The sequence below is a fragment of the Burkholderia sp. LAS2 genome (assembly GCF_018417615.1).
Classification (GTDB): Bacteria; Pseudomonadota; Gammaproteobacteria; order Burkholderiales; family Burkholderiaceae; genus Burkholderia; species Burkholderia sola.
Genome location: NZ_CP071054.1, coordinates 1,149,375 through 1,207,045 on the forward strand (window position 1 = coordinate 1,149,375; position 57,671 = coordinate 1,207,045).

46 protein-coding genes (2 of these 46 cut by a window edge) are annotated in these 57,671 nt (G+C 66.4%); 20 read left to right on the forward strand and 26 right to left on the reverse strand.

Annotated features, from left to right (window positions below):
- From JYG37_RS34130 to JYG37_RS34140, 3 genes are all read right to left on the reverse strand, one after another.
- Positions 1 to 2,867, reverse strand: partial view of an efflux RND transporter permease subunit gene (locus tag JYG37_RS34130; protein ID WP_124632017.1) — the 5' portion only. It extends 325 nt beyond the left edge of the window; the window shows 2,867 of its 3,192 coding nt (coding positions 1-2,867); its start codon is at positions 2,865 to 2,867; its stop codon lies beyond the left edge, outside the window.
- A 15-nt stretch (positions 2,868 to 2,882) separates the two neighbouring features.
- Positions 2,883 to 4,133: an efflux RND transporter periplasmic adaptor subunit gene (locus tag JYG37_RS34135; protein WP_050015696.1), complete on the reverse strand. Its 1,251-nt coding sequence runs from the start codon at positions 4,131 to 4,133 to the stop codon at positions 2,883 to 2,885.
- A 224-nt stretch (positions 4,134 to 4,357) separates the two neighbouring features.
- Entirely contained in the window at positions 4,358 to 5,239 is an 882-nt protein-coding gene (locus JYG37_RS34140; RefSeq protein ID WP_050015694.1) for a LysR family transcriptional regulator, read from the reverse strand.
- 721 nt (positions 5,240 to 5,960) lie between these two features.
- Between JYG37_RS34140 and JYG37_RS34145 the strand changes: the two genes are divergently transcribed.
- Positions 5,961 to 6,815: an AraC family transcriptional regulator gene (locus tag JYG37_RS34145; protein ID WP_239469029.1), complete on the forward strand. Its 855-nt coding sequence runs from the start codon at positions 5,961 to 5,963 to the stop codon at positions 6,813 to 6,815.
- Positions 6,816 to 6,984: 169 nt separating this feature from the next.
- Here the strand turns inward: JYG37_RS34145 and JYG37_RS34150 are convergent, their stop codons facing one another.
- Positions 6,985 to 7,935 (reverse strand): LysR family transcriptional regulator, encoded by a 951-nt coding sequence (locus tag JYG37_RS34150; protein WP_204384704.1) that lies wholly within the window; start codon positions 7,933 to 7,935, stop codon positions 6,985 to 6,987.
- Between the two features lie 298 nt (positions 7,936 to 8,233).
- Positions 8,234 to 9,532, reverse strand: a complete 1,299-nt coding sequence (locus JYG37_RS34155; RefSeq protein WP_213346819.1) for an adenylosuccinate synthase — start codon at positions 9,530 to 9,532, stop codon at positions 8,234 to 8,236.
- A 140-nt stretch (positions 9,533 to 9,672) separates the two neighbouring features.
- On the opposite strand from JYG37_RS34155, the gene gcvA reads away from it, so the two are divergent.
- Positions 9,673 to 10,578 (forward strand): transcriptional regulator GcvA, encoded by a 906-nt coding sequence (gcvA, locus tag JYG37_RS34160; RefSeq protein ID WP_089490163.1) that lies wholly within the window; start codon positions 9,673 to 9,675, stop codon positions 10,576 to 10,578.
- Positions 10,579 to 10,731: 153 nt separating this feature from the next.
- Here the strand turns inward: gcvA and JYG37_RS34165 are convergent, their stop codons facing one another.
- Positions 10,732 to 11,040 carry a DUF4148 domain-containing protein gene (locus JYG37_RS34165; RefSeq protein WP_124651852.1) on the reverse strand — a complete coding sequence of 103 codons (309 nt, stop codon included), beginning with the start codon at positions 11,038 to 11,040 and terminating at the stop codon, positions 10,732 to 10,734.
- A gap of 2,345 nt (positions 11,041 to 13,385) precedes the next feature.
- Here JYG37_RS34165 and JYG37_RS34170 point away from each other — a divergent pair.
- Positions 13,386 to 14,702, forward strand: coding sequence for a replication initiation protein (locus tag JYG37_RS34170; protein WP_050015685.1), 1,317 nt, complete (start codon positions 13,386 to 13,388; stop codon positions 14,700 to 14,702).
- Positions 14,703 to 14,797: 95 nt separating this feature from the next.
- Here JYG37_RS34170 and JYG37_RS34175 read toward each other — a convergent pair whose 3' ends face one another.
- The 4 genes from JYG37_RS34175 to JYG37_RS34190 all read right to left on the reverse strand — a co-directional run bounded on the left by JYG37_RS34175 (position 14,798) and on the right by JYG37_RS34190 (position 20,421).
- A complete protein-coding gene (locus JYG37_RS34175) occupies positions 14,798 to 15,829 on the reverse strand; it encodes a ParB/RepB/Spo0J family partition protein (RefSeq protein ID WP_050015683.1) in 1,032 nt (343 codons plus the stop codon).
- Positions 15,822 to 16,517 (reverse strand): AAA family ATPase, encoded by a 696-nt coding sequence (locus tag JYG37_RS34180; RefSeq protein WP_006497839.1) that lies wholly within the window; start codon positions 16,515 to 16,517, stop codon positions 15,822 to 15,824. The genes JYG37_RS34175 and JYG37_RS34180 overlap by 8 nt, the downstream gene beginning before the upstream one ends.
- A gap of 1,635 nt (positions 16,518 to 18,152) precedes the next feature.
- A complete protein-coding gene (locus tag JYG37_RS34185) occupies positions 18,153 to 19,169 on the reverse strand; it encodes an AraC family transcriptional regulator (protein WP_213346821.1) in 1,017 nt (338 codons plus the stop codon).
- A gap of 127 nt (positions 19,170 to 19,296) precedes the next feature.
- Positions 19,297 to 20,421, reverse strand: a complete 1,125-nt coding sequence (locus tag JYG37_RS34190; protein WP_213346823.1) for an MBL fold metallo-hydrolase — start codon at positions 20,419 to 20,421, stop codon at positions 19,297 to 19,299.
- Between the two features lie 84 nt (positions 20,422 to 20,505).
- Between JYG37_RS34190 and JYG37_RS34195 the strand changes: the two genes are divergently transcribed.
- On the forward strand, positions 20,506 to 21,159 hold the full coding sequence (locus JYG37_RS34195) for a TetR/AcrR family transcriptional regulator (RefSeq protein ID WP_124679244.1): 654 nt from the start codon (positions 20,506 to 20,508) through the stop codon (positions 21,157 to 21,159).
- A 173-nt stretch (positions 21,160 to 21,332) separates the two neighbouring features.
- Positions 21,333 to 21,824, forward strand: a complete 492-nt coding sequence (locus JYG37_RS34200; protein ID WP_124651827.1) for a flavodoxin family protein — start codon at positions 21,333 to 21,335, stop codon at positions 21,822 to 21,824.
- Between the two features lie 107 nt (positions 21,825 to 21,931).
- Here JYG37_RS34200 and JYG37_RS34205 read toward each other — a convergent pair whose 3' ends face one another.
- Positions 21,932 to 22,516, reverse strand: coding sequence for a DUF2889 domain-containing protein (locus JYG37_RS34205; RefSeq protein WP_050015673.1), 585 nt, complete (start codon positions 22,514 to 22,516; stop codon positions 21,932 to 21,934).
- A gap of 649 nt (positions 22,517 to 23,165) precedes the next feature.
- Between JYG37_RS34205 and JYG37_RS34210 the strand changes: the two genes are divergently transcribed.
- Complete coding sequence (locus JYG37_RS34210) at positions 23,166 to 23,882, forward strand: ProQ/FINO family protein (protein ID WP_249746099.1); 717 nt, start codon at positions 23,166 to 23,168, stop codon at positions 23,880 to 23,882.
- A 470-nt stretch (positions 23,883 to 24,352) separates the two neighbouring features.
- Positions 24,353 to 25,414: a DMT family transporter gene (locus JYG37_RS34215; protein ID WP_213346825.1), complete on the forward strand. Its 1,062-nt coding sequence runs from the start codon at positions 24,353 to 24,355 to the stop codon at positions 25,412 to 25,414.
- 118 nt (positions 25,415 to 25,532) lie between these two features.
- On the opposite strand, the gene JYG37_RS34220 is transcribed toward JYG37_RS34215, so the two are convergent.
- The 6 genes from JYG37_RS34220 to JYG37_RS34245 all read right to left on the reverse strand — a co-directional run bounded on the left by JYG37_RS34220 (position 25,533) and on the right by JYG37_RS34245 (position 31,444).
- Positions 25,533 to 25,958, reverse strand: coding sequence for a TOBE domain-containing protein (locus JYG37_RS34220; RefSeq protein ID WP_124555184.1), 426 nt, complete (start codon positions 25,956 to 25,958; stop codon positions 25,533 to 25,535).
- A gap of 167 nt (positions 25,959 to 26,125) precedes the next feature.
- A complete protein-coding gene (locus JYG37_RS34225; protein WP_213346827.1) occupies positions 26,126 to 27,622 on the reverse strand; it encodes an efflux transporter outer membrane subunit in 1,497 nt (498 codons plus the stop codon).
- Entirely contained in the window at positions 27,619 to 28,596 is a 978-nt protein-coding gene (locus tag JYG37_RS34230) for an efflux RND transporter periplasmic adaptor subunit (RefSeq protein WP_124637411.1), read from the reverse strand. Before JYG37_RS34230 ends, JYG37_RS34225 begins: the two co-directional genes overlap by 4 nt.
- A gap of 1 nt (position 28,597) precedes the next feature.
- The gene (locus JYG37_RS34235) at positions 28,598 to 28,810 is read right to left on the reverse strand and encodes a DUF1656 domain-containing protein (RefSeq protein WP_006481008.1); all 213 of its coding nucleotides are present in this window, start codon (positions 28,808 to 28,810) and stop codon (positions 28,598 to 28,600) included.
- A 34-nt stretch (positions 28,811 to 28,844) separates the two neighbouring features.
- The gene (locus JYG37_RS34240; RefSeq protein ID WP_124631646.1) at positions 28,845 to 30,968 is read right to left on the reverse strand and encodes an FUSC family protein; all 2,124 of its coding nucleotides are present in this window, start codon (positions 30,966 to 30,968) and stop codon (positions 28,845 to 28,847) included.
- The gene (locus JYG37_RS34245) at positions 30,965 to 31,444 is read right to left on the reverse strand and encodes a MarR family winged helix-turn-helix transcriptional regulator (RefSeq protein ID WP_050015660.1); all 480 of its coding nucleotides are present in this window, start codon (positions 31,442 to 31,444) and stop codon (positions 30,965 to 30,967) included. The genes JYG37_RS34240 and JYG37_RS34245 overlap by 4 nt, the downstream gene beginning before the upstream one ends.
- A 356-nt stretch (positions 31,445 to 31,800) precedes the next feature.
- On the opposite strand from JYG37_RS34245, the gene ehuR reads away from it, so the two are divergent.
- The 8 genes from ehuR to JYG37_RS34285 all read left to right on the forward strand — a co-directional run bounded on the left by ehuR (position 31,801) and on the right by JYG37_RS34285 (position 41,046).
- The gene (gene ehuR, locus JYG37_RS34250) at positions 31,801 to 33,213 is read left to right on the forward strand and encodes a MocR-like ectoine utilization transcription factor EhuR (protein WP_050015659.1); all 1,413 of its coding nucleotides are present in this window, start codon (positions 31,801 to 31,803) and stop codon (positions 33,211 to 33,213) included.
- A 107-nt stretch (positions 33,214 to 33,320) separates the two neighbouring features.
- Positions 33,321 to 34,292: a hydroxyectoine utilization dehydratase EutB gene (gene eutB / locus JYG37_RS34255; protein ID WP_213346829.1), complete on the forward strand. Its 972-nt coding sequence runs from the start codon at positions 33,321 to 33,323 to the stop codon at positions 34,290 to 34,292.
- A 1-nt stretch (position 34,293) separates the two neighbouring features.
- Entirely contained in the window at positions 34,294 to 35,298 is a 1,005-nt protein-coding gene (locus JYG37_RS34260) for a cyclodeaminase (protein WP_089490155.1), read from the forward strand.
- 10 nt (positions 35,299 to 35,308) lie between these two features.
- Positions 35,309 to 36,517, forward strand: coding sequence for an ectoine hydrolase DoeA (gene doeA, locus JYG37_RS34265; protein WP_050015656.1), 1,209 nt, complete (start codon positions 35,309 to 35,311; stop codon positions 36,515 to 36,517).
- Positions 36,518 to 36,521: 4 nt separating this feature from the next.
- Entirely contained in the window at positions 36,522 to 37,547 is a 1,026-nt protein-coding gene (doeB, locus tag JYG37_RS34270; protein WP_124592548.1) for a N(2)-acetyl-L-2,4-diaminobutanoate deacetylase DoeB, read from the forward strand.
- Positions 37,548 to 37,560: 13 nt separating this feature from the next.
- Positions 37,561 to 38,031 carry an Lrp/AsnC family transcriptional regulator gene (locus JYG37_RS34275; protein ID WP_034208857.1) on the forward strand — a complete coding sequence of 157 codons (471 nt, stop codon included), beginning with the start codon at positions 37,561 to 37,563 and terminating at the stop codon, positions 38,029 to 38,031.
- Positions 38,032 to 38,152: 121 nt separating this feature from the next.
- A complete protein-coding gene (locus JYG37_RS34280; protein ID WP_213346831.1) occupies positions 38,153 to 39,631 on the forward strand; it encodes an NAD-dependent succinate-semialdehyde dehydrogenase in 1,479 nt (492 codons plus the stop codon).
- Positions 39,632 to 39,651: 20 nt separating this feature from the next.
- Entirely contained in the window at positions 39,652 to 41,046 is a 1,395-nt protein-coding gene (locus JYG37_RS34285) for an aspartate aminotransferase family protein (protein WP_213346833.1), read from the forward strand.
- Positions 41,047 to 41,186: 140 nt separating this feature from the next.
- Here JYG37_RS34285 and JYG37_RS34290 read toward each other — a convergent pair whose 3' ends face one another.
- Positions 41,187 to 42,119 (reverse strand): MBL fold metallo-hydrolase, encoded by a 933-nt coding sequence (locus JYG37_RS34290; RefSeq protein ID WP_050015650.1) that lies wholly within the window; start codon positions 42,117 to 42,119, stop codon positions 41,187 to 41,189.
- Positions 42,120 to 42,426: 307 nt separating this feature from the next.
- On the reverse strand, positions 42,427 to 43,809 hold the full coding sequence (locus tag JYG37_RS34295; RefSeq protein WP_124592552.1) for an MFS transporter: 1,383 nt from the start codon (positions 43,807 to 43,809) through the stop codon (positions 42,427 to 42,429).
- Between the two features lie 263 nt (positions 43,810 to 44,072).
- On the opposite strand from JYG37_RS34295, the gene JYG37_RS34300 reads away from it, so the two are divergent.
- On the forward strand, positions 44,073 to 44,360 hold the full coding sequence (locus JYG37_RS34300) for a DUF1330 domain-containing protein (protein WP_050015648.1): 288 nt from the start codon (positions 44,073 to 44,075) through the stop codon (positions 44,358 to 44,360).
- A 19-nt stretch (positions 44,361 to 44,379) separates the two neighbouring features.
- On the opposite strand, the gene dhaL is transcribed toward JYG37_RS34300, so the two are convergent.
- Together dhaL and JYG37_RS34310 are read right to left on the reverse strand one after the other, a co-directional pair.
- Positions 44,380 to 46,080: a dihydroxyacetone kinase subunit DhaL gene (gene dhaL, locus JYG37_RS34305; RefSeq protein WP_050015646.1), complete on the reverse strand. Its 1,701-nt coding sequence runs from the start codon at positions 46,078 to 46,080 to the stop codon at positions 44,380 to 44,382.
- A 247-nt stretch (positions 46,081 to 46,327) separates the two neighbouring features.
- Complete coding sequence (locus tag JYG37_RS34310) at positions 46,328 to 47,455, reverse strand: sigma-54 interaction domain-containing protein (RefSeq protein ID WP_080334318.1); 1,128 nt, start codon at positions 47,453 to 47,455, stop codon at positions 46,328 to 46,330.
- A gap of 453 nt (positions 47,456 to 47,908) precedes the next feature.
- On the opposite strand from JYG37_RS34310, the gene msuE reads away from it, so the two are divergent.
- Together msuE and sfnG are read left to right on the forward strand one after the other, a co-directional pair.
- On the forward strand, positions 47,909 to 48,469 hold the full coding sequence (gene msuE / locus JYG37_RS34315; RefSeq protein ID WP_089490148.1) for an FMN reductase: 561 nt from the start codon (positions 47,909 to 47,911) through the stop codon (positions 48,467 to 48,469).
- A 37-nt stretch (positions 48,470 to 48,506) separates the two neighbouring features.
- A complete protein-coding gene (gene sfnG, locus JYG37_RS34320; protein ID WP_050015642.1) occupies positions 48,507 to 49,610 on the forward strand; it encodes a dimethylsulfone monooxygenase SfnG in 1,104 nt (367 codons plus the stop codon).
- A 59-nt stretch (positions 49,611 to 49,669) separates the two neighbouring features.
- Here sfnG and JYG37_RS34325 read toward each other — a convergent pair whose 3' ends face one another.
- Positions 49,670 to 50,317, reverse strand: coding sequence for a LysE family translocator (locus tag JYG37_RS34325; protein WP_050015704.1), 648 nt, complete (start codon positions 50,315 to 50,317; stop codon positions 49,670 to 49,672).
- Between the two features lie 111 nt (positions 50,318 to 50,428).
- On the opposite strand from JYG37_RS34325, the gene JYG37_RS34330 reads away from it, so the two are divergent.
- A complete protein-coding gene (locus tag JYG37_RS34330; protein ID WP_089490147.1) occupies positions 50,429 to 51,277 on the forward strand; it encodes a LysR substrate-binding domain-containing protein in 849 nt (282 codons plus the stop codon).
- Positions 51,278 to 51,298: 21 nt separating this feature from the next.
- Here JYG37_RS34330 and JYG37_RS34335 read toward each other — a convergent pair whose 3' ends face one another.
- Positions 51,299 to 52,189 carry a LysR substrate-binding domain-containing protein gene (locus JYG37_RS34335; protein WP_089490146.1) on the reverse strand — a complete coding sequence of 297 codons (891 nt, stop codon included), beginning with the start codon at positions 52,187 to 52,189 and terminating at the stop codon, positions 51,299 to 51,301.
- Positions 52,190 to 52,340: 151 nt separating this feature from the next.
- Here JYG37_RS34335 and ydiJ point away from each other — a divergent pair, with 151 nt between their 5' ends.
- Complete coding sequence (gene ydiJ / locus JYG37_RS34340) at positions 52,341 to 55,388, forward strand: D-2-hydroxyglutarate dehydrogenase YdiJ (protein WP_213346835.1); 3,048 nt, start codon at positions 52,341 to 52,343, stop codon at positions 55,386 to 55,388.
- Between the two features lie 94 nt (positions 55,389 to 55,482).
- On the opposite strand, the gene JYG37_RS34345 is transcribed toward ydiJ, so the two are convergent.
- The 3 genes from JYG37_RS34345 to JYG37_RS34355 form a co-directional block, all read right to left on the reverse strand.
- Complete coding sequence (locus JYG37_RS34345; protein ID WP_050015635.1) at positions 55,483 to 55,785, reverse strand: hypothetical protein; 303 nt, start codon at positions 55,783 to 55,785, stop codon at positions 55,483 to 55,485.
- 87 nt (positions 55,786 to 55,872) lie between these two features.
- A complete protein-coding gene (locus tag JYG37_RS34350; RefSeq protein ID WP_089490144.1) occupies positions 55,873 to 57,027 on the reverse strand; it encodes a branched-chain amino acid ABC transporter substrate-binding protein in 1,155 nt (384 codons plus the stop codon).
- 570 nt (positions 57,028 to 57,597) lie between these two features.
- Positions 57,598 to 57,671 carry the 3' end of a DMT family transporter gene (locus tag JYG37_RS34355; RefSeq protein ID WP_213346837.1) on the reverse strand. 826 nt of this gene lie beyond the right edge of the window, so 74 of the gene's 900 nt are visible here — the last part of the coding sequence; its start codon lies beyond the right edge, outside the window — the gene reads right to left on this strand; it ends in the stop codon at positions 57,598 to 57,600.

Genomic DNA, 57,671 nt, shown 5'->3' on the forward strand with positions numbered 1-57,671 from the left:
TTCCCGCCCGCCTGCAGTTCGCGTGCGAACTCGACGATCAGGATCGCGTTCTTCGCGGACAAACCGACGGTCGTCAGCAGGCCGACCTGGAAGAACACGTCGTTCTCGAGGCCGCGCAGCATCGTCGCGAGCAGTGCGCCGACCACGCCGAGCGGCACGACCATGATCACCGAGAACGGGATCGACCAGCTTTCATACAGCGCCGCGAGACACAGGAACACGACGAGAATCGAGATCGCGTACAGGATCGGCGCCTGCGAGCCGGACTGGATTTCCTGGAACGACAGCCCCGTCCACGAATAGCCGATGCCTTCCGGCAGCCTGCTCGCGAGCGCTTCCATCGCGGCCATCGCCTGCCCCGTCGACTTGCCTTCCGCGGCCTGCCCCTGGATCTCGATCGACGACACGCCGTTGTAACGCTCGAGCTTCGGCGACCCGTAGATCCAGTGGCCGGTCGAGAACGCGCTGAACGGCACCATCCCGCCCGCGCTGTTGCGCACGTACCAGATGTTCATGTCTTCGGGCGTCATCCGGAACGGCGCGTCCGACTGTACGTACACCTTCTTGATCCGGCCGTCGGTATCGAGGAAGTTGTTCACGTACTGCGACGCCCACGCGATCGAAAACGTCTGGTCGATCGCCGCGGCCGTCACGCCGAGCGCGTTCGCCTTCTCGCGATCGATGTCGACCTTGTACTGCGGCGTATCGTTCAGGCCGTTCGGACGCACGAGCGCCAGCGCCGGATCCTTCGCTGCCATCCCGAGCAACTGGCCGCGCGCGGCCATCAGCGCTTCGTGACCGAGGCCCGCGTTGTCCGTCAGCTCGAAGTCGAAGCCCGCAGCGGTACCGAGTTCGGGAATCGACGGCGGGTTGAACGGAATCACCATCCCGTCCTTATACGTCGAATAGTGCGCGAAGGTCCGGCCGATCAGCGCCTGCACCTTCTGGTCCGAACGCTGGCGCTGCTCGTACGGTTTCAGCTTCACGAACACGAGGCCCGCATTCTGGCCGCGGCCCGCGAAGCTGAAGCCGTTGACCGTGAACACCGAGTCGACCACCTCCTTCTCGGCGGTGGTCAGGTACGTGTTGATGTTGTCGAGCGTCTTGCCGGTCGTTTCCTGCGTGGAGCCGGACGGCGTCTGCACGATCATGAACATGTAGCCCTGGTCTTCATCGGGCAGGAACGACTTCGGCAGCCGCGCGAACATCACGCCGACCGCGAGGAACACGGCCAGGTAGATCACGAGCCAGCGGCCGGAGCGCTTGATCACATGGTTCACGCCGCTCGTATAGCGATCGCGGCTGCGATCGAACGTCCGGTTAAACCACCCGAAGAAGCCCTTCTTCTCTTCGTGATGCCCCTTCTCGATCGGCTTCAGGATCGTCGCGCACAGTGCCGGCGTCAGGATCAACGCGACGAGCACCGACAACACCATCGCCGACACGATCGTCAGCGAGAACTGACGATAGATCGCGCCGACCGAGCCGCCCGAGAACGCCACCGGCACGAACACCGCCGACAGCACGAGCGCGACGCCGACGAGTGCGCCGGTGATCTGGCTCATCGCCTTGCGGGTCGCCTCCTTCGGCGACAGCCCTTCTTCGGCCATCACGCGCTCGACGTTCTCGACCACCACGATCGCATCGTCGACCAGCAGGCCGATCGCGAGCACGAGCCCGAACATCGACAACGTGTTGATCGAGAAGCCGGCGAGACCCATGATCGCGAACGTGCCGAGCAGCACGACCGGCACCGCGATCGTCGGGATGATCGTCGCCCGCAGGTTCTGCAGGAACAGGTACATCACGAGGAACACGAGCACGATGCCCTCGATCAGCGTCTTGACCACTTCCTCGATCGACAGGCGCACGAACGGCGTCGTGTCGTACGGGTAGTGCACGACGAGGCCATGCGGGAAGTACTTCGACAGCTCGTCGATCTTGGCCCGCAGCGCGTTCGCGGTCGCCAGCGCGTTCGCGCCGGTCGCGAGCTGGATGCCGAGGCCGGCCGTCGGTTGCCCCATGTACTTCGTGTCGAACGTGTAGTTCTCCGAACCGAGCGCCGCGCGGCCGACGTCCTTCAAGCGAACCTGCGAGCCGTCCTGGTTGACCTTCAGCAGGATGTTGCCGAACTGCTCGGGCGTGCGCAGCAGCGTCGATTCGGTGATCGTCGCCTGCAGCACGGTGCCTGGCTTCGCCGGCGTGCCGCCGATCTGGCCGCCCGCGATCTGCACGTTCTGCTGCGTGATCGCGGCCGTCACGTCGGTCGGCGTGAGGCTGTAGTTGGTCAGCTTGACGGGGTCGAGCCAGATCCGCATCGAGAACTGCGAACCGAGCAGCAGCGTCTGGCCGACGCCGTTCACGCGGCTCAGCGGATCGAGCACGTGCGAGGCCACGTAGTTCGTCAGGTCCTCCTTCGACATCCGGCCGTCCTCGGAGTTGAACGCGAACCACATCAGCCAGTTGCTGCTCGACTTCGTGACCTGCATGCCGAGCTGCTGCACGACCTGCGGCAGGTTCGGCGTCGCGAGCGACAGCTTGTTCTGCACCTGCACCTGCGCGACGTCCGGATTCGTGCCCGGCGAGAAGGTCAGCGTGATCGTCGCGTTGCCCGAGTCGTCGCTCGTCGACGACATGTAAAGGAAGTTGTCGAGCCCGCTCATCTGCTGCTCGATCACCTGCGTCACCGTGTCTTCCACCGTCTTCGCGGAAGCGCCCGGGTAGTTCGCCTGGATCTGGATCGTCGGCGGTGCGATCGTCGGATACTGCGCGATCGGCATCTTGAAGATCGATGCGACGCCGGCCAGCATCAGCACGATCGCGATCACCCACGCGAAGATCGGGCGATCGATAAAGAACTTGGCCATGAAACGGACTCCCTGTTATTGCGCGCTCGACGCGGCGGCCGAACTCGCTGCGGCACTGGCCGCGGTAGTTGCCGCGGTAGTCGCCGGCGCGGCGCTTGCCGAGGTGGCGGATGCGGCATCCGGCGCCGGGGCGAGCTGCGCGGCGACGGTCTTCACCGTCGCGCCCGGGCGCACCTTGTCGACGCCTTGCACGATCACGTGATCTCCTGCCTGCAGACCGCCTTCGACGACCCAGTTCTGGCCGTACGTGCCGGTCGTCGTCAACGGACGCATCTCGACCTTGTTGGCCGCGGTCACGACCAGTGCGATCGCCTGCCCCTTCTGGTCGTGCGTGACGCCGATCTGCGGCACCAGGAACGCGTTCTCGTTCACGCCTTCCTCGATCCGTGCGCGCACGAACATCCCCGGCAGCAGCACGCGGCCGGGGTTCGGGAACACCGCGCGGATCGTCACCGAGCCGGTGGTCTGGTCGACCGTCACGTCCGAGAACTGCAGCTTGCCGGCTTCCGAATAGGTCTTGCCGTCTTCGAGGATCAGCGACACCTTCGCCGCGCCCGGGCCGCTCGTCTTCAGGCGGCCGCTCTGCACGTCCTGACGCAGCTTCAGCCCTTCGAGGCTCGACTGCGTGAGGTCGACGTACACCGGATCGAGCTGCTGCACCGTCGACATCAGCGTCGCCTGGCTCGCCTGCACGTATGCGCCCGGCGTCACCTGCGAGATGCCGACGCGGCCGCTGATCGGCGACACGACGTCCGTATAGCCGAGGTTGATCTGCGCGGTGTCGACCGCCGCCTTGCCGGCCGCGACGTCCGCCGCGGCCTGGCCTTGCGTGGCGACCGCGTTGTCGTAGTCCTGCTTGCTGACCGCGTTCGCCGCGACCAGCACCTTGTAGCGCGCGACCAGCGCGTTCTGCGTGACGAGGTTCGCCTGCGCCTTCGCGAGCGTCGCCTTCGCGCTGTTCAGCGCGGCGATGTACGGCGCCGGATCGATCTTGTAGAGACGCTGACCGGCCTTGACGTCGGTGCCTTCGGTGAATTCGCGGCGCAGCACGATGCCGTCGACCCGCGCGCGGACCTGCGCGACGAGGAATGCACTGGTGCGGCCCGGCAGCTCGGTCACCGCGGGCACGGCTTGCGGCTGGACGGTGACGACGCCGACTTCCGGCGTTGGCGGCGGCGGCGCCGCTTCTTTTTTCCCGCACGCGGCCAGGAAAACGGCAGCCGTTGCGGCAGTGATTAAGCGGTATGGAACCCGTTCGACGCGCATGGAGCGACCTCTCACAATTAGACGACCTTCAATGGGAATCACCAGATCTCCTCATGGCCCTGACGCGCGGCGAACCTGAAGGGTCCTGTCCGCCGCGGATGCGGACACGTGTTGCGGGTGTGCGTTGCACCCGGCGGAGCGTTCGTTCGCCGAACTGCTTCCGAAAAAGAACGGCGAGCCCGCTGCCTCGGCGGGATCGCGTTGCCATGGGTTCTGCCAGACTGCTAGCGCGCGGGTCGGAATGCAGCGCCGGCGAATTCGATGAACGCGCGCGCGGCGGCCGGCAGACGTGCGGCACGCGCATGCGCAAGCTTCAACGTGACGGGCGCGAGCAGATGGAGCGGGGCCACGCGCACCAGCGTGCCGGCCGCCAGATCGGCGTCGACGAGATACGCGGGCAGCACCGCCGCGCCCATGCCGGCCACGGCCAGCCGCCGTGCCATCTCGAGATGGCCGACGCCCGTATTGCCGGGCGCGACGCCGGATCGAATCCCGGCCGCGTGGTCGTCGTCGGCCGCCGGCAACTCGAGCCGCACGGTCGCGATGTCCGGCCAGTCGCCGGACGCAGCCGCGCCGCCGTGCGCGGCGACATAATCGGGCGCCGCGACGCGCACGGATTCGTACGCGGCCAGCGTATGCAATGCGTGCGCGCCGGACACTGGCATCCCGTCGGTCAGGAACGCGACGTCGATGTCTTCGGTAGTCAGGTCGACGTGGGCATCGGTCAGCGTCACGGTCGGCCGCACGTCCGGAAACCGGTGCACGAAACGATCGAGCAGCGCGCTCAGCTGGCTGAGCCCGAACGCGACCGGCGCGGCCACGCGCAATACGCCTTCCGGCTTGCTGCCCATCGCGACGAAACGGCCGTCGATCTCGTCGATCGCACCGAGAATCCGCTCGACGCGCGCGAGATACAGCTCGCCGATTTCCGTCAGCGACTGGTGGCTCGTGCTGCGTTGAAGCAGGCGCGCGCCGAGGCGCGTCTCGAGCGCATCGACCAGTCGGCTGGCCATCGCCGTCGACACGCGCAACCGCGTCGCCGCCCGGCGAAACCCGCCTTCCCTTGCCACCGTCACGAATGCCCGAATCGATTGAAGTTGGTCCATTTGTCCGGATTTCCCTGCGCGGACGACTGCCCGTCCATCTGCACCCGACGCCGCGCCACAGCCGGCCCGCATCGGCCCGGCCAATGCGGCGGCCCCGACACCGGCTCCGCCGGGTCGGTCGACACGCTCGCGACGAGCACGCGTCGGCTTGCAACGGACGCAAGCCGGCCTCGGCAAGCCCGATGCACGATCGTTCAATAGCAGTCCTGAGTCTTTCCCGGCGATTCGCGGCGGCAACGCGCGCGGCAAGGCCGGCGGCGTCCGCGCATCACGCGGACGGTGTTGCCCGTATCGTCCGGGCACGCTGAATCGCATTTCCTTCAGCAGGTGCAATGGTAGGGAAACCGCCGGAAAATGGCTTGCCCGATCCTGCGATTGTTTTGCCTTAATTTCCGAATTTGTGCGTCGCACACCCTGCCACGACAGGCGACGCGGCCGCCGATCATGCAGGTCCGGATGATCGGGCTAATTTCGGACAGTTTTAGGCAATCCCGCGCACGCAACTGGCCGTACGATGTGACCGCCATGCCTGCACGCCGGCAGCGAATCGCAGCGCACGCACGGCATCGCCCGCTCCGCCAACCGCTCACGCAACATGGAAATCGACGCCCGAACGCCGACCCAACCGCGCCATCCACCGGATCACGATGCCCGGTCGCCAGCCCGATCGCCCGCTGCCCGGCTGGCGGCGCTGATCGCCGTGTACGCGCCGCACGACGGCATGTTCGACCTTCCGCTGCGCGGCATGCGTGTCGCGCGCGCGTCCGCGCTGCCGCCGCAGTGGAACCACGGCGTGCACCACGCGTGCCTGAGCATCGTCGGGCAAGGCGCGAAGTCGATGCGGGTCGGCGACGATACCTACACGATCGACGAATCGCGGATGCTGGTCGCCACCGCCGACCTCCCCGTGACCGGACGCGTGACGCGCGCGAACCCCGCCGAGCCGTTCCTTTACGCGCAACTCGCACTCGATCCGCACCGCATCGCGGCGCTCACGCCCGTCGTCTTTCCGCGCGGGCTGCCGAAAGCCGTCGACTACCGCGCGCTCGACACGCTCGACGCGACGCCCGAAATCGTCGACGCCGTCGCGCGGCTGATGCAACTGATCGCACAACCGGACGACCTCGACCTCCTCGCACCGCTGATCGTCGACGAAATCCTCATCCGGCTGCTGCGCGGCCCGTCGGGCGCGCGCATCGCGCAGATCGGCGACGCCGGTTCGACGACCCAGCGCATCTCGCGCGCCGTCGCATGGATTCGCGATCACTATCTCGATCCGATGGCGGTCGACACGCTCGCGCGACGGGTGGAGATGAGCCCGTCGACCTTCCACCATCATTTCCGTGCGGTCACGTCGATGAGTCCGTTGCAATGCCAGAAGGTGCTGCGGCTGCAGGAGGCGCGCCGCCTGATGTGCGTGTCGGCGATGGATGCGCGGCAGGCGTGCCGCAGCGTCGGCTACGTGAGCGCGTCGCAGTTCAGCCGTGAATACGCACGGCTGTTCGGCGACGCACCGGGCCGCGACGTCGCTCGGCTGCGCGGCGAAGCGGTGCCGCTGTCGCGCGTCGCACCATGAACGCGAATCGCAAGAAAACGCTTTCATAAGGACGTGCCGGGAACACGGGCATCATTGTCCAACCGGTCCGCGCACATGCATGCGTCGCCTGCCTTTAATGCAGGACTGCGAATTATTTCAGTTGACCCGAAAGACAGTGCGCGGTACTCACGTATCGATCATGCGTGAATCAGGACTGACGAGACGCGCAGCAAGCGTTCAACGCGGCCTCGTCGGCGGCCAGCATCTCGGGCACGCATTCCCGCAGGAAATCGACGAACGTGCGGATCTTCGCATCGAGATACTGACGCGACGCATACAGCGTATAGACCGTCAGCTTCTGCAACCGGTAATCGGGCAGCACGCGCACCAGCGCGCCGCTCGCGAGCGCGGGCAGCGCAGCCGACATCGGCAGCGGGCCGATCCCGAGCCCCGCGCGCAGCGCGGCGCCGAGCGCATCGGCGATATTCACCTGGAAATCGGGCACCGACAGTTCGAACGTTTCGCGGCCGTTCGGGCCGTCGAGATGCCAGCGGTCGCGCGGAAACAACGACGTGACGAGCCGCAGGCACGCATGCCCGGCGAGATCGCTCACCGCACGCGGCGTGCCGCGCGCCTTCAGGTAGGCAGGCGACGCGCACAGCACGCTGCCCACGTCGCCGAGCCGCTGCGATACCAGCCCGGAATCGGGCAGCTCCGTCGTGCTCAACTGCAGCGACACGTCGTAGCCTTCGTCGATGATGTCAGGCACGTGCTGCGACAGCGTCAGCTCGACCGCGACCGACGGATAGCGTTCGCGGTAGCGCACGACCGCGGGCACCACGTAGGACTGGCCGAAACTCGTCGTCGCGTGGACGTGCAGCCGTCCGGACGGCTTCACCTGTGCATCGGCCGCCTCGGCTTCCGCTTCGTCGATATAGCCGAGGATGCGCTGGCAGCGGTCGAGATAGCGCTGCCCGGCGTCGGTCAGTGCGATGCGGCGCGTGCTGCGGTTCAGCAGGCGCGTGCGCAGATGCGTTTCGAGTTGCGCGACCGAACGCGACGCGTAGGCCGTCGTGATGTCCAGGCGCTGGGCCGCGCTCGTGAAGCTGCCCTCTTCCGCGACCCGGACGAAAATGCGCATCATCTGTAACGTGTCCATCGACCTGTCCCCGCGATTGTCACGTCGCGCCGTCGTGCGGCCAGAGTGCCGGCAGCGCCGGCACACGCCGGTCTGGCGCGAATTGTGCGGAACAGTACAGCAGCGGTGCAGGCGTGTCCAGTTCGCCGTAGGCGGCACGATCCGGATGCCGAATCGTGCTGCGAAGCCGCTCACCGAGCGGCATCCGGGCCGGGCGGACATGCGTATGGAGGGACCGACAGGCCAACCGCAGCGATCGGAAAAAGCTACCCGCCGACCACGATCGCGCTCTCGATCGACACCCTGTGCATCCCGCGCATTACGCGGCGGCCACCGCATCGAACGGATTGCGCAACACGATCGTGTCGTCGCGCTCCGCGCCCGTCGTGATCATCGACACCGGCGCGCCCGCCACGGCTTCGATGCGCGCGATGAAAGCCTGCGCGGCCCGCGGCAGCGCCGCACGCTCGCGCACGCCCTGCACGGAGCCTTGCCAGCCTTCGAACCGTTCGTAGAGCGGCTTCGCGCGCGACTGCGCATCGAGGCTCGCGGGCAAATGATCGACGCGCACGCCGTCGAATTCGTAACCGACGCACAGCGCGATCGACTCGAAACCATCGAGCACGTCGAGCTTGGTCAGCGCCAGCGACTCGATGCCCGAGATCCTGACGGCCTGGCGCAGTTGCGCGGCATCGAGCCATCCGCAGCGTCGCGGCCGGCCGGTGTTGACGCCGAACTCCTGTCCGCGCGTACGCAGCGTTTCGCCGGTCGCGTCAGTCAGCTCGGTGAGGAACGGGCCGCCGCCGACCCGCGTCGCATACGCCTTCGTCACGCCCAGCACGTGGCCGAGCTTCGCTGCCCCGAGCCCGGTGCCGGCCGCCGCGGCCGATGCCACGGTGCCCGACGACGTCACGAACGGATAGGTGCCCCAGTCGATGTCCAGCATCACGGCCTGAGAGCCCTCGAACAGGATGCGCTCGCCGCGATCGGTCGCGTCGTTGAGGTCGGCCCAGACCGGACGCACGAACGGCAGGATCTTCGGCGCAAGCGCAACCAGCGTCGCCAGCATCGCGTCGCGATCGTACTCGTCGAGCCCCAGGCCGCGGAACCACGCGTTGTGATGGTCGACGAGCACGTCGAGTTTGGCGGCGAGCCCGCCCGGTTCGGCGAGATCGCCGACGCGCAGCCCGCGACGCCCGACCTTGTCCTCGTAGGCCGGCCCGATCCCGCGCAGCGTGGTGCCGATGGGTTCGCGGCGCAAACGCTCCTGCGCCTCGTCGATCGCGCGGTGGATCGGCAGCACCAGCGTCGCGTTCTCGGCGATCGACAGGTTGTCCGGCGTCACCGACAGCCCGAGTTCGGCCATCCGCCCGGTTTCCGCGAGCAGCGCTTCCGGATCGAGCGCCACGCCGTTGCCGATCACGCCGCGCTTGCCGCGCACGATGCCGCTCGGCAGCAGTGCCAGCTTGTACGTGTTGCCGCCGACGACCAGCGTGTGGCCCGCGTTGTGGCCGCCGTTGTAGCGTGCGACGACATCGGCCTGCGCCGCCAACCAGTCCACGACGCGCCCCTTGCCTTCGTCGCCCCATTGGGCGCCCACGACCACCACGTTCGGCATGCTCCGTACTCCATGTGAGAAATTCAGACACTCGGTCGGCCCGGTTGGCCGTTTGTGTGCCATATTGACGGAGCCGAATCACCCGATCAAACGATTAAACCTGAACCATCGTGTGAGTAAATTTCACGCGAAACGATGCAATGGCCCGACGACTCCCTCCGTTGAATTCGCTGCGCGCGTTCGAAGCCGCCGCGCGGCTCGGCAGCTTCACGCTGGCCGCCGACGAGCTGTGCGTCACGCACGGCGCGATCAGCCGGCACGTGCAACAACTGGAAGCGTGGCTCGGGCGGCCGCTGTTCGAACGCCACAACCGGCGCGTCGAACTGACCGCGGCCGGCCGCGCGTACCTCGCCGAGGTCGGCGCTTCGTTCGACCGGATCGCACTTGCCACCGCGCAGCATTTCGGCCACGCGCAGCAGCGCGTGCTGCGCGTCAGCGCGCCCGCGACGTTCTCGCTGCGCTGGCTCGTCCCGAAGCTGTCGTCGTTCCAGGTCGGGCATCCGGCCATCGAGGTGCGGCTGTCGACGTCGAACGAGCCGATCGACAAGCTGCGCGACAAGGTCGACCTGATCGTTCGCGGCGGCCCGCAGGCCATCGACGGGTACGTTGCGGAGGAATTCCTGTCCGAAGTCCGGCTGCCGGTGTGTGCGCCGAAGTTGCTGGAGGGCCGGTCGCTCGAGACGCCTGCCGATCTCGCCGGCTTCACGCTGCTGCACGCGGCAACCTATCCGGGCATGTGGCCGGAATGGCTCGCGGCGGCCGGGCACCCGAACCTCGTCCCGCGGCACTCGCTCACGCTCGAGCATTTCTACCTGACGCTGCAAGGCGCGCTCGACGGGCTCGGCGTCGCGATGGGCCCGATCGCGCTGGTCGCCGACGACATCGCCGAAGGCCGGCTCGTGCAGCCGTTCAGCGAACCGGCGCTGCCGCCGTGGCGCTACTTTACATATGTGGCGTCCGCGCGAGCGGACGACGACGCCGTACGCGCGTTCAAGGACTGGCTAAAGGCAACGGGAAGCGCGACTGCGTCGGGCGAGCGGCGCTGAGCGCCCGCGCCTGTGTGTCGTGCATCTTCACGACATGCAGGATTCCGAATCGAATTGAATAAACGTGCGGAACGTGTTTGCCTTCGTGCATCGCGCGATCGCGACGCACGCGGCAAGCCGCGGACCGAATCGCGGCTTGCCGCCGGACGACGCTTACTGGCTTGCGGCGCCGGCCTTCTTCTCCGCGTTCTGCAGGTTCTGCGGATAGTTCGGATCATTGGCCGCCGGCTTGTAACCGGCGTCTTCGAGTTTCTTCAGCTCGGCGGTGTTCTTCGCACGCGCAGCCTTGCGCTCGGCTTTGCGTTTGGCCTTGGCCGCCTTGCGCGCTTCGCTCTTCGCGGCCTTGGCGTCCTGTGCAGCCGGCGCGCTTGCGGTTTCCTGTGCAAAGGCCGGAACGGCCGAGCCGAACAGGAAAGCGGCTGCGGTAGCAGCCAGCGTGAGTTTTCTGATCTGGATTCGCATCGCTGAACTCTCTTTTTTGATGACCATCACGGTTTGAAAAACCATCGAGATACCGCCCCTGCCCTGACCAGTCGTCATGTCGCGGTCAGGACTTGAGCATCATAACCGTGTCGCAGAAATTGTGGCGTCAACGTGCTGACGGAATTGGGGATACACGTATGGGAGACAACGCGATTGGTGCGCTCGAGGTCGGGCGCCGCGGTACTCGACGCGGTGCGAGGCGCCGACGCGTGTTTCACTGGTGGCGATATCGATACGCTCATGCACTCATGCGCGACGTGAGGATCGTCGTGCTTGCACGATCACCGCAGCAGCAGTCGATCCATGCGTCACGTTATCGTTCGATGCGGCTCGAGCGACGGTTCCTCCCATAAACGACCACGATTCGTTTCTTCGGCGGTCAGGAGGGTTACGTTGCGTCGTTGCGGCGTGCGGTGATCTGTTCGGTACCGCTTGCCGCACTGTGATGCAGAAGGTTGTCTGTGTGTGGAGGCAAAGCGGGTTGTCGATCCGTAGGTCTGACAAAAAAGGCGGGGCGGCGCAAGCGGTGAAGACGTCGGCCCGATGGACTGCACGAATGCGCTGAAACTGATCATGAGCGAGCAGCGCTCGTCGGGTGGATATGCCCATGGCCGTGAAGCCTATCCGTCTGTGCAACCGTGCTTGCCGACGCTGAAGCGCCACACAAGGATGCCGATCGTTTCCCGTTTGCTCCCATCGATGGTTCCTTATGTGGATGAGGCTGCGATCTACACAGCTTGCTTATACCTGTGCCACCGCCTATCGGTGAGCTTTTACGGGACTCTGCTTTTTCGGAAGGTGAGCATATTCGGGAGCATCGGGGAATTCGATTGCGGTGAGCTGCGGCACCGACAGCACCTTCACGTTGGTTCGCAACGATGTCGACGGACACAGCATGGCTTGCCGGGCGGCACTCCAAAGGTAGAAAAACTGACCGGACGTGGGATGGAAACAGCCGGGATCGGATTCCGTCGGGCACAGTCCACAGGCTAAATTTGGCGAGCGGCATCACAGGCGATCGACAAAAACTTGTCCATAGACGGGGCAGCGCGAGTACAAAAAACCATTCACGGGCAGTCCAGGATGATTTCGAACTGCTGTGGACGAAGCGACGCGATTCGCTGCGCTCGTCAGTCATGGTGCCGAGGGTGCCATGGGGCACATTTTTGGGTCCCATAAACGGGAACCTCTACGCCGAAACTACGCATTTCCTCCCATAAGTTTCTACGTTTCGGCGTTTGTGAGTGGGTACTCACCTCTTCGGGAGGCCTTGTCAGGCCTGGAGCCTTCCTGGAACGGTGTGTCAAACAGAGCCGAGTCGGCCTGGATCGCAGGATCTGAACGCCTTGCGTCCCACAGACGACTCCCATTGGTAGCGGTTTATGGGGTTCGTCTTTCTGTGCAAGCACACGTGTGTTTACATCTTTGGTAAACCACGTTTACTTCTTTAACTACTTTTAGACGGCTCACAGCCTTGTCTGGCAAGGGTTTGAGGGGTGTTCGGTACCCATTTATGGGAGCACAGGTGGAAGGGTTTGGGGTTTCAGGTCTGTGGATTTGGGGGTTGGGGTACCGTGTTGTGGGGAATCCGGGTTGTGGATATGGGGCGAACGTATCCGGTTATGGGAAATCGACCGTCAATCGCGCTCGGTAGTCGTCTATGGGAACACAGGAAGGTAGCCTTTTATGGGGGGCTTTTCTCGGTTGGTAGTCCGATGCGTGCACAGTGATTTTCTTCGGGTAGCCGGTTATGGGAAATCTGAAAGGTACCTATTTATGGGAGTCGGTCTCAGTCAATTTGCTGCCCTTTGCTCGGGGACGCCGTGAAGCTTTCCCATAGACAGGGCTAAGGCCACGGACAGGTTACCGTCTATGGGGAAAACGAATGGTTGCCGTTTATGGGAGCGATTTCCACCTTCAATCCGGAAAGCAGCTGCGTCGACCCCGGTGACAGGTAGCCTCCTATGGGAAACGACAAAGGTAGCCTGTTATGGGAGAAAAAGGCGGCTGTGTTGCGGGGCACCACAAATCTTCCCGGCGATCTCGATTCCGTCCGTTTGCCCCCATGGATGGGTACCTTCGTATGGCAATTCTTGTGCCGGGTTGCCCTGTCGAGCCAGGAAAGGTAGCGGCTTTTGGGAGGTATTTTGATCAAAAGGTAGACGGATATGGGGCTCTGAACAAATCGTGAAACACGGATTTCTCATTACGTGTCAGATAGTTAGCTCATATAGTGAAAGTGATGCTTGAGCAAGGGCGTTGCTCCGTGGCGCGAAAAGGTATAAAGTCCGCTCTCAATAAGGCAACCTTACCCGGACACCACGATGCCGCGCAAGCCCGCAAGCAAAGGCTCAGACAAACAGGTTTCGCTGTTTCAGACACCCGAGCCGCCCGACTTGCTGCGCAAGGCGGTCCAGGCGATTCATATCGCACCGAAGTCGGGAAAGATCGGTCTGCAGCAGCGCAAGATGTTCAGCTCGTTGATCAAGAACGCACTTCGGCAGGAGGCGTTCGAACCGGGCCGGACGAGCTTCTCGATCTCGATCGCGTCGCTGTCGCACGAGAGCGGGCTGAACAGCAACAACACGAAGTACGTGAAGGATACGGTCAACTCGCTGATCAGTACCGTCGTCAACTGGGACTACCTGGCCGCGGACCGTTCGACGGTCTGGAAAGCATCGGGCCTGCTCGCCGGCGCGGAGCTCGAGCAATCGGTGCTGAAGTACAGCTTCTCCGACCAGATTCGCAGCGAACTGCTCAATCCCGAGATCTACGCGCTGATCGATATGCGGATCGCTCGCGAGTTCCGGCGATCGCACTCGCTCGCGCTGTGGGAAAACACGGTGCGCTACGAAGGGATCGGCATCACCGCGAAGATTCCGCTGCCGAAATTCCGTGACCTCATTCTCGGCCAGGACAAGGCGTCGCAGTCGTACAAGGAATACAAGCTGTTCAAGAGCAAGGTCCTGGTGCCGTGCATTCAGGAGGTGAACGAAGTATCGGATCACACGCTCGAGCTGATCGAACACAAATCCGGCCGCAGCGTGGAAGCCGTGCAGTTCAAGGTGACACGCAAGCAGAGCACCGATACGGTCGAAGACGGCGACGTCAAGAACGAAGCGCTGGTCGAGGAGGTCGCGAAGTTCGGCATTCCGCGTTCGGAGGCGCGCCGGCTGATCACGCAATACGGCGTGCAGCGCATCAAGGCGGCGATCGCCTATACGCTCAATCGGACCACGAAGAAAAATGCGGCGCCGGTCGACAACGTCGCCGCGTATTTCCGCAAGGCGCTGACGCACGGTTACACGCTGGCCGACGGGCAGGGAACCGAAGCGGCCGCACCGGCGAAGGAATCCGCGCAGAGCAAGCAGGAACAGATTCGCGACAAGTATCTGGCGGCGAAGGTCGAGGAAGCCGGCGCGTATTTCCGCGAGCTGGAGATCGACGACCAGACCAGGCTGATCGAGCGTTACAACGAGACGGTGGCGGGTTCGAAGGATCTGACGCTGTCGCCGAAGAAGAAGGCGAGCAAGCTCGCGCAGACCAGCTTCTTCCGCTGGCTGGCGCTCGATACGTGGGGCGAGCCGACCTCGGATGACCTGCTGGAATTCCTGCTGAAAAGCAGTCTCGCGGGCAACTGAAAGAGGCCTCGCCGTCGTGCGCGCCGTGCGCCGGACCCTGTTGTGGTCCGGCTGCGCGGCGCAGCGCGAAGGCGAGGCCTTTTGCCGGTGGCGCGTTACTTTGGCGTTGCCGCCGCCAGATCGGCGACGTACGCGTCGATGACGGTCTTGAGCTTGTCGGCAAGCGCTTCCTGGTGGGATGCGTCGACGCCCTTGAGCTGCAGATCCAGACGTCCGTCCGGATAAGTCTTCAACTGACCGATTGCGCGCGATTCGAGTGCGAAGTCATGACGGACGCTATAGCGCGTCCGTCCGGGCTTCTTGGCGCCGTCGCTTTGCGCACGCAGGAAATTCTCGAGATCGCGGACGGATTTTTTCCGGTCGATCACGGCCGTCAGCAGCCGGTCGGCCGTCGGCTCGCCCAGGCGTTCGAAGATCAGCTTCAGAAAGTACGCGGCCTGCAGACCGACCACGTCGTTCGCACTCGCCATCCGCTCCAGCAGCGTGTTCGGCAGCGCGTTCAGCGACAGCGTCTTGCTGATCGATGCCTTGTCCTTGCCGATTTTCTCCGCCAGCGTGTTCTGGTCGGCAAAGACCTTCTCGTCGAGCAGACGTTTCCACGCGACCGCATCGTCGAAGATCGTCTGGCGTTCGTGATCGTGGTTCGCGCGGTACGCGATCGTATAGAGCTGCTCGGGCGTGTGATCGGTGCGGAACGTCGCATTGATCGTCTCGTCGCCGTTGATGCTCGTCGCACGCAGCCGGCGTTGCCCGTCGATCACGACGAGCTTGCCGGGAAATTCGGGGAGCCGCGTGACCTTGATCGGCTCGATCTGCCCTTCCCGTTTCAACGTCAGTGCGAGTTCGTGCAGGCTCGACTCCGAGTAGAACACGCGCGGGTTGAACGGGTTCGGAATGCAGTCCTTGACCAGTACTTTCTGCGGCGCGCCCAGATCGGGCGCACCGGCGGGCGCGGTTGCGGCCGGCGCACTGGTGGGCGCCGCTTCGACGACGGCAGCCGGTGCGGCCGCCGGCTCGGGCAGCCGCGTTTCGAGTGCCGCGTTTTCCTGCGCGAGTCCGCGCAACAGGCCGGCTGCCAGATGCAGGTTGCCGGTCGGCTTCTTGTCTTTCGAGGTGTCCTTAGCCATGGGCGGCTCCGGTAGCGCGCGTCGACGCGATGTATTGGGCCATTTCCGTGACCAGTTTTTCGATTTCCGCGCGGGCTTCCTTCAGGCCCTTCAGGTATCGATTATGGTGATGGATCGTGGTGCCGAGCGCGAACGTCTGACGATAGACCTCGCGTTGCGCGATCTGGCTGTCGAGCAGATGCTCCCCTATTTCTTCAGCTCGTAAAATTTTTAAAATTTCTTCACGCATTTTAGTTTTTCCATTGACGCTATTCAGCATTAATGCGGAAGAAAGTTGAGGATTTCGAACGGCGCGCATCGACTCGATCATGCGGATCATTGCAACCGTGCTGTACAGATCGGCCGGCGACGGCGAAAGCGGCACCAGGCAGAAGTCCGCCACTTCGAGGACGGATGCAATACGTGGATCTTCGAGGTTGCCGGGGCAGTCGACGACGATCACGTCGAAGTTCGCGTCCTGTTTCTTGATTTCGCCGCCGATGCCGCGGCCGGCAGGCGCCAGCGACAGGACCGTCATCGGGAGCGTGTTCTCGCCACTTGTGACCCACCGGACGGAAGTGCCTTGAGGGTCGGCATCGATCAGCGCGACCTTATTGCCGCCGGCTTCGAATGCCGCCGCGATGTTGACGGAGATGGTTGTCTTTCCAGTTCCACCTTTTTGATTACTGACGGCGATCTTGAAAGCCATTGAATTCCTCCTAGGAGTTTTACGTAATATAGGCAGTTATTCATAGGTTGTCTACAAAAGTGTTCAATGCTATGGATGTTTTATTGGTCGTTGTGGTTGTTACGTGACAAGTAGGCCGAATAGCTAAGCGTTATTCGAGAGTAGCGATTCGATAAAAAACCATCGATCTCGGTTGCAAAAGAACGAACGACAAATGTGAGGGAAGCCGACGGTCTTTGGGGTCCATAACGAGATCTTGTGGAGAGACTTGGCGTTTTGGCGTGCGTAGATCTCATTCGAAATTCGATACGAATCCATGTCGGTGATGATGTTGGTCACGGGGAAACAAATGGTTGTCACGTGACAAGTCGCTGGATCTCCGATTTCTCTTGGGCCGTACGTCGTGAGGAACTGTTCCATACGCGGCGTCTCGGATTCCGCAGGAACGTCAGAAAGTTCCTTACTTCAATTGTCGATGCGCGCGGCGCGTGACCATATACCTCTCGTCGGTAACGAGGTGAGTTGTCACGTGACAAATGAATTCCGACGCATCTCCTAACGGGCACTCCGCGATCATCAGGGAGTCGTCGTGGTTGGCGTGTGCTCGTGGCGTACAGGGCTTATTGCTAAGGAGGAACGGCATCGTCGACAGTTTTCGGTCTCGGCTCGTCACTGAATCGCTAGCGAGTTGTCACGTGACAACAGGAGCCGGTGTCTGGAAGACTCGTGCGGCGGGCGGGCTGTATATGAAGGGAAGAGTCCCACGCGAGGGTTACAAACGAGCGTCTCGGTAGCGTGGTCCGGACATCATCAGGCCGTTGATTCCGCTATCGTCGCGTGGACGCTCACGTGTCGAAGCTATGCGTCAGAACAACTGCTGAGGTGCGCCCCCACGACGATATCGTGGCGACTATGATGTGTCCCCATTTACACGATGGAGCGAAATTAGTGTTGCTGCTCGTGTCGGCCAACAGGGGAGGGCTGTCTCGTGGCAAGTATCAATTCACCGTGCCCTGGAGAGGTTCGACGTGCGCGAGATCGCCGCGTATACCGGCCGCAATGGGTGATGAATCCATGTGGCACGGACATGTGACAACCCGAACGGATCGGGTCGTGAAACATTCGCCGAAAATCGATGCTCGCCGGAAATCCTTGTGTGGCAATGGCTTGCGCCACATTCTTCATCCTGTTTCACGCGAAATGAGCGCGAAAAAGCTTGGAAATGGGGGCGTATGCTATTTCAGTGCGACGGCGTTGGGGAACGGCCCAATCGCAGGTAGATTCGTCTTGATCGATACGTGATTTGTAGTTTATGAGACGTTTTGTGGCGGGGCGCAGCTAGAGGTTGTCGACGTGTCGGAGGATCCCTCCACCACTGCGTGGCATCGAGCCGCCAATTCGGCATCAAGTGGGCTTGGTATTTAGCGCCGGTTGTCACGTGACAACGCATGTGCCGAGCCCCAGATTCGTGAAATCGCGAAATATGGAACGGAGAAGCTGAGGCCGGGGAGTCGTCGAGCAGGACTCTGGAGCGCCGCCGGTACAACATGATCTTACAGAGTGGCGCGCGTCCCCTTAAACTGCATGCGACAAATCCAGCCCCGTACTTTGCGAATCCCATCGAAGCCCGTACATCGCTACCGTCCGCGCTCGCGATCAATAACTCGCCACGATCGACAGAGCGACGTCCGCGCCACCTCGCAGGCTATCGATATCCCGTCGCGGAGAATTACCGAACAGCCGACTATATTCCCGATTGAACTGCGTTGGGCTCGCGTACCCGACCCTGAACGCCGCCGACGCTGCATCGAGGCGCTCCGCCAGCATCAGCCGACGCGCCTCGTTGAGCCGTATCCATTTCTGATACTGCAACGGACTCATGCCGGTGAGCTGACGGAAGTGATGATGGAAGGTCGAACTGCTCATCTGAACTTGCGCAGCGAGATCATCGACGCGCAACGATTCGTCGTAGTGAGCGCGCAACCACCGGATCGCGCGCGACACGCGGTTGCACTGACTGCCGGTGGACGCAATCTGGCGCAGGCGCGCGCCCTGGTCGCTCGTCAGCAACCGATAGTAGATTTCCCGCTCGATATACGGTGCGAGAACGGCAATCGCGATCGGGTCGTCCAGCAGCGCGAGCAGCCGGTTCAGCGCGTCGTACAGCGGTTCGGTCATGTCGCCGACGACGAGTCCGCGGCCAGCCGGCGCATCGTCGTGATCCGGCGCGACTTGCATCATCAGTTCGGCCATGACGCGGAAATCGAGCTTGAGGCCGAGCCCGAGAAACGGTTTGTCGGGACTGGCCTCGATGATTTGCGTCGAACCGGGCAGATCGAGCGACGTGATCAGAAAGCGGTTGGCGTCATAGATATACGCATCCCCGCTCTGTATGACCCGCTTCGCGCCCTGAACGACGAGGCCGAAGCTCGGCTCGACCATGCATTCCATCGGCAGCGTCGGCGCTTCCCTTCGATGAAAGCTCAGATTGGGAATGGCCGTGTTGAGGTGATCGACACCTTCGGTCCATCTCGCGACGCGCTCTGCGAGCGCCTGCCGCAATTCGTTCTCGCGGCTGCGGCGGGTCGAACGGTGGCCTGCCTGGTCGAATGCCGTGATGGCGACATCATCGTCTCGTTGGCCGGGCATGTATCGGACGGGTACCGGATGCATGACTTCTCTACTCAGGTAATCGGGTCGACAGGCAGCCGTCGACGTGCAGGGGAGGCCGGCAACGCATTCACCACCCGGAATCGCGGCACGGTCATCTTCTCGGCAGGCACGCGCAGCGACTGGCGGACTACTTCGTCGCCTGCGATGCGCAAAGCTGCCAGCGTCGCGATTTCGCCGCCGGCGCTGCCGCGCGCTCGTCGACCGCGCGCCACCAGCGCTCGCCACGATGCGGCGCGTCGAGATCGAGGTGTTCGCCCATTCTCGGTGTTGACAGTTCGATGCCGCGTACGAGCGCCAACGCCGTGACACGCTCGAACGGCTCCTGCCAGCGATGCATGGCGAGGTCGAACGTGCCGTTGTGGATCGGGACTAGCCAGCGTCCGCGCAAATCGATGTGCGCCTGCACGGTTTCTTCCGGCTGCATGTGCACGTACGGCCATTGCGCATCATAGGCGCCTGTTTCGATCAGCGTGACGTCGAACGGCCCGAGGCGCTCGCCGATCTCCCGGAAGCCATCGAAATAACCCGTATCGCCGCTGAAGAATACGCGCAGGTCGTCGTCGACGATCACCCACGACGCCCACAGCGTACTGTTACCGTCGAACAGGCTACGCCCGGAGAAGTGCTGGGCGGGCGTAGCCGTCAGCGTCAGCCCGGCCACGTCCGCGCTTTGCCACCAGTCGAGCTGGCGAACCTTGTCCGCGTCGACGCCCCATTCGATCAACCGATCGCCGACACCCAGCGTCGTCACGAACACGCCGGTGGTGGCGGCAATCGCGAGCACCGTGTCGCGATCGAGGTGATCGTAATGATCGTGCGACAGGATCACGCCGCGCAGCGGCGGAAGATCTTCCAACGCGATCGGCGGCGCATGAAAGCGCTTGGGGCCGATGCGCCGAAACGGCGACGCGCGCTCGGCGAACACCGGATCGGTCAGCCAGAATTCGCCGCGCAGCTTCAGCAACAGCGTCGAATGGCCGAGCCGGTACAGGCTGCGATCGGGCGCCGCGTCGAGTTCCGCGCGGGTCAGCGAATCGACGGGGAGGGCGCCGGCCGGCACGGTATGACGCGGCTTGTTGACCAGCATGTTCCATGCGATGCCCAGCGTCTTGCCCAATCCTTCGGCGGGCCGCGGCGCGACATTGGCAAAGCGCTCGCCGTTGTGCTGCGGCGAACCGCCGGACAGCGTCCGGCCGCGGCGGGCCGCCGCAAAGCCCAGAATGCGGTGAATCAAAACGAGAGGCGATGCCATGTCCGGTTCGTCCGAAGAATAAAGTACACTAAACAGTGTAGTTTATTTTTGAGATAAGTAAACTGCCCGGTGTAAAATTTCCGTATGGATACCAGCACTTGCCCTCAGCGCCTGACCGACCGAAAGCGCGCGGCCATCGTCGATGCGGCGATCGAGGAATTTCTCGCGGCCGGCTACGATGCGACGAGCATGGATCGTATCGCCGCGCGCGCGGATGTGTCGAAACGCACGGTCTATAACCACTTTCCGAGCAAGGAGACGCTATTCGCCGCGATCTTGAACAAGCTGTGGGATGCGACCCGGACCGGCAACTTGCCGACCTATCGCGCCGACGTGCCGCTGCGCGAGCAACTGCTCGCGCTGCTCGAGCGCAAATTGCGGTTGATGAACGACGAAGCGTTTCTCGCGCTGGCGCGCGTCGCGATCGGCGCCGCCATCCATTCGCCGGAACGCGCGCGCGACATGGTCGAACGTCTCGGCGAGCGTGAGGAAGACGTCACGGTCTGGGTGCGTGCGGCCGCGGCGGCCGGCCGGCTGGCGGTCACCGATCCGGTGTTCGCCGCGCATCAGTTGCATGGCGCGATGAAGGCATTCGCGTTCTGGCCGCAGATCACGATGGGCCAGCCGCCGCTGACGGCGCAGGAGCAGCAGAAAGTGGCGGAATCGGCCGCCGACATGTTCCTCGCGTACTACGCGCGACTGGACGACGGCGCCGCGTCGCATCGCACGCAGGATTGAACGCGCATCCGCGGGCATCCGGTAGCGCGGACCAGTCGAAATCGTTGCGATGCGCGAAACCCGCCAATCCGGAGAAGCCGAACGCACAATCGCACCTACCCGTGTCGACCAGCCAGCCGGCCCAAACCCGGCGATACGTCCGCGCACCCGAAACCGACTGCGAGCAACGACCCATGAAAACGCTGTTGATCGTCTATCACACGATGACCGGAGGCACGCAGCAGATGGCCGAAGCGGCTGCCGGTGCGGCTCGCGAGCAGCCCGGCGTCGACGTCAGGCTACAGCGCGCGGACGCGACGAGCGCCGACGACGTGCTGGCAGCCGACGCGTACCTGTTCGCGACGCCGGAGAATTTAGCGGCGATGTCCGGGCTGATGAAGGATTTCTTCGATCGCTGCTACTACGCGGCGCTCGATCGCGTGAACGGTCGTCCGTATGCGGCGATGATCTGCGCGGGCAGCGACGGACAGAACGCATTGCGGCAGATCGACCGGATTGCGACCGGATGGCGGCTGAAGAACGTCGCACCCGGGCTGATCGTCTGCACACATGCGCAGACGCCGGAGCGTATTCTCGCGACGAAGACGATCGACGAAGACGCGCTCGCGCGCTGTGCCGAACTGGGTGCGGGGCTTGCCGCGGGGCTGGCACTGGGCGTGTTCTGAGGACGGATACGGCAGCGCCGATCTGCCGAATCGACACAGGCGGGATCTGCAGTCGTTCGCGCAATACCGGTTTCGCAAACAACGCCGGACCGCCGCGTGCCGGGGCTTCAGCCGCCCTTCGCAGTGCCCGAAGGCCGGTGATGTTCGGGCCAAAGACGTTTGACGAGATCGCGCGATGCGCCGTACGCGTAGCAACTGTCGATCTTGAGCGGCTTGCCTTCGCTGTCGCGGTAATCGAGCGACGATCGCCGCATGCCGACCATCGTCTGATAGGCCGTCGTCGCGATCGGGCCGAGCAATTCCTTCAGGTGCGTGCACGTATCGCAAGACGGCAGGCGCTTGCGCACCTCGCTGTTCCAGCCCGCGCCGATGGTCAATCCGACGAGCGCCTGCAGCGAGTCGCCGCCGCCCGGACATTGCGCATACGGATGCGAACGGATGAACGTGGATACGGCGCGCACGACCATGTCGACGTCGAAGACGAGCGTCACGCCAAGCTCGTGGAGCGGCGTCAGCGCCGCGACCGTCCGCGCACCGCCGGGCGGCGTGAAATCGCTGGTCTTGCGGTCCGCGAGGCAGGCCGTTACTTCGAACAGGCCGTCGCTGCGCCGATAGCCGCGCATGTCGATCTGCCGATGGTGGATCTCGTCGCGCGTGATGCCGTCGTGCGGGGTGTCGTCTTGGGAAACCATGCATCCGCTCCGTCTCTTGAAACCGGGTCTTTTCGCAGGCAACGGGATCGCGCACGGCCGATCGGGCGTACGGTGAAAAGCCGGCGGGACGTGCTGCCAACGAAGTCGATTCGGCCATACTACGCACTTTCCGATATTTTCGTCCGCGACGCGTTCGATGCGGACGCAACCAATCGGCCGCCGATGCCGGCGCAAGCGAGGGTCGGGCGGGCGTGTCGGGCGACGTCGGGGGCCATGCAATGCAACGCTTTGCCGACGCGGCACGACGCTGTTCGACGGCTGTCGCGCGGAAGATCGCATATTCAGTCGAGCGTCCGCCCGGCCCGATTTCCGGCCGGGCCGCGAATGGCGTGACATCCGGAAACGTATCCATATAATGCGCAACACGACCACGCGGACGCATTTTCGGCGCCGCGGCTCGGGCAAATGCGGACCGGCGAGTCAACCGACCGTCCCGCGTACCGGTATACTTCCACTCCTGCCTTGTCCGGCATCGAGGCCGGGTGCCTGAAAACAGAGTGGCGTGCGCGATGCGGCCCCGTAGTGTTCCGCACCGGCGGCAGGCCGGCCGCACGCATGGCGGCGATGCTTTTGCGCCGCGCGGCATGGCCGCACGAACCACACCTTATATTCCTGGTGGATTGAATTTATGGGTTTTGAACAACTTGCCGAATTGCGGGCGCAGCTCGCAGCGAAGGCCAAGCAGGAGCGCAACGCGAAGCGGCCGGCGGCGCCGACGGACGCCGGCGCGAAGCCGAAGTCCGGCGACCAGCCGTCCCGCGGCGCCAAGCCGGGCGCCGGCGCGAAGGCGCAGCAGCGGGCGAAGCCTGCTCCGACGAAGCCGTCGGCGCCGGTCGATCCGGTCATCGTCGCGATCGGCAAACTGCAGCGGAAGTTTCCGCGCGCGTTCCCGAAGAATCCGGCCCCTAAAGTGCCGCTCAAGGTTGGCATCTGGGACGATCTCGCCCGCGAAGCGCAGGCCGTGGGCCTCAGCGAAGCGGAACTGCGCGAGGCAATGTCGACGTGGTGCCGCGGCAACCGCTACTGGTCTTGCCTCGTCGAAGACGCGGTGCGCGTCGACCTGCAGGGTAACGAAGCCGGGCGCGTGACGCACGACGACGCGGCGCGTGCGCGCCGTCTGAAGGCTCGTCGCCCCGGCGGCAAGGGCGCGGCACAATCGGCCAAGGGTGCGCCGCAGCAGCCGAAGGCCGAGCAGCAGGCCGAGGTCGCTGCTGCACTGCAACCGGCGCAAGCCGAAGCCGAAGCGAAGGTGCAGACCGATGCCGCGCCGCATGTCGAAGCGGAAGCGAAGGTGCAGACCGGCGCCGCACCGCAGGTCGAACAGCAAGCGGCCGGCAACGAGTAATCCACATCGCGCGCCGCGTACCCGCTGCAAGCCGCGGCGGCGCATGACACGACAGACCGACCTGCGTCGACAGACGTAGGTCGGGACTGCCTCTACCGGCGCTGAACCTGCCGGTCCATCTCCTCCCCGTCGAACAGACAACGCGACCGGACGACTCATATTCGTCGATCGGGCTCGACACGCGCGCGATCTTGATTGTTCCGCTGACGTTCAGATAATTCGCATCCCTGAGTAATTGGCGAGCCGACCGGATAATGCGCGTTACGAAATGATGAAGCGAAACGCGTCGATCGACACGCGAGCGATCCCGCCTGCTCGTCGCGATAAAAATTGCGCGCGATAATCACGACTGGATCATCAGCCCGCGGGCAAGCCGATTGCCGCGATACAACCGTCATTCGAAAAATAAGGCAGGCCTGGCTCGATCCAAAGCCATGCCCAGCGTCGTTAACGCCAACTCAACCCGGACCATGAACCCGAGACGTTCCGCGATTTTCGTCGCGCTCGCCGCTGCCGCGCTGTTCGGCGCCGCGACACCGCTCGCCAAGGCGCTGATCGGCGCGATGTCGCCGTTCATGGTCGCTGGCCTCTTCTATCTCGGCAGTGGCGTCGGACTCGGCATCGGGATGCTGCTGCGCGGCTGGCACGGCCGTCACGCACCGGCCGCGGACGCCGCGCCGTTGCAGCGCGCCGATCTGCCGTGGCTGGCCGGGGCGATCGCGGCGGGCGGCGTGGCTGGCCCGGCTCTGTTGATGCTCGGCCTATCGAGCACGCCGGCGGCGACGAGCGCGCTGCTGCTCAATCTCGAGGGCGTGCTGACGGCCGTGATTGCGTGGGTCGTGTTTCGCGAGAACGTGGATACGCAGGTATTTCTCGGCATGGTGGCGATCGTCGCCGGCGGCACGCTGTTGTCGTGGACGCCGGGTCGGGCCGGCGTGCCGGTCGGCGCGCTGCTGATCGTCGGCGCATGCCTGTGCTGGGCGATCGACAACAACCTGACCCGCAAGGTGGCCGCCAACGACGCGATGGTGATCGCGTGCGTGAAAGGGCTGATCGCGGGGCCGGTGAACATCGGCATCGCGCTGGCGACCGGCGCGACGCTGCCTGCGATACCGGTCACGGCGGAGGCGATGCTGACGGGGCTCGGCGGCTACGGGATCAGCCTCGTGCTGTTCGTCGTCGCGCTGCGTCATCTCGGCAGCGCGCGCACCGGCGCGTACTTTTCGATTGCCCCGCTGTTCGGGGTCGTGCTGTCGCTGCTGATCTGGCCCGCGTTGCCGCCCGCGACGTTCTGGATCGCGGCCGCGCTGATGGCGCTCGGCATCTGGCTGCACGTGCGCGAACGGCACGAACACACGCATGCGCACGAGCGGCTCGAGCATACGCATCGGCATCGGCACGACGACCATCACCAGCACGCGCACGACTTCCCGTATGACGGCGATGAACCGCACACGCATCCGCACGTGCATCTGCCGATCACGCACAGTCATGCGCATTTTCCGGATATTCATCACCGGCATCGACACTGACCGCGTCGTGAGCGACGGGCGCTGCGCATTGCAAGGTGGCCGTTTATGGGAACGCTAACAGCCGATCGTTGGTTCCGGAATGCTGGTTGCCCGCACATTGCGTGCGATCGTCACGCGATCACTCGACGCCGACGATCACGCTCGATGCCTTGAAGACCGCGGATGCGGCGGCGCCGCTCGCGAGCCCGAGACGACCGACGCTGTCGTTGGTGACGATCGCGACGATTTCCGCACCGCTCGCCGCCTTGATCACGACCTCCGAATTGACCGCGCCCTTCGCGACCGACGCGACGGTGCCCGCGACGCAGTTGCGAGCCGACACCTTGCTGCTGTCGACGTCGACCATCACGATGACCGACGACGCCTTGACGAGCGCGAACGCGTTCGTGCCGGCCGCGAGGCCCAGCGACGCCGCGCTGCCATGGGTGATCACGGCGACGATCTCGAGGCCGTCCTGCGTGCGCAGCGTGATTTCGTCGTTGACGGCACCGGGCTTGACGGCGCTGATCTCGCCGGCGAATTGGTTGCGGGCGCTCGTTCGCATGATGACTCTCCGGGTGGTTGCCGCGGCAGAGCCGGCTGCGGCAAAAGGTGATTGGAAATGCATCGGCCAGTGTACCGTCAACGCCGGCCCTGCGAGTGCCATCGCGCGAATCGGTACAACCCGTTGCCGCGGGGCGTGTCGTCACGCATGCGATATAGCCGATGTCGCTACGGCGCCGACGGGCCGGCCGCGGGTGCCGCGGCCGCGGAGCCGGCGTCCGCGGCGGCTGCCGCACCGTCGCCGTCCCAACCGCCGCCGAGCGCGAGGAAGAGCCGCACCTGGTCGGCCGCGACCTGCCCTTCGGCCGCCGCGACCTGCGCCCGCACGCTCGTCAACGTGCGCGTCGCGTCGAGATCGGCGATGAACGATTCGCGACCGGCCGCATAGAGACGATGCGTTTCGGCGGCGGAACTGCGGGCCGATTCGTACGCGGTGCGCAGCGCATCCGTGCGTTGCACGTCGGCTGCATAGGTCGCGAGGCTCGACTGCGTTTCGCGCAGCGCGTTCAGCACGACGCCGTCGAAGTGCGCGAGTGCGCCGCCCGTCGCGGCTTCGGCTTCGCGCACGCGCGCACGCTGGCCGTTCACGGGGAACGACCAGCTGATCAGCGGTCCGAACGACCAGCGATTCGTGGTGGACGAGAACAGGTCGGCGGCGACGCCGACCGAGCCGGCCGATGCGCCGATGCTGACCGACGGGTACAGCGCGGCGGTTGCCACGCCGATCCGCGCGGTCGCGGCGGCGAGCTGACGCTCGGCTTCGCGCACGTCGGGGCGGCGGCGCAGCAGCGCGGCGCCGTCGCCGATCGGAATCGGCTGACGCAGTTTCGGCAGGCGTTCGCATTCGGCGGCGGCTTTCGGCAGGTCGGCCGGCGCGCGCGCGAGCAGCGCGGCGAGCTGGTACTGCGCGATCTTGCGGCGGCCTTCGAAGCGCGGAATGTCGGCGGACAGCGTGCGCACCTGCGTCACGCCGCGCGTCACGTCGGTCTGGTTCCCGCGCCCCGCGTCGCGCAGCCGCTGCGACAGCGCGACGCGCTGTTGCTGCAGCGCGAGCGACTGCTTCGCGATCGCCAGTTCGTCGCCGGCCGAGCACGCTTCGACATACGCGCGTACGACGTCGGCCACGACCGTGATGCGCGCGAGGTCGCCGGCCGCCTTGACGGCCTCGCTGTCCGCGCGCGCGGCTTCGACGCCGCGCCGCAGCTTGCCGAACAGGTCGAGCTCGTACGACACGTTGATGCCGACCGTGCCTTCGTTGACGACCGGCAGCTTGTTTTCGAGCAGGTATTGCTCGGCCGATTCCTGCGCGCGCTGCACGGCCGCTTCGGCTTTGCCGGAGAAGCCGCCCTGTTCGTTCGCGACCACCAGCGCCGCGCGCGAGCGGGCGAGGTTCGCCGCGGCGACGCGCAGGTCGGTGTTCGACTTCAGCGCATCGCGCACGAGCCCATTGAGTACCGGGTCGTCGTACAGTTGCCACCAGTTGCCGGGCACCGCGTCGCGCGACACCAGCGTGCCGTTCGCGTCGTCGAGCGCATGGTTCGCGAGCGGCGCGTTGACGTACGCCTGTTGCGGCAGCGTGTAGTCGGGGCCGACCGACTTGCACGCACCGAGTGCGAGCGCAAGCGGGGCGAGCGTCGCCGCGACGCGCAGACCATGCCGCTTCATTGCGAGGCTCCCGCGGCGCTGGCGGCCGTACCTGACGTAGCCGAAACCGGCGCGGCCGCCGATGCGGTGCCGGTGCCCACCGGCTTCGCGTCGTCGTTGCGGTGCGTGTCGGCGCCGCGCATCGATACGGTCGCGGTACGGCCCGCGATCATCCGGAAATCGTCGGGCACCTCGTCGAGCACGACGCGCACCGGCACGCGCTGCGCGAGCCGCACCCAGCTGAACGCCGGGTTCACGTTCGGCAGCAGGTTCGCGCCTTGCGTGCGGTCGCGATCCTCGATCGCGGCGACGATGCTCTGCACGTGGCCGCGCAGCGCATGCGGCTCGCCCATCACGATGATGTCGACCGGCTGGCCGATATGGATGCCGCGCAGCTTGGTTTCCTCGAAGTAGCCGTCGACGCGGAACGAGTTGCGGTCGACGACCGACAGCACCGCGCGGCCGGCCGGCACGTATTCGCCGACGCGCGGGGCGCGGTCGTTCAGGTAGCCGTCCACGGGACTGACGATCGTCGTGCGCTGCAGGTTCAGCTTCGCGGTGTCGAGCGACACCTGCGCATCGGCGACGCTGGCTTCGCCTTGCTCGACGCGCGTGCGGCTTTCCTCGACCTGTTCGCTCGCGACCAGGTTGCCGAGCTGCAGGTTGCGCGCGTATTCGCGCTTCGCCTGCGCCAGCGTCGCGCGGCGCTGCGCGAGCGTCGCTTCGGCGAGCCGTTCCGCGAGCGCGTAGCGCGCCTGGTCGATCACGAACAGCACCTGGCCGCGCTTGACCTCCTGGTTGTCGGCGACCTGCACCGACGTGATGAGGCCCGACACGTCCGGCGCGACCTGGATCACGTCGGCCCGCACGTGCCCGTCGCGCGTCCACGGCGAGAACATGTAGTAGTTGATGATGCGCCACAGCACGAGGCCGGCTACGACGACGACGATCAGGGTGAGCAGGACTTGCCCTGCCGAGAGCCAGGTTTTTTTCACGTTAGGTAGCCACGAGTTGGTGGGACACGATCACGACGGCGGCCAGCACGAACACGTAGATGCCGAGGTCGAAGATCGAACGGTGCCAGACGAGGCGGTAGAAGCCGACGCGCTCGAGCACCGCGCGCACGACGATGTTGATCAGGTACGCGATCAACATCAGTACGAGCGGGGCCGGCACGAACACGCCGAAGATATCGATTTCGCCGATCATGGTCGCGGTCGGAAGGACAAGGTGGAAAGCCGGCTCATGCGCGTGCTCCGTCCGGCGTCTGTGGCGCTTGCGCGGCCGCGGCCGGATACAGCGACAGGCGCAGGCCGACAAGCGCATGCAGCGTGTCGCGCAGCCGGCGGTGCGTGACCGGCGCCGCGGGCGTGGCGGTGCCGTCGGCCGGCGCGGCGCCCGGCAGGTTGCGGCTGGCCACGCGCCGCAGCGCGTCGTCGATCGTCGCGAGCAGGGCGGGCGGCGCGGGCTGGCGCGCGTTCGCGGCCGCGCAGCGCGCGTAGTGATCGGTGACGCCGGCCAGCACGCGATCGATCGCGTCGGGCACGTCGCCCGACAGCCGGCGCCGCGAGCGGCGCAGGTCGAGCGCGTTCAGCGCGATGCGCAGGTCGCGGAAGCTTTCGATCGACGGGTGGCGGTGGTCGTCGGACGCGCCGAGGCGCGGCAGCAGTTGCGTGACGCGATCGAGCATCCGCGATGCGTGGTTGCGCTGATCGTCGAGCGGTTGCGTCGACGCGGAGCGCGCGACGTCCTCCCAGCCCGAGCGTAGCAGGCGCCGTACCGCGAGTTCCGCGCCGAACGGCCGCGTCGCGCGCGTCCACACGTACGCGAACAGCAGCCCGGCGACGCCCGCGAGATTACTGTTCAGGAACACGAAGAAATCGGCCTCGTACGCGCTCTGGATGCTGATGAAGGTGGCCGTGTTGACCGCGACGAGCATCGTCACCATGTTGAACTGCGGGCGCGGCAGCAGCGTGCCGATCAGGATGAACGGCCCCGCGAACATCAGCACGAGCATCGCGAAATCGTGCACGTGCGGCAGCACGACGAACAGGTACAGGCCCGCGAACACGACGCTCGCGGCGGTCGACAGGAAGAACTTGAACACCAGCGGCGCGGGCTCGTCGAGCGCGGCGAAGAAGCTGCACGACACGGCCACGAGCGTGACGGCGGCCGCGCCGTCGTGCCAGCCGGACGAGATCCACAGCCAGCACGCGAACACGATCGCGAACACGACGGTCAGCGTCGAGAACAGCATCATCCCGCGATCGAAGAAGCGCTCGGTGCCGCCGAGCCGCCAGTGCCGGTAGCGCGGCTGCCACACGCCCGACTCGTTCGCGATCAGCGCGCGCAGCGAGCGGCAGTCCTGCCAGATGTCGATGACCTGGCGCAGCCGCCACAGCGCATTCGACAGCAACGCGCCGTCCCAGCTCGCCAGCGCGCTGTCGGGAGGCTGCAGCGCGGCGATGCGCGCGCGCAGGTCGTCCGCGACCGGATCGTGCGCCATATCGCCGTCGGAACCGGTCTTCACGGCCGGCAGCGGCGCGTCGAACCATTTCGCGGCGTCGGCCAGCAGCGCGTCGAGCGCGGGCGGGCGCACGTGCAGGTCGCGCATCAGCGCGATCAGCGGGTCGGCGAGCGACGACATCAGCGGCAGGAACAGCTGCATCCGGCCCGCGAGCGCCTGCGCGCGCGCAAGCACGCGCGGATGCGCATGGTCGTAGCCCAGCTGGCTCAGCAGGAATTCGAGGCCGGTGATCGTCGCGGCGAGCCGCTGCCGGCATGCGGACAGCGCCTTGCCGGCCAGGTGCCCGGACAGCGTTTCGCGGCCGTAGAACGCGGCGTCCTTGAACCACGCGTCGGTGCGCTCGATCAGCGTCGGCGCGAGCCGGTTCGGGAACACGGCGCTGCCGACCACGCTCGCGCACACGATGCCGAGCACGATTTCCTCGGTGCGCGCGATCGCAACGTCGAATATCGTGGACGGATCGGTGACGGTCGGCAGCGCGACCAGCGGCATCGTATAGCCGGCTAGCATGAACACGTAGCTGCGCGCGGTGCGGTCGGAGATCGCGAGGTACAGCAGCGTGCCGCACCAGGTCGCGACGATGATGCTGAACAGGAGCGGCGTCTCGACGAACGGCGGCACGAAGAAGATCGCGGCGGCCGCGCCGAGCGCGGTACCGAGCGCGCGGTACAGCGCCTTCGAGCGCGTCGCGCCGACGAACGGGTTCGACACGATGTAGACGCTCGCCATCGCCCAGTACGGGCGCGGCAACTGGAAATACAGGCCGAGGTACAGCGCCAGCATCGACGCGGCGAACGTCTTGCCCGAGAACAGCCAGTCGCGAAGGCTCGGATAGGTCATGACGCGGAATCGGCGGGGTGGGACGCGTGCGACGCCGGAGGATGCGCGTCGGCGGCGTTGAACGCGTTCAGCACGCGCAGCGTCGCTTCGAGATCGGCGCGCGACACGCCCTTGAGCACCTGGGCGCGCAGCGCGCGCAGGTCTTCCTCCATCTTCGCGGTGACCGCGCGGCCGGCGGCCGTCAGCGAGATCGTTTTCGCGCGGCGATCGTGCGGATCCTCGTCGCGGCGTGCGAGGCCGGCCGCGCACAGCTGGTCGAGCAGGCGCACCAGCGACGGCCCTTCGATGCCCACGTGCTCGGCGAGCGTGCCTTGCCGCACGCCTTCGCCGAGACGCCCGGCGATCAAGAGCGGCGTCGCGCAGGCCTCGGATACGTTGTACGCGGTCAGCACGCCGTCGCTGGTGCGGCGCCACTTGCGCGCGGTGAGCACGAGCAGGCTGCTGACGGCGAGGCGGAGGTCGTGCAGATTGGTCATGGGCGAGATGATAGGGGCAAAAATATTCGATAGCAAACTATCGTTTTCGTCGCCGGGATGACACGTCGCATGGGGCGCGGCGACGATATTGAATTGTCAGACGACCACTGTTCGACCACACGAGCACGGCCGTGCATGTGAAGCAAATTCCAAGCCCGCGCGCCGCCCGCTGGGCGGGTAGGTAGCCCGCGACTTTCGACCGACCGGAAAATGTGCGGGCCGCGGTCGCTCGGGCACGCCGATTGCACCGCGCGATTCGCCCACGACGTCCTGCTTTCGAACGCGATTGCACTAGGACAATATTTTCGGGGTGTCTTTCTGAGCGACCATGCGGAAGCCACGACGGAGACATCGAGATGGGACGGACCGAGGTATCGGCAGGCTGGCGCGACGCGCTCGGCGCGGTGCACGGCATCGAGTCGAAATACAAGCGGCTCGTGAAGGCGATCGCCAGCGACATCGAGAACGGCGCGCTCGCGCCGGGCGCGCGGCTCGCGCCGCAGCGCGACGTCGCGTCGAGCCTCGGTGTCAGCGTGCAGACCGTCACCAACGCGTACAAGGAGCTGGAGCGTCAGGGGCTGATCCGCTGCGAGGTCGGCCGCGGCAGCTTCGTGGCCGCGCGCGTGACCGAATCGATGTCGAACTACATCCTCGATACGACCGAGCGCGAACTCGTCGACTTCTCGATCGCCCGCATCGTGCACACGCCGGAGCACGACGCGGCATGGCGCAGCGTGTGCACGGCGCTGGCCGGCACCGACGATCAGCCGTGGATCCGTTCGTTCCGGCCGATCGCCGGCCTCGATGCGCATCGCGACGCCGGCGCGGCTTGGCTCGCGTCGCTGAACATGCCGGTGCACCGCGAATCGCTGCTGGTGACGAACGGCGCGGCGCACGGGATCTTTCTCGCGCTCGCGTCGATCGTCGGGCCGGGCGACACCGTGTTGTGCGAGAGCCTGACCGATCACGGCGTGATCGGCTCCGCGAACGTGCTCGGGTTTACGCTGAAAGGGCTCGAGATGGACGAGCACGGCATCCGTCCCGAACATTTCGAGGAGATGTGCGATGGCGAGCGGATCAGCGCGCTCGTCTGCACGCCGACCCTCAATAACCCGACCGTGTCGCTGATGACCGATTCGCGGCGCCGCTCGATCGCGCGCATCGCGACGCGCTACGGCGTATACGTGATCGAGGACGACGTGTACGGTCCGCTGCTCGAGAAGACGGGCACGCCGATCGCCAGCCTGATTCCGGAGCTCGGCTTCTACTGCACGAGCATGACGAAATCGGTACTGACGGGGTTGCGCACCGGCTATCTCGCGATGCCGCGACGGCTCGCGTTGCGCGTCGAGAGCGTGCTGCGCGTGAGCAGCTGGATGGCGACGTCGCCGATCGCCGAAATCGCGACGCGCTGGATCGTCGACGACACCGCGCGGCGGCTCGTCGAACTGCAGCGCCAGCGGCTCGCCGTGCGTCAGCAGATGGTGCGGGCCGCACTGGGGCCGTATGTGCTCGGTGCGCATCCCAACGCGCTGTCGGCATGGCTGCGCGTGCCCGACTACTGGCAAGCCGAGCGGATCGTGCGTGAACTGCGCACGCGCAAGATCGCGGTGACGTCACCCGATCCGTTTCTCGTCGGCGGCACGGAGCGACCGAACGCGGTGCGCGTGTGCATCGGCGCCGAAACCTCCGATGCGGCGTGCAATGCAGCGCTCGAGACGATCGCGGGTGTGTTCGAACAGTATCCGCACCTGAACGACTTCCACTGAACCGGCGGCGCTGCCGCGACATCGCGCGCAATGTATCAGGACATTCGAAAGCGCGATTTGGAACATTAGACTGGATCGCATCACATTCGTCGCGAGGCGCGCATTCCATGTCTTCCCTGTCGCTGTCCGACGTCAACCGCGCGCGCCGCCGTCTCGCCGGGCGCGCCGACGGTACGCCACTCGTCGCGTCCGCCGCGCTGTCCGCGCGTGTCGGCGCCCCGGTCTACCTGAAGCTCGAAACGCTGCAGCCGACCGGCAGCTTCAAGCTGCGCGGCGCGACCAACGCGCTAGCGGAACTTGCGGCGCAGCGCGTGACGCGCGTGGTCACCGCATCGACCGGGAATCATGGCCGCGCGGTCGCGCATGCGGCACGCGCGCTCGGCATCGATGCGGCCGTCTGCATGTCGTCGCTCGTGCCGGACAACAAGGTCGAGGCGGTCGCGGCGCTCGGCGCGCGCGTGGTGATCGTCGGCGACAGCCAGGACGACGCGCAGGTGGAAGCGCGGCGGCTGGTGCGCGACGAAGGTTATGCATACGTGCCGCCGTTCGACGATCCGCGCATCATCGCGGGCCAGGCGACGATCGGCGTCGAGATACTCGAAGCGCTGCCCGATACGGCGACGCTGGTCGTGCCGCTGTCGGGCGGCGGCCTGTTCAGCGGCGTCGCGTTTGCCGCGAAGGCGATCCGGCCGCCGATCGAGATGATCGGCGTATCGATGACGCGCGGCGCCGCGATGCACGCGAGCCTCGCGGCCGGTCGCCCGGTCGACGTCGACGAACAGCCGACGCTGGCCGATTCGCTCGGCGGCGGCATCGGCCTCGACAACCGCTACACGTTCGACATGACGCGCGCGCTGGCCGACGACGTCGTGCTGCTCGACGAGCCGTCGATCGCGCGCGGCATCGCGCATGCGTATCGGGAAGAGCGGCTCGTCGTCGAAGGCGCCGGCGCGGTCGGCCTCGCCGCCCTGCTGGATGAACGGATCGCACGCCGCGATCGCAGCGGCCCGATCGTGGTCGTCGTGAGCGGTGCGAACATCGACATGGCCGTGCATCGCAGGCTCGTTTCGGAGAACTGACATGGCCCATCCCGTCACGTTGCTTGGCCACGCGCAACTGCGTGCGCTGGTGCCACTCGATCTCGCCGCGATCGACCAGGTCGAGGCCGCGTTCGCGTCGCTCGCGACCGACGCCGTCGTGATGCCGCCGATCCTGAATCTTGCGCTGCCCGAGCGCCACGCCGAAGTGGACGTGAAGACGGCGTACCTGCCGCGCTTCGACAGCTTCGCGATCAAGGTCAGCCCCGGTTTCTTCGACAACCCGTCGCTCGGGCTGCCGAGCCTGAACGGGCTGATGCTCGTGCTGTCCGCGCGCACCGGCCTGACCGAGGCCGTGCTGCTCGACAACGGTTACTTGACAGCCGTGCGCACCGCGGCCGCCGGCGCCGTGGCCGCGCGCCGGCTCGCGCGCGCCGATGCGCGCCGCGCGGCGATCGTCGGCGCGGGCGAACAGGCGCGGTTGCAGCTTGCCGCGCTGATGCTCGTGCGCGACATCACGCACGTGACGGTGTGGGCGCGCGATGCCGAACGTGCCGCGCGATTCGCGGCCGACGTGCGTGCCGCGCACGGGATCGACGCGGTCGTCGCGCGCTCGGTGCACGCGGCGCTCGCCGACGCGGACATCGCGGTGACGACCACGCCGAGCCGTGCGCCGCTCGTGCACGCGGAAGATCTGCACCCCGGGCTGCACGTGACGGCGATGGGTTCGGATGCGGATTACAAGACCGAACTCGCGCCGTCGGTCTTCGGCGCCGCGCGCTACTTCTGCGACCGGCTGCGGCAGACCCGCGTGGCCGGCGAGCTCGCGCATGCGATCGCGGCCGGCGCCGTTGCAGCCGACGCGGTGTTTCCCGAACTTGGCGAAGTGATCGCCGGCCGCCGAGACGGCCGCACGCATCGCGACGACATCACGATCTGCGACCTGACCGGCACCGGCGCGCAGGACACCGCGATTGCCGTGCTCGCGCTGCAACGCGCCCGCGCGGCGGAAGTGGGCACGATTTTTCACAACGACCTCACGACTTGAGAGGAGACAGATGTCCGCAGTCATCGAAACCCAGACAGCCGCGCCGCGGCTCGCGTTCGCGCGCAGCGAATATGCCGCGCGCATCGCGAAGACACGCGCGGCGATGGAGCGGGCCGGCATCGACCTGCTGATCGTCACCGACCCGACCAACATGGGCTGGCTCACCGGCTATGACGGCTGGTCGTTCTACGTGCACCAGTGCGTACTGCTCGCGCTGGACGGCGAACCCGTGTGGTTCGGCCGCGGCCAGGACGCGAACGGCGCGAAGCGCACCGCGTTCATGGCGCACGAGAACATCGTCGGCTATCCCGATCATTACGTGCAGTCGACCGCGCGCCACCCGATGGACTACCTGTCCACCGAAGTCATCGCCGCGCGCGGCTGGAGCGCGCTGCGCATCGGCGTCGAACTCGACAACTACTACTTCAGCGCAGCGGCATACGCGTCGTTGCAGAAGCATCTGCCGGCCGCGCGCTGGGTCGATGCGACCGCGCTCGTCAACTGGCAGCGCGCGGTGAAGTCGCCGCGCGAGATCGAGTACATGCGCGTGGCCGCGCGCATCGTCGAGCGGATGCATGCGCACATCGTCGAGACGATCGAGCCGGGCATGAAGAAAAGCGACCTGGTCGCGCAGATCTATGCGACCGGGATCGGCGGTGCGGGAGGCTTCGGCGGCGACTACCCGGCGATCGTGCCGCTGCTGCCGACCGGCGCCGACGCGGCCGCGCCGCACCTGACGTGGGACGACTCGACGTTCGCGCGCGGCGCCGGCACGTTCTTCGAGATCGCCGGTTGCTACCGCCGTTATCACTGCCCGCTGTCGCGCACCGTCTATCTCGGCAAGCCGCCCGCGCACTTCATCGAAGGCGAGCGCGCGGTGGTCGAAGGGATCGAGGCCGGGCTCGCGGCCGCGAAGCCGGGCAACGTATGCGAGGACATCGCGAACGCGTTCTTCGCGGTGCTGCGCCGCGCGGGCATCGACAAGGACAGCCGCTGCGGCTACCCGATCGGCGCGAGCTATCCGCCCGACTGGGGCGAGCGCACGATGAGCCTGCGCCCGGGCGACCGGACGGTGCTGGAACCCGGCATGACGTTCCATTTCATGCCCGGGCTGTGGCTCGACGACTGGGGGCTGGAGATCACGGAGAGCATCCTGATCACCGAGACCGGCGTCGAGACGTTCTGCAACGCACCGCGCAAGCTGTTCGTAAAGGAGTAGGGCGATGCGTGCTTCCCCGATCACGCCGACCGTCGATTTCGACGCGGACGGCGAACAGCACGGCTTCCTGAAGCTGCCTTACTCGCGCGACGATTCCGCGTGGGGCGCGATCATGATTCCGGTGACCGTCGTGAAGCGCGGCGACGGGCCGACGGTGTTGCTGACCGGCGGCAATCACGGCGACGAATACGAAGGGCCGGTCGCGCTGTCGAAGCTCGCCGGCTCGCTGAAGGCGGCCGACGTGACCGGCCGCGTGATCGTCGTGCCGTTCATGAACTACCCGGCGTTCCGCGCCGGTTGCCGCACGTCGCCGATCGATGCGGGCAACCTCAATCGCAGCTTCCCGGGCCGACCGGACGGCACGGTGACCGAGAAGATCGCCGACTACTTCCAGCGCCACCTGCTGCCGCTCGCGACGCACGTGCTCGACATTCACGCGGGCGGGCGCACGCTCGACTTCGTGCCGTTCGCGGCGATTCACGTGCTGCAGGATCGCGACCAGGAAGCGCGCTGCGAGCGCGCGATGCGTGCGTTCGGCGCGCCGTATTCGATGCGCATGCTGGAACTCGACAGCGTCGGCCTGTACGACAGCGCGGCCGAGGAAGCCGGCAAGGTGTTCGTGTCGACCGAGCTCGGTGGCGGCGGCACGTCGACGGCGGCGAGCGTCGCGATCGCCGAGCGCGGCGTGTATGGATTGCTTGCGCATGCGGGCGTGATAGCCAAGGACGTCATCGATGGCAACGCGCCGCGTACGACGACGCTGCTCGACATGCCGGACGGCTCTTGCTACACGACGAGCGAGCATCACGGGCTGCTCGAGATGTGCCGCGATCTCGGCAGCGAGGTCGAGGCCGGCGACGTGCTCGCGCGCGTGCACGACATCGACCGCACGGGCGTCACGCCCATCGAGTACGTCGCACGGCGGCGCGGGCTGCTCGCGGCCCGGCACTTCCCGGGCATCGTGCAACCGGGCGACACGATCGCGGTGGTCGCCGACATCGTCGAGCGCAACATCCCGGTCGCCGTATAAGGACGCGCACGACGTGATCAAGCTCGACCGATACGACCTCGCGATCCTGCGCTTGCTCGAGCGCGACGGGCGCATCACGAAGTCGAAGCTCGCGGAAGCCGTGAACCTGTCGATTTCGCCCGCATGGGAGCGCGTGCGCAAGCTCGAGGAAAGCGGCGTGATCCGCGGCTATCGCGCGGACGTCGACTGGATCGGCGCGTTCTCCGGCAGCCGCATCGTCGTCGAAGTGACGCTGTCGCGGCACACCGCGCCCGACATGCGGCGCTTCGAGGATCGCGTGGCCGCCGCGCCCGAAGTCGCGCAGTGCTATGCGACGGGCGGTGGCGTCGACTACGTGCTGCACGTGGTCGCGCGCGACATCGACCATTACCAGCGCTTCATCGATGCGTTGCTGATGGAAGACCTCGGCATCGAGCGCTACTTCACGTACATCGTGACGAAGGTCGTGAAGTGCGGCTCCGGCGGCGCGCCGGACTGGCTGTAAAAGTTCGCGCCGGCGCGCGGCAATACGGAAAAAGCCGGCATTTCCCGCCGTGCAAACCGAAATTTCCGCATGCGCGGGCGCGACACAATGAAGTTCGTGCCCACCAACCAGGAGACGCAGCATGCTGCCCGGACACCCCGTTCTGTTCAAGTCGACCTGCTACGTCGATGGTCGCTGGATCCACAGCGACAGTGCCGCGACGGTCGCCGTCGTGAACCCCGCCGATCAGGCCGTGATCGGCCACGTGCCGATGCTCGAACGCGCGCAAATCGTCGGTGCCGTCGACGCCGCGCAGCGCGCGTACGACACGTGGCGCTGGACGCCGCAGGCCGCACGCAGCGCGGCATTGCTGCGCTGGCATGCGCTGATCCTGCGTCACGTCGACGATCTGGCCGCGCTGCTGTCGCTGGAACAGGGCAAGCCGCTGGCCGAAGCGCGCGGCGAGATCCGCTATGCGGCGAGCTTCGTCGAATGGTTCGCGAACGAGGCGAAACGTGTCGCGGGCCGCACGATTCCGACGCATATCGACGGCGCGCATCTCGGCACCGTGATGGAGCCGGTCGGCGTCGCGGCGCTGATCACGCCGTGGAATTTCCCGGCCGCGATGATCACGCGCAAGGCGGCGGCCGCGATCGCGGTCGGTTGTACCGTGGTCGTGAAGCCCGCGCACGAAACGCCGTTCTCGGCGCTCGCGCTCGCGCAGCTCGCCGACGAGGCCGGCTTTCCGGCCGGCGTGTTCAACGTCGTGCTCGGCGAGCCGCAGATGGCGATGGAAACGCTGGTCGGCGATACGCGTGTGCGTGCGGTGAGCTTCACCGGCTCGACACGCGTCGGGCGGCTCGTGACCGAAACCGCCGCGAAGGCCGGCATCCGCAAGATCGCGCTCGAACTGGGCGGCAACGCGCCGTTCATCGTGACCGAGGATGCGGATCTCGACCAGGCGGTGCGGATTGCCGTCGGCGCGAAGTTCCAGACGTCCGGCCAGGACTGCTGCGCGGCGAACCGGATTCTCGTCGCGCGACCGCTGTACGACGCGTTCGTCGAACGGTATGCGAACGCGGTGCGCGCGCTGAGGACGGGGCCTGCGTTCGAGCAAGGCGTCGACGTCGGTCCGCTGATGCATCAGGCCGCGTTCGACGCGACCGTCGCACGCGTCGACGATGCGCGGGCACGCGGCGCGCGCATCGTCGCGGGCGGCCGGCCGCACGCGCTCGGCGGCTGGTTCTACGAGCCGACCGTGATCGCGGATGCCGCGCCGGGCATGCGCGTGGTCGACGAGGAAAACTTCGCGCCGATCTCGGCCGTCTGCGCGTTCGACACGCTCGACGAAGCGGTAAAAACGGCCAACGACACCGAGTACGGGCTCGCCGCGTACGTATGCGCGACGCGCATCGACACGATCTTCCAGCTCGTGCGGCGGCTCGATTTCGCGATGGTGTCGGTCAACGGCGTGAAATTCACCGGCGCGCCGATCCCGTTCGGCGGGATGAAGGCGTCGGGACTCGGGCGCGAAGGCGGCGCCGAAGGCTTCGAGCCGTTCACCGAAACCAAGTACTTCTGCCTCGGCAATCTCGGCCTGCCTGTCGCGGCGACGGCCTGACCCATTCAAAGGAGCACATCATGACAAAATCGATCGACGTACTGCTGCGCGAGGACCGCGCCCACTTCATGCACCCGTCGACGCACGCGTACGACCACGAGACCGGCGCGCTGCCGGGCAAGATCGTGCGCGGCGGCGAAGGCATCCGCATCGAGGATCACCAGGGCAAGCAATATATCGACGCGTTCGCCGGCCTCTACTGCGTGAACATCGGCTACGGCCACACCGAAGTGGCCGACGCGATGCATGAGCAGGCGAAGCAGCTCGCGTACTACCACACGTACGTCGGCCATGCGTCGGACGCGATCATCGAGCTGTCGTCGCGCATCATCGACTGGTCGCCGGCCGGGATGAAGAAGGTCTATTACGGGATGTCGGGTTCCGATGCGAACGAAACGCAGGTCAAGATCGTCTGGTACTACAACAACGTGCTCGGCCGCCCGAACAAGAAGAAGATCATCTCGCGCGAGCGCGGCTATCACGGCTCGGGCATCGTGACGGGCAGCCTCACGGGCCTGCCGAGCTTCCATCAGCATTTCGACCTGCCGATCGACCGCGTGAAGCATACGGTGTGCCCGCACTGGTATCGCAAGGCGCCGGCCGGCATGAACGAAGCGCAGTTCGTCGCGTACTGCGTCGACGAACTCGAGCAGCTGATCGCGCGCGAGGGCGCCGACACGGTCGCCGCGTTCATCGCGGAGCCGGTGATGGGCACGGGCGGCATCATCGAACCGCCGGCCGGCTACTGGCCCGCGATCCAGGCCGTGCTGCGCAAGCACGACATCCTGCTGATCTCGGACGAAGTCGTGTGCGGGTTCGGGCGTCTCGGCTCGAAGATGGGCGCACAGCACTTCGGGATCGAGCCCGACCTGATCACGGTCGCGAAGGGGCTGACGAGCGCGTATGCGCCGCTGTCGGGCGTGATCGTCGGCGAGAAGGTGTGGGACGTGATCGCGCGCGGCTCGCAGGAACACGGGCCGATGGGGCACGGCTGGACGTATTCGGGGCACCCGGTGTGCGCGGCCGCCGCGCTCGCGAACCTTGCGATCCTGGAGCGCGAGAACCTCGTTGGCAACGCTGCGGAAGTGGGCGCGTATTTCGGCGCGAAGCTGCGCGATGCATTCGGCGCGCATCCGCTCGTCGGCGAGGTGCGCAGCGTCGGCATGCTGGCCGCGCTCGAGTTCATGGCCGACAAGGACGCGCGCACGCCGTTCGATCCCGCGCTGAAGATCGGTGCGCAGGTGTCGGCTGCCGCGTTGCAGCGCGGCGTGATCGCGCGGGCGATGCCGCATGGCGACATTCTCGGGTTTGCGCCGCCGCTCGTGATGACGCGTGCTGAAGCCGACGAGATCGTCGGCATCGTGAAGGATGCGGTGGACGAGGTCGCGGAGCGGAATCTTTCGACCGTCGCTTGATTATCAAGCGGTGCTGATGCGCGCTCCGGCGCGTGAGGTGACGCCGCCGCATGCGAGTGCGGCGGCGTCTTTTTTGCCGGTATGGTTCGCGGAACCCGTCAGCGCATCGCCTGCGGTGCGCGTCGGCTACCGGTCGTCACTCAGTAATCCCACACGACCGGAACGAAACGGAACCCGTCGCCGTGCCGCGCAACGTGCCCGATGGACGGGAACGCGACATGGGCCGCGGCCAGCAGCGCGCCGGTGTCGGCGGCTTCGTTGAACAGTGCGAGACGCACGTCGACCGCCGCGTCCGGATCGTGTTCGAAGCCGTTTTGCCAGTCGGGATTGTCGAAGTTGACTTCGAAAATCGCGTCGCCCGCGAACGTCAGCTTCTCCCCTTTCGATGCGATGTCGACCACGCAGTGGCCCGGCGTATGGCCGCCCGTCACCCGCGCCGACACGCCCGCCGCGACTTCCACGGTCCGGTCGAACGGCACGATGTTTTCGCCATGGAGTTCCACGAACGTCGCGGCCGCCTTGCGCAGCGCGGGCGGAACGGTTTCCGGCATCACCGTCTTGCTGAAGTCCGGATTTTTCCAGAACGCCACTTCCGCGGCCGATACGTGAATGCGTACGTCGGGGCGCAGCTTCGCCTTGACGCCGTCGACGTTCAGCCCGCCGACGTGATCCATGTGCATGTGCGTGATCACGATATCGGTGATCGCAGCCAGGTCGATGCCGGCCGATTCCAGACGCATCACCGAGCGCCCGGCGCGCGTGAAGTATTCGAAGCCGTCGCCCACGCCCGAATCGATCAGGATCAGGCGATCGCCGCTGCGCACGAGCGCGATGTTGAGCGCCCAGTCGAACATGTCGCGTTGCAGGAAACGGCCGTCGAACCATGCGTTGCGATCCGCTTCGCTCACATTGGTGGACATGGTGGAAGTCGGCAGCGGCAGCACGCCGTCGCTGATCAGCACGACATCGACATCGCCGATGCGTACGGCGTAGCGGGACGGAACGAGCTCGCCCGAAGCTTCGTTGCCCAGGGGTTCGATGACCGGCTGGACGTTGCGGATGGGTGCGTTCATGTTCAGTAATCCTGTTCGTCGAGTGAGGTAATCCGCACTGCGCGGCGCAGCGCGGTTCGCGAGCGCGATCGTGAAGATCGCGCTTCGGTTCGCCCGGATTCCGGTTGAGGGTGAGCGTGTGAGCGATTGTAGTGACGGCCGATACATGCCGACAGCGCCGCAGGTGCGCACATCGTGTTGTCCGGACGACAACAATCCGGCGGCGGCTTCAGCCGCCCGAAATGCACATCGCCCGCCATCCGTTGCCGGACGGCGGGCGATGCAATGGATGCCGTTTATGGGAAGCCGGGCGCCGCCGGGGCGCGGGTCAGCCCGGCTGGCCGGGGAGGGTGTCGCCGCGCAGCGAACACCCGCGCGTCTCGATCACCGCCAGCAGCGCGATCAGCCCGACCGCACAGGCGGCCATCATGTAGTACGCGGGAATCAGCGCGTTGCCGGTCTTGCCGATCAGCCAGTCGTTGACGATCGGCGCGGTGCCGCCGAACAACGACGTCGACACGTTGTACGCGATCGCCATGCCCGCATACCGGACGTGGGTCGGGAACATCGCCGGGAACATCGCGGAAATGGTGGCGAGCTGCGGCACGTAGAGCACGCCGAGCACCGCGAAGCCGATGAAGGCGCCGAGCGGACCGTGCGTCATCAGCGTGAACATCGGCACGGCCGCGACGAACAGCCCGACCAGCGAGAACCACCACATCGTCTTGCGACCGACGCGATCCGACAGCCAGCCGGCGAACGGCAGCAGCACCATCATCGCGAGCATGCCGATCAACGGAATCAGCAGCGACATGTTCTCGCTGACGCCGAGTTCCTTGTGCATGTAGGTCGGCATGTACGCGAGCAGCACGTAGTTGACGACGTTCAATGCGACGACGAGCCCGCCGAGCAGCAGCAGCGGCTTCGCATAGCGCACCAGCAGCAGCCGGATCGGCAGCGCGGCGGCGACGCTTTTCTCGCGGCGGTGCGCCTGTTCCTCGAGCTCGCGGAACACCGGCGTTTCCTCAAGGCGCGAGCGCAGGTAGAAGCCGATCAGGCCGAGCGGCGCGGCGACCAGGAACGGCAGGCGCCAGCCCCACGCATGCATCGCCGAATCGCCGAGCAGCAGCGCGAAGCCGAGCATCAGGAACGCACCGAGCGAGAAGCCCGCGAGCGTCGCGAATTCGAGGAAGCTGCCGCACAGGCCGCGCCGCGAATCGGGCGCGTATTCGGCGATGAAGGTGGCTGCGCCGCCGTATTCGCCGCCGGTCGAGAAGCCCTGCACCATGCGCAGCACGATCAGTGCGGCCGGCGCGAGCCAGCCGGCCGTCGCATAGCTCGGCAGCACGCCGACGAGCAAGGTGGCGCCCGACATCGTCAGGACGGTCAGCGCGAGCACGCGCTTGCGGCCGAGCCGGTCGCCGAGCGGGCCCCAGAACAGGCCGCCGAGCGGGCGGATCAGGAACGAGATCGCGAACGTGCCGAGCGCGAACAGCGTCGCGCTGGCCGTGTTGCCGGGAAACAGCGCGGCGGAAATATACGCGAGGCCGTACGCGTAAATGCCGTAATCGAACCATTCGGTCGCGTTACCGAGCGCGGCGGCCGTGATCGCGACCCGCGGCAGGCTGTGCGGCTCGTCGCCGCGGGAAGCCGTCTCGTCCGGAACGGACGCGGCGGCGGAAACGGAAGTCCACGATGGCACGTATCGCATGAGGGGTCCTCGCTATCAGCGTGCGCCCGGGCGGGCGCCGACGAGGATCAAAGTAATCCCGCCAATTAGCGCTGCCGGATGTCATAGGACGATGTGGAGATCGGGGTTTTCCCGCGCCGTGGCGGGCGGCCCGCGGAGGCCGTGGCCGGCTCGGCGCGGCGCCGGTCGGCGAACGGCGGTAAGCTGCGCGCTGCCACGCGGGATTTCTCGGACTGTGCCGCGCGTGGCGTCCCTTTTTTCACCCTTGATCAGGAGCGCATATCGTGGCGACCTACATCGTCTTTACACGGGAAAGCACGCAGAACCAGCAGGAGCTCGACCTCTACTCGAGCCAGGTCGGCGCGACCCTTGCCGGCCATCCGGTGAAGGTGCTCGCCGCCTATGGGCCGCAGGAAATCCTCGAGGGTGAAGGCCCGGAAGGCGTCGTGATCGTCGAGTTCCCGTCGAAGGAGGCCGCGCACGCGTGGTATCACGGCCCCGAATACCAGGCGGTCGTCCAGCACCGCTTCAACGGCGCGCGCTATCGCGCGGTGCTGGTCGAAGGCGTCTGAACGCGGCCGCGCGCGCCCGTTACCGCACGTGCGGCAGCAGCGCGCGCAGCCAGTACGCGACGGCCACCGCACCGCCATCCGGCGTGCCGATCGCACGCTCGCCGAGATAGCTGGCCCGTCCCGCGCGCGGCGTCATGCGCGTCGTTTTCTCCGCGCCTCGCTCGGCCGCGTCGACGGCCGCCGTCCATGCGCTCGCGGGATCGCGATCGCTGTCGAGCGCGCGGCCGAATGCGTCGACGGCCGGCGCCAGCGCATCGAGCATCGTCCGGTCGCCGGCCTGCGCGCCGCCGAGTTCGCCGATCGAATCCACCGCCGCGCGGAACGCCGCAGCCCAGTCGCGCGGCGACGGCTCGGCGATATCGGCCAGCCGGCGCGACGCGCGCAGCAGCGCGGTCGCATAGAACGGCCCGGAGCTGCCGGCGATCGCGCGGCGCAACGCGGCGCCGAGCGCTGCCAATGCACCCGACGGCGTACCGTACGCGGTGTCGGGCAGTTCGAGGATCGCCTGCGCGGCGCGGCGCATGCTCGCGCCGAGATCGCCGTCGCCGGCTGCCGCATCGAGATCCGTCAACGTCTGCTCGTGATCGATCAGCGTTTGCGCGACCGCGCGCAGCGCCGGTTGCAGGCGCGCGGCCCATGCGCGGCCGGCCGCATCGAGCGGCGGCGGCGGCGCGTCCTGCGACGCGGCCGCGGCCACGCGAATCTGCGTGTTCACGAGGCCGCCGCCCGGCCATGCGCGCGCCTGCGTCGGCGCGTCGAGCAGCGCCGCGCGCTCGTCGTTCAGCCGCAGCACCGAGATCGAGCAGCCCGGCATGTTCAGCGCGGACAGGAACGTGCCGGCCCACGCGCGCGCGACGACGATGCCGCGCCGGGTCAGGTTGTCGAATGCGGCGCGCAGCACGATCGCGAGTTCCATGTCCGGCGTCGCGCCGAGGCCGTTGACGAACAGCGCGACGCGCTCGTCGCGCTCGAGCACGAGATCGGCGACGATGCTCGACAGCAGCGTGTCGGCCAGCGCGTCGGCCGGTAACGGCGCGCGACGCTCGACGCCTTTCTCGCCATGGATGCCGAGGCCCAGCTCGATTTCGTGATCGGCGAGGCTGAAGCCCGACTTGTCGGCGCCCGGGATCGTGCAGCCGTCGAGCGCGACGCCCATCGTGCCGAGCTCGGCCGCCGCGTCGCGCGCGATGCTCGCGACGCGGGCAAGCGGCAGCCCGCGCGCGGCGGCGGCGCCCGCTAGCTTGTGGATCAGCACGGTGCCGGCGATCCCGCGTCGCTGGCCGCGTTCGACGCGGCCGCGCAGCGATACGTCGTCGGCGACGATGACGGTTTCGACCGGAATGCCTTCCGCACGCGCGAGCTCGGCGGCGAGCCCGAAATTGAGCCGGTCGCCGGTGTAGTTCTTCACGATCAGCAGCGCGCCGTTCGGGCCGGCGCTCGCGCGGATCGCGGCGAGCACGGCGTCGGTCGACGGCGACGTGAACACTTCGCCGCACACGGCCGCGCTCAGCATCCCTTCGCCGACATAGCCGCCGTGCGCGGGCTCGTGGCCGCTGCCGCCGCCTGACAGGATCGCGACCGGCCGCTGCGACGGCTCGGCCAGCGGCTGGCGCACGAGCACGTGCTCGTCGCCGAGGATCGCGAGATGCGGCGATTGCCGCGCGATGCCTTCCAGCATTTCTCGCACGACGTCGGACGGGCGGTTCACAAGCTTTTTCATGGCGACGGTTCCGGACGGGTGAACGGGGCTCGGCCGGACACGCACGGGGCGCCGGACGGCTTTCGTGTTGCGGAGGATCGTGCGTGTGCTGTTGCCGGTCACGGGCGGTCGTATACGGCGACCTGGTGCGGCGCGGGCAACGAAGCGTACGCTTCGCGCCACGATACATCAGGTTCGGATGTTGCGACACGGATCGCGGCGCGATGGCGTCATGGCGCCATGGCGTCGGGGCGCGCGCCGGATGCCGCTATTTCAGCGCGGCGATCGCCTTCGCGCGAATCAGCCGCGCACGCAGCACGTTACGACTGACGCCGAGCAACTGCGCGGCGCGGATCTGGTTGCGATGGCTGAATTCGAACGCGACGCGCATCACGGTGTCCTCGATGCGTTCGAAGAGATTGCCGTGCCCGTCGTCGAACAGGTCGCGCAGCGCGTGTTCGAGCGCCGCCTGTGCATCGGCGGACGACTCGGCCACAGGCGCGGCAACGGCCGGCAGGCACGGCGTCGCGATCTGCAGGTCGGTGTCCTGCAGCGCATCGTGACGGCTTACGAGCAGCGCGTGATGGATCACGTTTTCCAGTTCGCGGATATTGCCGGGCCAGCCGTGGGCCTCGAGCCGGCGCTCGGCACGCGGATCGATGCGGCGCGGCCCGCCGCCGAGCCGATCACGGTACATGTCGAAGAAGTGGCGCGCGAGCGGCAGGATGTCGCCCGGCCGGTCGCGCAGCGGCGGCACCGCGAGCTGCACGACGTTGAGCCGGTAGAACAGGTCGCCACGAAATTGCCCGGCCGCGACCGCTTGCTGCAAGTCGACGTTGGTCGCCGCGACCACGCGCACGTCGACCGGAATGCCCGTGCGTGACCCGAGCCGCACGACCTCGCGTTCCTGCAGCACGCGCAGCAGCTTGACCTGCATCGCGAGCGGCAGGTCGCCGATTTCGTCGAGGAACAGCGTGCCGCCGTGCGCGGCTTCGAACCAGCCGGGCTTCGCGCTGAATGCGCCGGTAAACGCGCCTTTCTCGTGACCGAACAGCTCGCTGTCGACGAGCGTTTCGGAGAAGGCGCCGCAGTTCACCGCGACGAACGGCCCCTCGCGCCGGGCGCCGAGATCGTGCACGCGGCGTGCGATCAATTCCTTGCCGGTGCCGGTCTCGCCGACGATCAGCACGTTCGCGTCGCTCGGCGCGACGCGGCGAACCTGTTCGAGCAGCGCGAGCGAGCGCGGATCGGCGAACACCTGCGCGTGCGCGCGTGACGGCGCGTAACGTTCGGGCTGCGTGAGCACGGGCGCCGCGGCCTGAAGCGCGGCCGGGTCGCGGGAAGCGTTGACGACACGAAGATTGAGCGGGCGCGGCGATGCGGAAATGGAAGTCATGGCGATGAACCGTTGGATGGCCGGGCAATGCGGGCCGGCTGCTGCGTGGTCAGCAGAGTGTTGAACGTTTCGCCGCGCGCGAAAAGCATCGATTTCTGATAACCAAAGCGCGATTGCTGCGGAACCCGCAATGGCGCGGACGAGCGGCGGTGTCGTGACGCCTTGTCGTCGAATTCGGTGCTATCGCGTGCGATGCGCTGCTGCCTGATCAGCAGCGCATCAGCAGGCCCGCTGCATGGTGTTCATCGCGTGACGGAATATCGATGTGACGCACGAACGGGAACGCTTGTCACTGTCGCGCATGAGGCCGAGCGCCATTTCTGCTGGGCGATGGCGAAAAATTTCGGGATCCAGATGACCTTTCCGTCACGCACCCGAACCGATGGCACGCTCCTTGCTGACCCGAACCGGTATCGCCGCACGGCACGCGGCTTCACCACGGGAACGCATTGCATGAGCCACACCCTGAACGTCGTCGCGATATCGGGCAGCCTGCAGCGGCCGTCGCGCACCTTGGCGCTGACCGACGCGATCGTCGCGGCGCTCGGCGCCGCGCTGCCGATCGAGACGCGGCTGATCGAACTCGGCGAGATCGGCAGCCGGCTGGCCGGCGCGCTCACGCGCGCGCAGGTGCCGGCCGATCTCGATGCGCTGATCCGCGCGATCGAGACGGCGGACGCGCTCGTCGTCGCGAGCCCGGTGTATCGCGCGTCGTACACGGGCCTCTTCAAGCACCTGTTCGACCTCGTGCGCCACGACGCGCTCATCGACGTGCCCGTGCTGCTCGCGGCCACCGGCGGCAGCGAGCGTCATGCGCTCGTGATCGACCATCAGCTGCGCCCGCTGTTCAGCTTCTTCCAGGCGCGCACGCTGCCGATCGGCGTGTACGCGTCCGAAAGCGATTTCGATCGGTACCAGATCGCGAACCCGGCGTTGCGCGAGCGCATCGCGCTCGCCGTGGCGCGCGCGGCGCCGCAACTGCGCCCGCACGCGCTTTCCGCCGCGGCTGCGTAAGCCGCTTTTTCGTTCCCCCTTCGACCAGGACACCTTCATGAGCCTTCCCGACCCTTCCGCCGACGGCGTCAAATTCGCATACTGGGTGCCGAACGTCAGCGGCGGCCTCGTCGTCAGCACGATCGAGCAGCGCACCGACTGGAGCCTCGAATACAACCAGAAGCTTGCACGCACGGCCGAGGCGGCCGGCTTCGACTACGCGCTGAGCCAGATCCGCTTCACGGCCGGCTACGGCGCCGAATACCAGCACGAGTCGGTGTCGTTCAGCCAGGCGCTGCTGCATGCGACGACGAAGCTCAAGGTGCTCGCCGCGATCCTGCCGGGGCCGTGGCATCCGGCCGTGGTCGCGAAGCAGCTCGCGACGATCGACCACATCTCGAACGGGCGCATCGCGATCAACGTCGTGAGCGGCTGGTTCAAGGGCGAATTCACCGCGATCGGCGAGCCGTGGCTCGAGCACGACGAACGCTATCGACGTTCGAAGGAATTCATCCAGGCGCTGAAGGGCATCTGGACGCAGGACAATTTCACGTTCAAGGGCGACTTCTACCGCTTCAACGATTACACGCTGAGCCCGAAGCCGGTGCAGAAGCCGCATCCGGAAATCTTCCAGGGTGGCAGCTCGCGCGCGGCGCGCGACAACGCGGCGAGCGTGTCGGACTGGTATTTCACGAACGGCAATACGCCGGAGAACCTGAAGGCGCAGATCGACGACATTCGCGCGAAGGCGGCCGCGAACGACCATCGCGTGCGGATCGGCGTCAATGCATTCGTGATCGCGCGCGACACCGAGGAAGAGGCGAAGGCCGTGCTCGACGACATCATCCGGCACGCGCACGTCGAGGCCGTGCACGCGTTCGGCGATGCGGTGAAGCAGGCCGGCAAGGCGTCGCCCGAAGGCGAGGGCAACTGGGCGAAATCGACGTTCGAGGATCTCGTGCAGTACAACGACGGCTTCCGCACGAACCTGATCGGCACGCCGCAGCAGATCGCCGAGCGGATCGTCGCGCTGAAGGCGATCGGCGTCGATCTCGTGCTGGCCGGGTTCCTGCATTTCATCGAGGAAGTCGAGTACTTCGGCAAGCGCGTGTTGCCGCTCGTGCGCGAACTCGAGGCACAGCGGCAGGCCATCGCTGCGTGACGCCGCCCGCCGCCGGCGCGTGGCCCGCGATCGTGCGGACGCGCGCGGCGGCACGACGCTTACGCGATTCCCGCCAACTTCGACGCGTCGATCATCATCTCCACGCCGAGGCCGCCGAGCACCGCGCCCATCGCCCAGCGCTGCGCGAGCAGCAGCGTCGGGCGGCCATGCAGGAACTTCGCGAGGCTGCCCGAGCAGATCGCGACCATCCCATTGGCCGACGCGAACGCGGCGATCAGCAGCGAGCCGAGAAACAGCGACTGGCCGAACACGCTGCCTTGCCCGTAGTCGATGAACTGCGGCAGCAGCGACACGAACAGCATCGCGAGCTTCGGGTTCAGCACGCTGGTCGTCGCGCCCATCGCGAGCAGCCGCAGCGGCTGCTCGTTCGGCAGCGTCTTCACTTCGAACGGCGAGCGGCCGCCCGGCCGCACCGCCTGCCACGCAAGGTACAGCAGATAGGTCGCGCCGACCGCGCCCAGCACGCTGCCCGCGTAGGGCACGCTCATGAACAGCGTCGTGATGCCGAACGCCGCGGCGAACATGTAGAACAGGTAACCGAGCATCACGCCGGCGAGCGACACCAGCCCGGCCGCCCGCCCTTGCGCGATCGAGCGCGACATCACGTAGACCATGTTCGGCCCCGGCGTGACCGCGAGCATGCCGCCGATGACGAGAAACCCGTAGAGCGATCCGGACGTGTGCATGTTTTCCGCTTCCTGCATCGAATGAGTGCTGACGGAGTTCATTGTCCGGCGCTGGAAGCGAACAGTAAAACGGGATAAACTGAATCGATTGATCAGTTTTTCTGAATCGACATGAAGAAGCTCGACCTCGATGTGCTCGCGATGGTGGTGGCCGTTGCGGAATCCGGATCGTTCGCGCAGGGCGCGCAAGTCGTGCACCGGTCGCCGTCGGCGGTGAGCATGCAGATCAAGACGCTGGAGGACGCGCTCGGCAAGCCGCTGTTCATTCGCGACACGCGCAACGTGACGGCGACCGACGACGGCAGGATGCTGGCCGACTACGGCCGCCGGATGCTCGCGATGCGCGACGAGGCATGGGCGTCGGTCGTGCGTCCGGAGATCCGCGGCCGCGTGACGATCGGCGTGCCCGACGATTACATCTCGTCGCTGCTGCCGCAGGTGCTCGGCAAGTTCGCCGCGATGCATCCGCGCGTGGAGGTGCGCGTGATCGGCCAGCCGAGCAGCGCGCTCGTGCCGATGCTGAAGGACAACACGGTCGACCTCGCATGCCTGACCCGCGTCAAGGGCGTGTCCGGCGAGCTGATCCGGCTCGAGCCGATCATCTGGACGGGATCGGCGAAACGGAACGTATGGGAAGAGCGGCCGCTGCCGGTCGCGCTGTTCTCGCACGGCAGCATGGCGCGCGATCATGCGATCAAGGCGCTGAACCGGCGGAAGATTCCGTTCCGGATGTCGTATGAAAGCCCGAGCTTTCTCGGGCTGCTCAGCATGGTCGAGGCCGGCCTCGCGATCGCGCCGCTCGCACGCTGCTGCGTGCCCGATCACCTGTTGCAGCTGTCGGAGAGCCACGGGCTGCCGTCGCTCGGCGAACTCGAGGTCGTGCTTGCACGCAGCGCGCAGTCCGCGCGGCCGCCGTGCGACTACCTCGCCGAGCAGATTCTCGGTGAATGGCGCGCCTGAGGTCCGCCTACTGGCAGCGCGTCAGCACGACGCCAGCAGCCATTCCCGGAAGGCGACCAGCGACGGCAGCGTGTCGTTGCCCGGCGGGTAGACGAGGTAATAGCTGCGCTGGCTGGTAATCGCGTCGCCGATCGACACGAGCTCGCCGCGGCTCAATTCGTCCTCCACGAGCACCTTCGGCACCAGCCCGATCCCCATTCCCGCGCGCACGGCCTGGATCAGGTGCGACGTCAGCTCGAAGCTCGGGCCGACGCGCATCTGGCGATGATCGAGCCGATAGTGCGAGAACCACTCGACCCAGGCCTGCTGATTGCTCGTCACGCCCAGCAGCGTCTGCTTCGCGGCCCAGGCCGGCGTGCGCGCGTCGGCCTGGCGGCCGCGGCCCGTGTCGGGCGGCGCGATCGCGACCAGGAACTCGTTGTACAGCCGGTGCGCGTGCAGGCCCGGCCAGTCGCCCGCGCCGACGGTGATCGCCGCATCGAGATCGTCGTTGAGGAAATCGATCGCGCCGATCCGTGAATGCAGGTGCACGGTCACGCCCGGATGCGCGGCGTAGAAGCCGTGCAGGTGCGGCAGCAGCCATTTCGAGCCGAAGGTCGGCAGCGTGGCCAGCCGCAGCGAGCCGGCGCCCGCCTGATGCGACATCGCCTGCAGCGTCGCGCCGCGAATGCGCCCGAGCGCGCCGCTCAGCTCGGCGAAGTAGCGGCGGCCGACTTCGGTCAGCTTGACCGAGCGGCCCTCGCGCCGGAACAGCGGCACGCCGAGTTGATCCTCGAGCGTCTGCACTTGCCGGCTGATCGCGCTCTGGCTCAGCGACAGCTCGTCGGCCGCGCGCGTGTAGCTTTCATGCCGCGCGGCGGCCTCGAATACGAGCAGCAGCGACATCGACGGGGTGAGGCGACGGTAATTCATGAGTTTTATGCAAGTTTCGCAGGGCGAGAATTCGTTTGTTTCTGGCGGAATGTCCAAAGATACTGGAATTCCCGGTTGTGCGGAAACTTGCCAAAAAATCATGTTTTGGCGCGCGAACCGGCTGGCTCCACCTACATTGCGCTTTTGCCCCATGTCGATCGTCCCGTTGCCCCGTCCCGTCAGCCCGTCCGCGAACGTTTACCGCGATTTTCTCGCCGCGCTGCAGGCGGCCGGCTTCGCCGGCGAAATCCATGCGGACCACGCGAACCGGACCGTGCAGGCCACCGACAACTCGATCTACCAGCGCCTGCCGCAGGCAGTGGTCTGCCCCGCGCATGCGGAAGATGTCCAACTGCTGGCCCGGCTGCTGGCCGAGCCCGCGCATCGTGACGTCGCGGTGGCCGCGCGCGGCGGCGGCACCGGCACCAACGGGCAGTCGCTGACCGACGGCATCGTCGTCGATCTGTCGCGCAACATGAACCGGATCCTCGAAATCAACGCCGAAGAGCGATGGGTGCGCGTGCAGGCCGGTGTCGTCAAGGATCAGCTGAATGCCGCGCTGAAGCCGCACGGGCTCTTCTTCGCGCCGGAGCTGTCGACGTCGAACCGCGCGACCGTCGGCGGGATGATCAACACCGACGCGAGCGGACAGGGTAGCTGCACGTACGGCAAGACGCGCGACCACGTGCTCGAACTCGATGTCGTGCTGATGGGCGGCGAGCGGCTGCACAGCGACGCGCTCGACGATGAGGAACTGGAACGCCGCTGCGCGCGGCAGGACCGCGTCGGCAAGGTGTATCGCACCGCGCGGCGCATCAGCGACGACAAGGCCGCGCTGATCGACGCGAAATTTCCGAAGCTCAACCGCTGCCTGACCGGCTATGACCTCGCGCACCTGCGCGAAGCGGACGGCCGCTTCAACCTGAACAGCGTGCTGTGCGGCGCGGAAGGCTCGCTCGGCTTCGTCGTCGAGGCGAAGCTCAACGTGCTGCCGATCCCGAAGTTCTCGGTGCTGGTCAACGTGCGTTACGCGGGCTTCATGGACGCGCTGCGCGACGCACGCACGCTGCTCGAACTCAAGCCGCTGTCGATCGAGACGGTCGACTCGAAGGTGCTGATGCTCGCGATGAAGGACTTCGTGTGGAGCAGCGTGGCCGAGTATTTCCCGCAGGACGACGCGCGTCCGACGCTCGGCATCAACCTGATCGAATTCAGCGGCGACGACGAACACGACGTCGATGCACGCGTGCGCGCGTTCGTCGAGCATTTGCGCACCGATACGAGCGTCGAGCGTCTCGGCCATACGCTCGCGACCGGCGACGATGCAGTCAAGCGCGTGTATGCGATGCGCAAGCGTGCGGTCGGGCTACTCGGCAACGTGCAGGGCGAGGCGCGTCCGCAGCCGTTCGTCGAGGACACCGCGGTGCCGCCCGAGAACCTCGCCGCGTACATCGCCGAATTCCGCGCGCTGCTCGACGGCCACGGGTTGCAGTACGGGATGTTCGGCCACGTCGATGCGGGCGTGCTGCACGTGCGTCCGGCGCTCGACATGAAGGACCCGAAGCAGGCCGCGCTGGTGCGGCCGGTGTCGGACGCGGTGGCCGAACTCACGCAGCGCCATGGTGGCCTTTTATGGGGCGAGCATGGCAAGGGCGTGCGTTCCGAATATGCGCCGGCGTTTTTCGGCGAGCTGTATCCGTCGCTGCAGCAACTGAAGGCCGCGTTCGATCCGCACAACCAGTTCAACCCGGGCAAGATCGCGACGCCGCCGGACTCGACGCTGCGGCTGCTGAAGATCGACGAGGTGCCGACGCGCGGCGACCACGACCGGCAGATCGACGAGCGCGTGTGGCAGAGCTACGGCACCGCGATGCATTGCAACGGCAACGGCGCGTGCTACAACTTCGATCCGGACGACGCGATGTGCCCGTCGTGGAAGGCGACGCGCGAACGCGTGCAGTCGCCGAAGGGGCGCGCGTCGCTGATGCGCGAATGGTTGCGTCTGCAAGGACAGGCCGGCGTCGACGTCGTCGCGGCGGGGCGCAAACGTCAGCCGTGGCTGCGCGGGCTGGTCGAGCGCTGGCGCAACAGCCGCCACGCGCGTCATGGCGACGCCGATTTCTCGCACGAGGTGTACGACGCGATGGCCGGCTGCCTCGCATGCAAGTCGTGCGCCGGGCAGTGCCCGGTCAAGGTGAACGTGCCCGAGTTCCGCTCGCGCTTTCTCGAGCTGTATCACCAGCGTTATCTGCGGCCGTTGCGCGACTACCTGATCGGTTCGCTCGAATTCACGATGCCGTGGATGGCGCGCGTGCCCACGCTGTACAACGGGCTGATGGGCGCCGGCTGGGTGCGGACGCTGCTCGAGCGCCACGTCGGCATGGTCGACAGCCCGCTGCTGAGCCGCTTCGATCTCGCAGCCGTGATCCGCTCATGGAACGTGAAGCCGGCCGATCCGCACGCGCTGGCCGCGCTGAGCGATGCGCAGCGCGCGTGCAGCGTCGTCATCGTGCAGGACACGTTCACGCGCTATTTCGATACCGACCAATTGGCGACGCTGATCGAGCTGGCGGCGCGCCTGGGCTTTCAGGTGTGGCTCGCGCCGCTCGCGCCGAACGGCAAGGCGCTGCACGTGCAGGGCTTTCTTCGCGCATTCGAACAGGCCGCGATCCGCAACGCGACGCAACTTGCGGCGCTGGCGCGCTCGGGTGTCGCGCTGGTCGGCCTCGATCCGGCAATGACGCTCACGTATCGGCAGGAATACCTGAAGGTGACGGGGCTCGCCGACGTACCGAAGGTCGCGCTGCCGCAGGAATGGCTGCTGGATGTGCTGCCCGAAGCCGGTGCGGGCGGGCCGACGGTTTCATATCGGTTGCTGCCGCACTGCACCGAGAAAACCAATGCGCCGGACAGCGGCAAGCAATGGACGCAGGTGTTCGCGCGTCGCGGGCTGCGCTTGCAGGTTCAGGCGGCCGGGTGCTGCGGGATGTCGGGCACGTACGGACACGAGGCGCGCAATCTCGCGACGTCGAAGACGATCTATGCGCAGTCGTGGGCCGCGCACGTCGACGGGATGGAGCAGGAAGGCGAGGCGCTGGCGACCGGGTATTCGTGTCGCAGCCAGGTGAAGCGCCTGTCGTCGAAGCAACTGCGCCATCCGTTGCAGGCGCTGCTCGATCACGTGCGGGCGGTGGGGTGACGACGGGGCGGTGCGGGACGCACGGCCGTATCGGGGCGTCGATCGCGTGTCGAGCGGCCGTCCCCGTGCCGCTGTCGACCTTCGCCGGCGCGGGTCAGGCGTCGGCTTTCGCTGCTTTCCGCGCCCGCGGTTTTTCGGCCGCGGGGAACACGCCGACGCCGCGCGGCCGTTTCGGCTCGATCCGCATTTGCCGGATCACGCGCCGGAAGTCGATTTCGTGCGCGGCCAGCGTGCCGATCAGTTTCGCGATGACCGCGAGGTGGGAAGGGACGGTGCCCTTGCTCGAATAGTTGGTGATCGAACTTTCGTTCATCCGGATCAGCCGGGCGAACTCGCGCGCCGTCAACTGCGCCTTCTTCAACTCCTGTTGGAATTCCGCATACGCCATTGCACACATGATGCTTCGTCTCCGTGAATCAGCATTCGGCCCGCGCGGCGCCGGCGCCGACGAGTGGCGTTCCCGTCGTGCCGGCGCCGCGTCGGGTTACATCTTCACCTGGTCGAGGAAGGTCTTCTTGCCGCTCTTGTAGCCGTAGATCGAGATGATCCCGTGCGTCAGGTCGCCCTTCGCGTCGAACGTCGTCGTGCCGATCACGCCGTCGTATTTCGTCGCCGGCATCGCCGCGAGGATCTTCGCCGGGTCGGTGGAGTTCGCGCGCTTCATCGCGTCGACCGCGATGTAGACCGCGTCATACGCGAACGGCGCATCGAACTTGATGCCCTGGTTGAAACGCTTCTGGTACTTCGCGAGGAAGTCCGCGCCGCCCGGCATCTTCTCGAGCGCAGCGCCTGCCTGCGAGCACAGCACGTTGTCGGCCGCCGGGCCGGCCAGCTGGGCCAGCGAGTCGGTGCACACGCCGTCGCCGGACAGGATCTTCGCGCGCAGGCCGAGTTGCTTTGCCTGCTTCGCGAGCGGGCCGCCGGTGGCGTCCATGCCGCCGTACATGATCGCGTCGGGGTTCTCGCCCTTGATCTTCGTCAGGATCGCGCGGAAGTCGACCGCCTTGTCGTTGGTCGCGTCGTGCGACAGCACCTTCAGGCCGAGCGCCTTCGCCTTCTTCTCGAACTCGTTCGCGAGGCCCTGGCCGTACGCGGTCGAATCGTCGATCACCGCGACGCTCTTCACGCCCTTCGACTGCGCATAGCTCGCGAGCGCCGGGCCCTGCTGCGCATCGGTCGCGACCACGCGGTAGGTCGTCTTGAAGCCTTGCTGCGTGTAGGTCGGGTTCGTGGCCGACGGCGAGATCTGCACGATGCCCGCGTCGCTGTAGATCTTCGACGCCGGAATCGACGTGCCCGAGTTCAGGTGGCCGATGACGGCGACGACCTTGTCGTCGACGAGCTTCTGCGCCACCTGCGTCGCCTGGCGCGGGTCGGCCGCGTCGTCCTGCGCGTCGAGCTGCAGCGTGATCTTCTTGCCGCCGATCGTCAGGCCCTTCGCATTGATTTCCTCGACCGCGAGGCGCGCGCCGTTTTCATTGTCCTTGCCGAGGTGCGAAATGCCACCCGTCGTCGGTTCGACGCTGCCGATCTTCACGACCTGGTCGGCCATCGCGCTCGACGCGGCCGCGAACGCGGCGGCAGCCAGTGCAACGGTGATCAGGGATTTGCAGCGCATGCCGACAGTGCTTCGTTCCATCTGCCATCTCCGAATTGAATGTCTTTCTATTGACGTCTCGACCGGCCGGCCGGGGGCCGGGGCGATCGGACGGTTTTCGCTACCCGTCATGGGCGTCGCTTGCATGGCGTCGGGCCGGGTGACTTGCCGCCCGGCCGAGGGAGCGAGCGCCTGACGCCATGCAATTCGTATGAATATATCGGAACCCGCTTCCGTGTGCTGCGGCGCGCCGCGGCGGCCCGCGGATTGCGGTTCGCTGTCGTGGGCCTTACGGCTGCATCCATTATTCGACCGGTCGCCACGGCGAAGCCATGGACACTGATGGGCGGTCAATCCGGAACTGTTCGGTCGATTTGTCTGCACAGTTTGGTCGGTTGCGCATCGCGTAGCCGGTTTCATGGTCGCGCTTCGTCAAGCGTGATTGCTGATCAATGCAACTAACGGTCAAGTTCGGTGGCGCCCGCGAATGGGTGCCGATTGCACGGGCCGAACCGCGCATCCGGATCGACAAAGCCTGGGGCGTTTTTGGGGCCGGCGTCGCTTCTACATTCGGATCGTCGCGTCGGCCACGCAATTCGCTGCACTCTCACGCTACGACCGCCCGCGCAACGCGACGACGACCACCCCCGCGATCGCCAGCAGGCCGCCGCACGCCGTCGCGATGC

Excerpts from the sequence above, each read along its gene's own strand:
- JYG37_RS34135 (WP_050015696.1), bottom strand. The coding sequence starts at position 4,133 with ATGCGCGTCGAACGGGTTCCATACCGCTTAATCACTGCCGCAACGGCT.
- JYG37_RS34140 (WP_050015694.1), bottom strand. The coding sequence starts at position 5,239 with ATGGACCAACTTCAATCGATTCGGGCATTCGTGACGGTGGCAAGGGAA.
- JYG37_RS34145 (WP_239469029.1), top strand. The coding sequence starts at position 5,961 with ATGTTCGACCTTCCGCTGCGCGGCATGCGTGTCGCGCGCGCGTCCGCG.
- JYG37_RS34150 (WP_204384704.1), bottom strand. The coding sequence starts at position 7,935 with ATGGACACGTTACAGATGATGCGCATTTTCGTCCGGGTCGCGGAAGAG.
- JYG37_RS34155 (WP_213346819.1), bottom strand. The coding sequence starts at position 9,532 with ATGCCGAACGTGGTGGTCGTGGGCGCCCAATGGGGCGACGAAGGCAAG.
- gcvA (WP_089490163.1), top strand. The coding sequence starts at position 9,673 with ATGGCCCGACGACTCCCTCCGTTGAATTCGCTGCGCGCGTTCGAAGCC.
- JYG37_RS34165 (WP_124651852.1), bottom strand. The coding sequence starts at position 11,040 with ATGCGAATCCAGATCAGAAAACTCACGCTGGCTGCTACCGCAGCCGCT.
- JYG37_RS34170 (WP_050015685.1), top strand. The coding sequence starts at position 13,386 with ATGCCGCGCAAGCCCGCAAGCAAAGGCTCAGACAAACAGGTTTCGCTG.
- JYG37_RS34175 (WP_050015683.1), bottom strand. The coding sequence starts at position 15,829 with ATGGCTAAGGACACCTCGAAAGACAAGAAGCCGACCGGCAACCTGCAT.
- JYG37_RS34180 (WP_006497839.1), bottom strand. The coding sequence starts at position 16,517 with ATGGCTTTCAAGATCGCCGTCAGTAATCAAAAAGGTGGAACTGGAAAG.
- JYG37_RS34185 (WP_213346821.1), bottom strand. The coding sequence starts at position 19,169 with ATGCATCCGGTACCCGTCCGATACATGCCCGGCCAACGAGACGATGAT.
- JYG37_RS34190 (WP_213346823.1), bottom strand. The coding sequence starts at position 20,421 with ATGGCATCGCCTCTCGTTTTGATTCACCGCATTCTGGGCTTTGCGGCG.
- JYG37_RS34195 (WP_124679244.1), top strand. The coding sequence starts at position 20,506 with ATGGATACCAGCACTTGCCCTCAGCGCCTGACCGACCGAAAGCGCGCG.
- JYG37_RS34200 (WP_124651827.1), top strand. The coding sequence starts at position 21,333 with ATGAAAACGCTGTTGATCGTCTATCACACGATGACCGGAGGCACGCAG.
- JYG37_RS34205 (WP_050015673.1), bottom strand. The coding sequence starts at position 22,516 with ATGGTTTCCCAAGACGACACCCCGCACGACGGCATCACGCGCGACGAG.
- JYG37_RS34210 (WP_249746099.1), top strand. The coding sequence starts at position 23,166 with ATGGGTTTTGAACAACTTGCCGAATTGCGGGCGCAGCTCGCAGCGAAG.
- JYG37_RS34215 (WP_213346825.1), top strand. The coding sequence starts at position 24,353 with ATGAACCCGAGACGTTCCGCGATTTTCGTCGCGCTCGCCGCTGCCGCG.
- JYG37_RS34220 (WP_124555184.1), bottom strand. The coding sequence starts at position 25,958 with ATGCGAACGAGCGCCCGCAACCAATTCGCCGGCGAGATCAGCGCCGTC.
- JYG37_RS34225 (WP_213346827.1), bottom strand. The coding sequence starts at position 27,622 with ATGAAGCGGCATGGTCTGCGCGTCGCGGCGACGCTCGCCCCGCTTGCG.
- JYG37_RS34235 (WP_006481008.1), bottom strand. The coding sequence starts at position 28,810 with ATGATCGGCGAAATCGATATCTTCGGCGTGTTCGTGCCGGCCCCGCTC.
- JYG37_RS34240 (WP_124631646.1), bottom strand. The coding sequence starts at position 30,968 with ATGACCTATCCGAGCCTTCGCGACTGGCTGTTCTCGGGCAAGACGTTC.
- JYG37_RS34245 (WP_050015660.1), bottom strand. The coding sequence starts at position 31,444 with ATGACCAATCTGCACGACCTCCGCCTCGCCGTCAGCAGCCTGCTCGTG.
- ehuR (WP_050015659.1), top strand. The coding sequence starts at position 31,801 with ATGGGACGGACCGAGGTATCGGCAGGCTGGCGCGACGCGCTCGGCGCG.
- eutB (WP_213346829.1), top strand. The coding sequence starts at position 33,321 with ATGTCTTCCCTGTCGCTGTCCGACGTCAACCGCGCGCGCCGCCGTCTC.
- JYG37_RS34260 (WP_089490155.1), top strand. The coding sequence starts at position 34,294 with ATGGCCCATCCCGTCACGTTGCTTGGCCACGCGCAACTGCGTGCGCTG.
- doeA (WP_050015656.1), top strand. The coding sequence starts at position 35,309 with ATGTCCGCAGTCATCGAAACCCAGACAGCCGCGCCGCGGCTCGCGTTC.
- doeB (WP_124592548.1), top strand. The coding sequence starts at position 36,522 with ATGCGTGCTTCCCCGATCACGCCGACCGTCGATTTCGACGCGGACGGC.
- JYG37_RS34280 (WP_213346831.1), top strand. The coding sequence starts at position 38,153 with ATGCTGCCCGGACACCCCGTTCTGTTCAAGTCGACCTGCTACGTCGAT.
- JYG37_RS34285 (WP_213346833.1), top strand. The coding sequence starts at position 39,652 with ATGACAAAATCGATCGACGTACTGCTGCGCGAGGACCGCGCCCACTTC.
- JYG37_RS34290 (WP_050015650.1), bottom strand. The coding sequence starts at position 42,119 with ATGAACGCACCCATCCGCAACGTCCAGCCGGTCATCGAACCCCTGGGC.
- JYG37_RS34295 (WP_124592552.1), bottom strand. The coding sequence starts at position 43,809 with ATGCGATACGTGCCATCGTGGACTTCCGTTTCCGCCGCCGCGTCCGTT.
- dhaL (WP_050015646.1), bottom strand. The coding sequence starts at position 46,080 with ATGAAAAAGCTTGTGAACCGCCCGTCCGACGTCGTGCGAGAAATGCTG.
- JYG37_RS34310 (WP_080334318.1), bottom strand. The coding sequence starts at position 47,455 with ATGACTTCCATTTCCGCATCGCCGCGCCCGCTCAATCTTCGTGTCGTC.
- msuE (WP_089490148.1), top strand. The coding sequence starts at position 47,909 with ATGAGCCACACCCTGAACGTCGTCGCGATATCGGGCAGCCTGCAGCGG.
- sfnG (WP_050015642.1), top strand. The coding sequence starts at position 48,507 with ATGAGCCTTCCCGACCCTTCCGCCGACGGCGTCAAATTCGCATACTGG.
- JYG37_RS34325 (WP_050015704.1), bottom strand. The coding sequence starts at position 50,317 with ATGCACACGTCCGGATCGCTCTACGGGTTTCTCGTCATCGGCGGCATG.
- JYG37_RS34330 (WP_089490147.1), top strand. The coding sequence starts at position 50,429 with ATGAAGAAGCTCGACCTCGATGTGCTCGCGATGGTGGTGGCCGTTGCG.
- JYG37_RS34335 (WP_089490146.1), bottom strand. The coding sequence starts at position 52,189 with ATGAATTACCGTCGCCTCACCCCGTCGATGTCGCTGCTGCTCGTATTC.
- ydiJ (WP_213346835.1), top strand. The coding sequence starts at position 52,341 with ATGTCGATCGTCCCGTTGCCCCGTCCCGTCAGCCCGTCCGCGAACGTT.
- JYG37_RS34345 (WP_050015635.1), bottom strand. The coding sequence starts at position 55,785 with ATGTGTGCAATGGCGTATGCGGAATTCCAACAGGAGTTGAAGAAGGCG.
- JYG37_RS34350 (WP_089490144.1), bottom strand. The coding sequence starts at position 57,027 with ATGGAACGAAGCACTGTCGGCATGCGCTGCAAATCCCTGATCACCGTT.